This window comes from Janthinobacterium sp. GW458P, from assembly GCF_002127585.1.
Lineage (GTDB): Bacteria > Pseudomonadota > Gammaproteobacteria > Burkholderiales > Burkholderiaceae_D > Janthinobacterium.
The window spans coordinates 1-56,439 of the sequence record NZ_NEGZ01000051.1; the positions used below are offsets into that span (position 1 = coordinate 1).

A 56,439-nucleotide genomic window follows, 5' to 3' on the forward strand; every position below is an offset into this window, starting at 1 on the left:
TGGCGGCCATCGTGCCGGCCATGCTGGGCAGCGCGCTGCCGCAGGAAGCGGGCGCGCGGGCGGCGGCCCTCGACGGCGCCATCGCCGGCGTGGACACGGCCATCCACGGCTTGCCCCTGGCGGCGCAGCAGGAGGTGCAGGATCTGTTTGGCTTGCTGGCGCTGGCACCCGCGCGGCGTTTCGTCGCCGGCGTAAAAGATGGCTGGCCCGAAGCCGATCCGGCCCAGGTGGCCGCTTTCCTGCAATCCTGGCGCACGCACCGCCTGGCCACCCTGCAGACGGCCTACCTGGCCCTGCACGATTTGATTCTCGGCGCCTGGTACGCCGATGCCGCCCACTGGGCCGCCATCGGCTATCCGGGGCCGCTGCCCGAACTGAGCGCATAAGGCCACCATGAGCACATCTCCGATTCCTGATCCCATCGCCGCGGGCCTTGCCGCCGGCTGGAACGTCACCGACGCCAGCACCCTGGCCGCCGGCCGCACCCTGGAGGCGGACGTGGTCGTCATCGGCAGCGGCGCCGGCGGCGGCGTGACGGCGGAAATCCTCGCACTGGCAGGCCTGAAAGTGCTGCTCGTCGAGGAGGGTGGCCTGAAGTCCTCGAAGGACTTCAAGATGCGCGAGGCGCAGGCCTATCCCGCGCTGTACCAGGAATCGGCCGCGCGCAAGACGCGCGACAAGGCCATCAACATCCTGCAGGGGCGCACCGTGGGCGGCTCGACCACCGTCAACTGGACCTCGAGCTTCCGCACGCCGCCCGGCACCCTGGAATACTGGCGCGGGCATTTTGGCTTGTCCGGCTATTCGGTGGACGCCATGGCGCCGTGGTTCGCCATGATGGAGCATCGCCTGCACGTGAGCGACTGGGCCGCGCCGCCCAATGAAAACAACGATTTATTGCGCCGTGGCGCCACGGCGCTGGGCATCCCCACGGCCGCCATCCGGCGCAACGTGAACGGCTGCTGGAACCTCGGCTACTGCGGCATGGGCTGCCCGACGAACGCCAAGCAGTCGATGCTGGTGACGACGATCCCGTCGGCGCTGGCGCTGGGGGCGGGCTTGCTTACGCATGCGCGCGCCGAGCGCTTTACTATCAAGGGCGAGCGCATCGACAGCCTGCAGGTCACTGCGCTGGACGCTGCCGGGCAGGCGCCCACGGGCGTGCGCCTGACGCTGCGCGCGAAACATTTTGTGCTGGCCGGCGGCGCCATCAACTCGCCGGCGCTGCTGCTGCGCTCGCAGGCGCCCGATCCGCACGGCTTGCTGGGGCGGCGCACCTTTTTGCATCCGACGGTGGTGTCGGCGGGCCTGTTCGAACAGCGCGTCGACGCCTACGCGGGTGCGCCGCAGACGATTTATTCCGACCATTTCCTGCACGTGGCGCCCATCGACGGCCCCATCGGCTACAAGCTCGAAGCGCCGCCCCTGCACCCGCTGCTGATGGCCACCACCATGGGCGGCTTCGGCGACGAGCACGCGCGCACCATGCGCGACTTCCCCCATGCGCACGCCCTGCTGGCGCTGCTGCGCGACGGCTTCCACCACGAGGCGGCCGGCGGCACGGTCTCCATCGACAGCTTCGGCGCGCCCGTGCTCGACTATCCGCTCACGCCGTTCATCTGGGATGGCGTGCGGCGCGCGCTGCTGTCGATGGCGGAAATCCAGTTCGCCGCCGGCGCGCGCAGCGTGTATCCCGTGCACGAGCTGGCCAGCCACTACACGGGCTGGACGCAGGCGAAGCAGGCCATCGGCGCGCTGCCGATGCAGGCGCTGCTGGCGCGCGTGGTCTCGGCCCACGTGATGGGCGGCTGCGCCATGTCGGACGATGCGCGCCTGGGCGTGACGGGGGCCGACGGCCGCTACCACGGCGTGCGCAACCTGTCCGTGCACGACGGCTCGCTGTTCCCCACCTCGATCGGCGCCAATCCGCAGTTGAGCATTTACGCGCTGGCGGCGCGCCTGGCCAGCGGCCTGGCGCGGCAGCTGACGGGCAAGCCTGCGCCCGTGCCCGAGCCTGCCGCCGCCGCATGATCGCGCGCATCCTCAAGTGGCTGATGCTGCTGCAGGTGCTGGCCGTGCTGGGGCTGGCGTACCTGGCCAGGCAGGCGTGGGGCGTGGACTCGCCCGCCATGGCCCTGCTGCTGGGAGCGGCCATGCTGCTGGCCGTGCGCGCGCTGATCGTGGCGCGCAATTTCTGGCAGAGCCGGCGCCTGGGCAGCCCCGTGCCGCCGGAGCACCAGCTGGGCGCCATCGGCGCCGCGCGCCTGTTCCTGGGCGAGCTGCGCGCCACCCTGTGGACGTCGTCGTGGGGCATGCTGCGTCCGCGCCTGGCGGAGAGTGGCGCAGCCGTGCCAGGGCGGGGCCTGCCCGTGCTGCTGGTGCATGGCTATGTGTGCAACCGCGGCTACTGGACAAAGCTGAGCCGGATGCTGGCGCGGGCCGGCATCGCGCACGACGGCATCGACCTGGAACCGATAGGCGCCGACATCGAAGAGTTCGTGCCGCAGGTCGAGCAAGCCGTCGCCCGGCTGTGCGCCCGCGCGGGCAGCGACCGCGTGATTCTTGTCGCCCACAGCATGGGCGGCCTGGTGGCGCGCGCCTGGCTGCGCCACTACGGCGCGGCCCGCGTGGCGCGCATCATCACCATCGGCACGCCGCACCACGGCACGGCGCTGGCCAAGCTGGCGGCGGGCGCGAATGCGCGGCAGATGCGCCGCATCGACGATGCGCCCAGCGGCTGGCTGGCGCAGCTGGCCGCCAGCGAGACGCCGGCAGCGCGCGCCCTGATCACCTCGATCTATTCGCATCACGACAATATCGTCGCGCCGCAAGCGTCCGCGCAGCTGCCAGGGGCGCGCAATCTCGCCTTCGGCGGCATCGGCCATGTGGCGCTGGCCAGCGATGCGCGCGTGCTGCGCCTGGTGCTGGAAGAAATCACTATCAAGAGCGAAGTCGCCCGGCCTGCGTTTGCACCTCCCTTTGTCTGAATCCTGTTGTGTTTTATCTGCATGGCAAGACTGTCTGTTTTAACTCTGCTGTTGCCTCCTTTTAACAATGCCAGGGGTAGAAAATGCTGTTTTCCATGGGCGTACTGTATTAAGCTAACGTCAGGCAGGCGGCAGCGGGAAACCCATTCCTGAGCCCGTCTGGCCATGCCGCCGACAGGCGCCGGCGAGATATTTACCGGGATGTATGGCAGAATGTTGTAGGATTATTATGTTACACGCGCAAGCGGAAGATGAGCGCAGGCGGAAAATGGGTCAATGCAGTTTTTATTGGGGGTGCTAATTGTCCGCACGAATCCTGATTATCGAAGATAACGCCACCAATATGGAATTGATGGTGTATCTGCTACGTGCCTTCGGCTATACGCCGCTGGCCGCCTATGACGGCGAAGAGGGCGTGCGCATGGCGCGCAGCGAGGTGCCCGACCTGATCATCTGCGATGTGCACTTGCCCAAGCTCGATGGCTATGGCGTGGTGGCCGAACTGAAAAAGGATCCGCTGCTGCGCAAGATCCCGGCCCTGGCCGTGACGGCGCTGGCCATGGTGGGCGACCGCGAACGCCTGCTCGAAGCCGGTTTCAATGGCTATATCGGCAAACCGATCGAGCCCGACCTGTTTGTCGCGGAGCTGGAGTCTTTTTTACCCGGGGCGCCGTCGACGCCAGTTAAAAACGACATAGCCAGCATACTCATCGTCGATGACCATGTACTGAACCGCGAATTCCTCACCGCCTTGCTGGGCTACGGCGGCCACCGCCTGATGGAGGCGGCGAACGGCGCCGATGCGCTGGAACTGATGCGCACGGAGCGCCCGGACCTGATCATTTCCGACATCCTCATGCCGAACATGGACGGCTATGAATTCGTCACGCGCGTGCACGAGGACCCCGCGCTGGCCGACGTGCCCATCATTTTTTATACGGCCACCTACCGCGAACAGGAAGCGATCCTGCTGGCGCAGGCGTGCGGCGTGCGCTGGGTGCTGCCCAAGCCGTCCGACCCCGACGTCATCGTGCGCACGGTCAACGAGGCGCTGGGGCTGATGCCGCCCGTGGCCAGGGTGCCCGGCCGGCCGGACGGCGTTCCCGGACAGGCTGGCAGCAAGCTGACGGGCATCGACCACCAGGTCAGCGGCTACCTCGATGAACTGGAGTCGTCGAGCCAGAAGATTTCGCAGCTGGCCGGGCAGGGCGACGGCCAGGCGGCCGTGCCGGAAGACCTGGCCATCATGACGGAGCGCCTGTCCCGCTCGCTGGCCAGCCTGCAGGCGGTCAGCCTGCGCCTGACGGCCCTGATCGAACTGGGCATCGAACTGGGCGCCGAGCGCGACCCGCGCGCGCTGATCGAGGCGGGCTGCAAGGTGGCGCAGAATATCTGCGTGTCGAAATACGCGTGCATCGGCGTGCTGGAGCCGGACGCCGACAAACTCAGCTATTTTTCCTCGTGCGGCGCCGAGAGCAACCTGGAACGCATCGCCAGCGCGCCGCGCACGGGCATCCTGAACCGCTTGCTGGAGCAGCGCCAGCCCTACCGCGTGAATGGACTGAAGGGCGATCCGGCCGCGCTGGGCCTGCCCGACACGCACCCGCCCGTCCATTCCTTCCTCGGCGTGGCCATCGCCTCGCGCGAGCGCAGCCACGGCTGGCTGTACCTGGTCGACAAGCTGGGCGCGAACGAGTTTTCCGAAGTCGACGAGCGCGTCGCCGCCACGGTGGCCGCGCAGATCGCCGTCGCCTACGACAACCTGCTGCTGTACGATGAAATCAAGCGCCATCACGAGCAGCTGACCCTGGACATGGCGGCGCGCATCCGCCTCGATGAAGACTTGCGCCGCTTCCGCCTGGCGATGGACGCCACGGCCGATGCGATTTTCCTCGTCGACCGCGCCGGCATGTGCTTTGTCGACGTCAACCAGACGGCTTGCCGCATGCTGGGCTTTGAGCGCGAGGATTTCCTGCGCGTGGGGCCGGGCCGCGCGCACGAGGGCGAGACCCAGCTGGAAGCGCTGTACAACAAGCTGCTGGCCGGCGACCAGGGCGGGCCGATGACGGAATTGCAGCTGCAGCGCAAGGATGGCTCGCCGCTGTCGGTGGAAGTGCAGCGGCGCACCCTGCGCTCGGGCCAGAGCTGGATCCTGGTGGCCGTGGCGCGCGACATCACCGAGCGCAAGGATGCCGAGCAGCGCCTGATGAAGCTGGCCCATTTCGACACCCTGACTGGCTTGCCGAACCGCAGCCAGTTCTATGCCTCGCTGACCCATTCGCTGGCCCAGGCGGCCGAACACCAGTGGGCCGTGGCCGTGCTGTTCATGGACCTGGACCGTTTCAAGAACGTCAATGACACCCTGGGCCACACCATCGGCGACGACCTGCTGCGCCAGTTTTCCAGCCGCCTCGTCGACTGCCTGCGCGTGCGCGACACCATCGGCCGCTTCGGCGGCGACGAATTCGCCGCCATCCTGGTGCTGCCCGAAGGCGCCCAGCACTCCGTGGGCGTGGTCGACAAGATCCGCGAAGCGATGCGCAAGCCCTTCGACCTGCAGGGCCACGAGGTGACGGTGACGGTCAGCATCGGCATTTCCGTGTATCCCGACGACGGCGTCGACGCCGACACCCTGATCCAGTACGCCGACACGGCCATGTACCGCGCCAAGGAAGCGGGGCGCGACGCCTTCCGCTTTTTCACGGCGGAGATGAATGCGCAGTCGATGGCCCGCCTGGACATGGAAAACGCCCTGCGGCGCGCCATCGAGAACGAGGAATTCGTGCTGTTCTTCCAGCCCAAGGTGAATATCATCTCGGGCCGCATCAGCGGCGCCGAGGCGCTGATACGCTGGCGCCGCCCCGGCCACGGCATGGTGTCGCCGGCCCTGTTCATCCCCCTGCTGGAAGAAACGGGCCTGATCGTGCGGGTCGGCAACTGGGTGCTCGACGAGGCGTGCAAGAAGATCAGCGAGTGGGGCGCCAGCAGCATCGGTCCCGTGCACCTGTCCGTCAACGTGTCGGGCATCCAGTTCTTTGTCGGCGGCCTGGAAGAGGAAGTGCTCAAGGCCATCCGCAAGTACGACATCGCGCCCGACCTGCTGGAACTGGAGCTGACGGAAAGCTCGCTGATGTCGAATGCCGAGGAAACCATTTCCGTATTGCGCAATCTCAAGGCGCTGGGCATCCAGATTTCCATCGACGATTTCGGCACCGGCTATTCCAGCCTGGCTTACCTGAAGCGCTTCCCCATCGACAAGCTGAAGATCGACATCGCCTTCGTGCGCGAAGTGACGAGCAATCCCGATGACGCGGCCATCGTGCTGGCCATCATCAGCATGGCGCACAGCATGAAGCTGCAGGTGATCGCCGAGGGCGTGGAAAAAGACGCGCAGCTGGCCTACCTGCGCCGCCACGGCTGCGACGAGATGCAGGGCTATTATTTCAGCCGCCCCGTGCCGCAGGAAGAGTTCGAGCAGATGTTGATGGGCGGCAAGCTGCTGCAGGCGCCGCAGGACGCGGGCAGCGAAGAGCAGCAAACCCTGCTGATCGTCGACGACGATGTCTTCATGCTCGACGTGCTCAGCGACTTCCTGGCGCAGGACGGCTACCGCATCCTGACGGCGCAGACGGCCGCCGAGGGTTTCGACATCCTGGCGCGGCACAAGGTGCAGGTGATCCTGTGCGACCAGTGCATGCCGCTCATGAGCGGGACGGAATTCATGGAGCGCGTCAAGCACCTTTGCCCCGACACCTTCCGCATCATGCTGTCGGCCTTTGCCGACCTGACGCCCATCATGGCGGCCATCAACCGCGGCGCCGTCGACCGCTTCTACACCAAGCCGTGGAAGGGCGCCGTGCTGCGCGAGAACATCCGCGAAGGCTTCCGCCTGCATGGCTTGCTGCACGGCCCCGTCAAGGCGGCCGCCTAGGCCGCCGTGTGCGCTGGCGCACCGTGCATGCGGGATTCCTATCGGATTAGACGCCCGTCTCTAGTTTTGCTCACTAGAATAAAAGGCATCCATGACAGACATGGCCTTGCACATGAAGGGAGTTGACGATGGTCAAGAAACTGAAGGAACTGGCGGACGACAAGGAGCTGGCGAGCGCCGTGCGCTCGTCCGCGCAGCAGATCTGGCAGGCTGGCCTGGGCGCGTTCGCCAAGGCGCAGGAAGAGGGCGGCCGCGTCTTCTCGAAGCTGGTGAAGGAAGGCACGGAATTCCAGAAACGCGCCGAAGACAAGGTGTCGGGCGTCAGCGACAGCGTCAGCAAGCTGGCCGACGGCGTCGGCAAGCAGGCCAGCGGATCCTGGGACCGGCTGGAGCAGGTGTTTGAAGAGCGCGTCTCGCGCGCGCTGGCCACCATCGGCGTGCCCATGCAGAACGACATCGCCGCGCTGCACGCCAAGATCGACGCCTTGAGCCTGCAAGTGGCGGCCTTGTCCGGCAAGACGGCGCCAGCGGCCAAGCCGGCAGCCAAACCGGCAGCCAGGCCGAAGGCCGCGGCCAGGCCCGCCGTGAAGGCGGCGCCAAAAGCGGCACCGGCCGCGGCGCCGAAAACGGCTGGCGCCAGGGCGCCGGCCAAGCGGGCGGCCAAGCCTGCCGCCAGGCCGGCGGCGAAGAAAAAAGCACCGCCGGCCTGAGCCGGCCCCAGCGCTCCCCCAGCCTGCTTGCGCAGGCTTTTTTTTGCCCGCCCTTTTCGCCGGCGCCCCGGGGCGCAGTGTTTCATTGCAGCTATCTTAGGTGGTATGCTTGAGGCAGAACAAAGAGAGATTGCCCGCCATGCTACAAAAAGCACCACGCCGTACCCGCGAACGCATCCTGGAATTGTCGCTGCGCCTGTTCAACGAGTTTGGTGAGCCGAATATCACGACCACCGTGATCGCGGAAGAGATGAATATCTCGCCGGGGAACCTGTACTACCACTTTCGCAACAAGGACGATATCGTCAACTCGATCTTCGTCCAGTTCGAGGCGGAAATCGAACGCATCCTGACCGTGCCGGACGGGCGCCGCTCGAATATCGAGGACGTCTGGCTGTACCTGCACCTGATGTTCGAGCTGATCTGGCGCTACCGCTTCTTTTACCGCGACCTCAACGATTTGCTGTCGCGCAACCGCAAGCTGGAACTGCACTTCAAGCTGATCCTGGCGCACAAGATCAAGGTGGCCACGCAGCTGTGCGAAGACTTGCGCAGCGAACAGTCTTTGGAGGCGTCGGACATGGAAATCGGCGCCATGGCGACGAACATGGTGGTGGTCGCCACCTACTGGCTGTCGTACGAATATGTGCGCAATCCGCGCAAGTACAGCGAGCAGCAATCGATGGCCGATGCGCTGGCGCGCGGCTGCTACCAGGTGCTGTCGCTGATCGGGCCGTATCTGCGCAATGAAACGCATTTGTTATTTCGTAAGTTGTCGGAAGAGTATGTGACTAAACTCAAGAGCGACTGACGGCCGTGCCCGGCGCGGCAGCGCCGCCGGGTGCGTGGGCATGACCTTAAAACAGGAGACATGGTATGGCCTGGAAACAATTTCCCTATCCGGACGACGCCTATGTCCACACCCCGCAAAGCCTGGAAGCGGCCTGGCCGCGCCTGCATGCGGGCGACGTCGAAGCGTTTCCCCGGCAAGCGGCGCTGGTGCAGGCCTGGCTGGCCTTTCACGCCGGGGACTTCGAGCGGGCCGTGAAGCTGGGCCTGGCCATCGGCGTGCCCGGCTATGCGGTGGCGCACAAGGCCACCTGCATCTACGCCACGCACCTGGAAGTCAATGACAGCCAGAAGCTCGACATGTACGAGGAAGTGGCCGAGCGCTGCGAACGCCAGCAGAGCGAACAGCCGGACAACCCGGCCGGCTATTACTGGCATGCTTACAGCCTGGGCCGCTATGCCCTGGGCACCTCCGTCGTCAAGGCGCTGGCCCAGGGCATGGGCGCGCGCGTGCGCAACAGCCTGGACCGTACGATGACCCTGGCGCCCATGCATGCGGAAGCGCATATCGCGTTTGGGATTTATCATACGGAAATTATCGACAAGGTGGGCGCCATGATCGGCAGCCTTAGCTACGGCGCCAACAAGGACGACGGCTACCAGCATTTCAAGACGGCGCTGGCGCTGACGCCGTATTCGGCCCTGGCCCACAGCGAATATGCGCGCGCGTTGAACATGCTTGATGGAAAGAAAAAGCTGGCGGAAGCGCTGGCCCTGTATGAAAAGGCGGCCCAGTGCGTGGCGTTGGACGCCAAGGAGCGCCTCGAGGTCGAGGCGGCGATTGATGAACTGAAAGAGTAAGGAACACCGTGATCAAGGCTTTATGTGTGTACTGCGGCGCCAATGCGGGCGTCTCTGCCGACTATGCGGAGGCGGCGCGCGCGCTGGCGCGCGTATTGGTATCAGAAAATATTTCGTTGGTGTACGGCGGCGGCAAGGTCGGCCTGATGGGCGTCATCGCCGATGAAGTGCTGCGCCTGGGCGGCGAGGTGACGGGCGTGATTCCGACCCAGCTGGTCGAGCGCGAAGTGGGACACATGGGCTTGACGCGCCAGTTCATCGTCAAGGACATGCACGAGCGCAAGGCCATGATGGCCAGCCTGTCCGACGCCTTCATCGCCATGCCCGGCGGCTACGGCACCCTGGAAGAGCTGTTCGAAATGCTGACCTGGGCCCAGCTGGGCCTGCATGCAAAGCCCATCGGCCTGCTCAATGTCGACCGCTTCTATGATGGCTTGCTGGAATTTGTGCAAAATGGCAAGGAGCAGGGTTTCATCCGGCCGCAACACGCGGCTTACCTGAATGCCGATGCCGACCCTGCCGCGCTGGTGCAGCGCCTGAAGGAATGCATGCCATAAATTTCCGTATGGAACCTCATCGGGAGCCATGCACGGCGGTGCATGGCTTTTTTATTTCCGTACGGGAAAATTGATCAATCTCAATAAATTGATTAATAAAAATATGTCCATAATATTTCCTTCGATGCATGTTCTTTTGAAAATGAAGATGCTTTTTATGTAAGTCTGTGGTCTACTTGCCTGGTTCACAAGACAGGCATGTCGGATCGCCGCTGGGCGCATGGCGCCGCCCCCCGCGATGCCGGCATGTCTCAAGTTGCCACGACCTCGCTACTTCATCATCTTGAAAGGATGCTATTTTGAAATCTATGACCCTCTTGCGCGCGACCGCTGTTGCCGCCATTCTTGCCGCCGCCGGTGGCGCCCAGGCACAAAGCACCACCATCAGCTTCGATGCGCTGGAACAGCCGGGCATCTTCGGCTCCGTGTTTACGTCGTACTCGGAAAGCGGCTACGACTTCAACAGCAGCTTCCTGGGGCTGCTGAGCTCTGCCCATCAAGGCAGTTTTGCCTACGCCGGCTCGGCTGGACTGGGCGCGGCGGCCCTGACGACGACGACCCTGAAGCGCACGGACGGCGCGGCATTTTCGCTGAGCACCATCAGCCTGGCCGATTTCGTCAGCTTTCCCGGCTCCTACGACGTGACCTTCGTCGGCCACCAGGTGGGCGGCGGCACGGTGACGCAGACCTTCAGCCTCAACGGCAGCCATACTTTCAGCAATTACACGTTCACGGGCTTCGATAACCTGCTGTCGGCCTCGTGGAAAGAGGGCGCCTTCCATACTTTCCAGGTCGATAATATCGCCGCCAGCGTGAGCGCCGTGCCGGAACCGGCCACTTATGGCATGCTGCTGGGCGGTTTGGGCCTGATGGGCTTCATGCTGCGCCGCAAGAACGCCGCCTGAGCCTGAGCCAGTCGCCGGCCACGCCGGCGCGCCAGGCGTCGTCAAAAAGCAAAAGCCGCCTGTTTCAGCAGGCGGCTTTTTGCTGCGTGCCGGCGCCGGCCCTTACGACCACAGGCGCCGGCCCGACAGGTCAAGCTGGGTCAGGTAGAGCCGCACGTCGAATTCGTACTGGTGGTACTGCGGCTCCATGTAGGTGCACAGCTTGTAGAAAGCCTTGTCATGCTGTTTTTCCTTCACGTGCGCCAGTTCATGCACGGCGATCATGCGCAGGAATTCCAGCGGCACTTCCTTGAACATGGTGGCCACGCGGATCTCGTGCTTGGCCTTGAGCTTGCCGCCCTGCACGCGTGAAATCGACGTGTGCAAGCCCAGCGCATGCTGGATCACGTGGATCTTGCTGTCGAACGCCACCTTGTTGATGGGCTCGGCATTGCGCAGGAATTCGTTCTTCAGTTCTTGCACGTACTGGTACAGCGCCTTGTCGTTGCGCACCTCATGCGCGACCGGATAGCGTTTCTGCAACACTTCCGCCAGCTTGTCCTGCGCGATCAGCTGCCGCACTTGCGCCTGGGTTTGTTCGGAATAGGCGCTCAGGTATTTCAGGGATGGCTGCATGCGGGAGGGGCGGGGAATCGGTCGAGGCGAGAATGTACCATACCGCCGCGCCCCGCGTGGCGCCATGCCGCGATCCGAGGCCAGTACATGACGCCGCGCTGCGCCGTTGCCATCGTGCTGCAGCCGTGTTGCAGCCGTCCTTCCGTGCGCGGCAGGCGCGCACCGCGCCAGTGCCGGCCGCCGCCCGCCAGGCCAGGCTCAGTCCAGCCTGGCGGACCCGCGCGAGCCGCACTCAGCCCTTGTCATCCTCGCCCTTGCCGCCTTGCCGGCTCGTCTTGGACTGCTCGCTGCCGCGCGCCGCCGTGCTGCTGCGGTTTTCATTGGCGCGCTGGGCCGATTGCCGGCTTTCGCCGCCCTTGCGGCCGATTTCCGCCATGTGTTCACGGTTGCGGCTGACGGCTTCGCCCCCTTTTTGTCCGGCGCGCCGGGCTTCTTCCGAGTCGAATTCATGCGCCGTGCCCTTTTGATGGGCGGCCTGACCGCCCTTGCTGGCGATCTCGCGCTGCTGTTCCTCGTTCATGGCGGCGAAACCGCGCTTGCTCATGCCTTTCGTGCTGCCGGACTCGGCTGCTTTCTGGCTGCTGCCAGCGCCCTTGCCTTGTTCGTTACCTTGATTGCTAGCCATGTCGTTCTCCTTGCGGTCGAGTGGGGGTCAAGTGGTCAATGCCGGTGCTCAATGCGCCTGCTCGGATTGCCTGCCGGTATCGCGGCTGCCGCCAGCGCCGTCGCGGTGGCCGGCGGCATGCATTTTTTCGATCATTTCGCGCTGGCGCTGCGTGGCTTTTTCCGTTTCCTCGGCCGTCTTGCGCACCACTTCGTCGGCAAAGGCCACGGCCGTGCGGCTCGCTTCGGGGATGTGCGTCTCGGCAGTGCGGTTCATCTCGACATTGGCATGCGCGACGAGATTGCCGAGCTGCTGCTGGTACTGGCGCAGCTTCTCGCCGCCCGGCTGCAGCTGGGCCGCCGCCGTCGACATGAACTCGCCCGTGTCGCGCGCGCACAGCAGTTGTTGGCCGGCATTGCTCCATTCCTGGAACAGGTCTTGCGCCAGCTGCAGATGGAGCTCGCTCATTTTCTGCGCCGTATCGAACATCTTGCGCGATAGTTCGGTGGCGAAATTGAGCTGGGCTTCCAGGTGGGACTTCAGGGCGGGGCTGATGCTATTTGTGAACATGTTCTACCTCAATGAAAATCTGGTCCGGGAAACATCCGGTGCACCGGATGCGGCGTGTGCTGAAACAAGCAAAGAGATAGACGCCGGACGGCGCGCCAGGTTCCGCGCCCGATGCCGGTTTAGGGGGGGAATGGCCGGTGGAGGCCCGCAAAACGTGATGCCTTTGCGGCAGATCAAGAAACCTTCATGTAGCCCGCCGCCAGCGGCGGCCGGGGCCCTGGCGTGGAAAATGCGGGTTGACGGGCCCCGGCGTGCGACAATAGCCGGCTCGCGGCAGCGCAGCCGATGGCCGGCGCGCGTGGCTGAGCCGAGCATAGCCCACTTTTTTGTCTTATTTCGCGACCATGACGCATCCCGAATACATCCTGACCCTGTCCTGCCTGGACCAGCGCGGCATCGTGCACCGTGTTTCCGGCTTCCTGGCCGACCATGGCTGCAACATCCTCGATTCGGCCCAGTTCGGCGACCAGGAATCCCAGCTCTTCTTCATGCGCGTGCACTTCGCGCTGGAAGACGGCGCCGTCAGCGACGCCCAGCTGCGCGCCGACTTCGCCGACCTGTCGCAAGGCATGCAGTTGAATGGCCCCTTCCATGGCCAGCTGCACGATGCGCGCGTCAAGCCGCGCGTCATGCTGATGGTGTCGAAGATCGGCCATTGCCTCAACGATTTGCTGTTCCGCTACAAGAGCGGCTTGCTGAACGTGGAAATTCCCGCCATCGTGTCGAACCACATGGAGTTCTACCAGCTGGCGGCCAGCTACAATATTCCCTTCCACCACCTGCCGCTGGCCACCGGCGCGCCGGAAGCGGCCAAGCTGGCGCAGGAAGCGAAGATCATCGAGCTGATGGACACGCACAAGATCGACCTCGTCGTGCTGGCGCGCTACATGCAGATCCTGTCGCCGGGCCTGTGCCAGGCGCTCGACGGCCGCGCCATCAATATCCACCATTCCTTCCTGCCCAGCTTCAAGGGCGCCAAACCGTATGCGCAGGCGCACCACCGCGGCGTCAAGCTGATCGGCGCGACGGCCCATTTCGTCACGGGCGACCTGGACGAAGGCCCGATCATCGAGCAGGATGTCGAGCGCGTCGACCATGCGATGGACGCCGAGACCCTGACGGCCATCGGCCGCGACGTCGAATGCGTGGTGCTGGCGCGGGCCGTGAAATGGTTCGTCGAGCGCCGCATCCTGAAAAATGGCGACAAGACCGTCGTCTTCCGCTAAATTGGCGGGCAGCATTTACTTACCTGATTGATTACCGAGACAGAAATACGATGGCCCTTAAAGCAACAATTTTCAAAGCCGATCTGCAGATCGCCGACATGGACCGCAATTACTACCAGGATCACGCGCTGACCCTGGCGCGCCACCCGTCCGAAACGGATGAGCGCATGATGGTGCGCCTGCTGGCGTTCGCCATCCATGCCAACGAGGCGCTGACCTTCACCAAGGGCCTGTTCGACACGGAAGAGCCCGACCTGTGGCAGAAAGACCTGACGGGCGCCATCGAGCTGTGGATCGAAGTGGGCCAGCCCGACGAAAAACGCATCCTGAAGGCGTGCGGCCGTTCGGAGCAGGTGATCGTCTACAGCTATGGCGCGACCAGCCACATCTGGTGGAAGCAGATCGCCAACAAGCTGGAACGGGCGAAGAACTTGACCGTCATCAATCTGCCGTCCGACGCGGCGCAAGAGATGAGCAAGCTGGCGCAGCGCACCATGCAGCTGCAATGCACGATCCAGGATGGCCAGATCTGGCTGACGGACAGCGTCAACACGGTGCTGATCGACCGCGAACCGGTGAAGCCGGCGCGCTGATCCTGACTGTCTGAAACGCAAAAAGCCCGGATCGCTCCGGGCTTTTTGCATTGCGGCGCCGCTTTATCGGGCCGCGTCCTCGTCGTTGCTGACGATCACCAGCAGCTGCGCCTGCTGCGCGCCGATGCTGCGCGTGCGGTGCGGAATCAGGGCGTTGAAATACACGGAGTCGCCCGCGTGCAGCTGCACGGTTTCCTGGGGGAATTCGATTTCCACCGTGCCCTGGTGCACGAACAGGAATTCCTCGCCCGCATGTTCCTTGAAGGCGGAGGCGGCGAAATCGGGCGCCGGATACACCATGAAGGGCAGCATTTTCTTCGGCGCCACGCCGGCCGCGATGCTGGCGAAATGCGGCAGCGGCGGCATCGCGCCCGCGCCGCCCGGATCGCCCGCGCGCGTGATGGTCACGGCCGCCTGCCGGTGGCTGTCGCTGAACAGCTGCTCCACGTCCACCTGCATGGCGTGCGACAGTTTCAGCGCCACGGCGATCGAGGGCACGCTCAGGCCCCGCTCCACCTTGGACAGGTAACTCTTCGTCAAGCCGCTCTTTTCCGCCAGCTGTTCCAGGGTCCAGCCCTTGTGTTTTCTCAGCAGTTTCAGACGCATGGCCATGGTTGCATCGTTCGATTTAAAAAAACTATTGTACCTCATGACACAAAGTGTCCTAAAATACACTCAGTTTCCTCGGATTGGGTTGCACGGCCACTGCCGTGCATGCCGGGAAGCGTGGCAAGCATGAGTGAAGGAAAGACGATGCAGCACAATACTCCCTATGAAGCGGCAGCGCCGGGCGCCAGCCTGGCCTTGTCGAAAGACGAACTGGTGGCCATCGCCGAGCGGCGCCTGGCCAGCGTCACGCAGGACAGCCCGTGGTCGGCGCTGCAAACCCTGGCCCTGTCCTGCCGCATCCTGTTCGACGGCGGCCACGATGCGGGCCTGGCCGGGCAGATCAGCTGCCGCGGCGCGCAGGACAACACGTTTTACACGCAGCGGCTGGGCCTGGGCTTCGACGAGATCACGGCCGGCAACCTGCTCGAGGTCGACCACGACCTGCGCGTGCTGCACGGCGAGGGCATACCCAACCCGGCCAACCGTTTCCACAGCTGGATCTACCGCCAGCGTCCCGACGTGGCCTGCATCATCCACACGCATCCCACGCACGTGGCCGCGCTGTCGATGCTGGAGCAGCCGCTGCTGGTGTCGCACATGGATACCTGCCCCCTGTTCGACGACTGCGCCTTCCTGCCGTCGTGGCCGGGCGTGCCGGTAGGCAACGAAGAGGGCGAGATCATCGCTGCCGCCCTGGGCGACAAGCGCGCCATCCTGCTGGCCCACCATGGCCAGCTGGTGGTGGGGCGCACGGTGGAAGAGGCGTGCATGCTGGCGCTGCTGATCGAGCGGGCCGCCCGCCTGCAATTGCTGGCCATGGCGGCCGGCAAGATCCAGCCCTTGCCGCCGGCGCTGGCGCGCGAGGCGCACGACTGGATTTCCACGGCCCGGCGCGACACGGTGACCTTCGCCTACTACGCCCGGCGCGCGCTGCGCCGGCACGCCGACTGCCTGGCCTGAACCGCACACATTCATTAAATAAGGGAAACAACATCATGCAGACACCATTTCACGGCATCATTGCCTACCCCGTCACCCCCTTCGCGGCCGATGGCGGCGTCGACCTGCCGCGCCTGCGGCAGCTGATCGACCGCCTCATCGCCGGCGGCGTGCACAGCATTGCCCCGCTGGGCAGCACGGGCGAGAGCGCCTATCTGCAGGACGGGGAATGGGACGCCGTCGCGTCTGCCTCGCTGGCCGCCGTGGCCAGGCGCGTGCCCACGGTGGTGGGCATTTCCGACCTGACGACGGCCGGCGCCATGCGCCGCGCCCGCCACGCGGAAAAGGAGGGCGCCGACGCGGTGATGGTCTTGCCCGTGTCGTACTGGAAATTGAGCGAGGAAGAGATCGCGCGCCACGTGGCGCGCATCGGCGACGCCGTCGGCATCCCCGTCATGCTCTACAACAACCCGGCCACCAGCGGCATCGATATGTCGCCCGAGCTGATCGTGCGCATCTGGCGCGAGGTGCCGAACGTGACGATGGTCAAGGAAAGCACGGGCGACATCCAGCGCATGCACCGGCTGGCCCAGCTGAGCGGCGGAGAATTGCCGTTCTACAACGGCAGCAATACCCTGGCCTTCGCCGCGCTGGCGGCCGGCGCCCGCGGCTGGTGCACGGCCGCGCCGAATCTGCATGCGGGCTTGCCGCTGGCCCTGTACGCGGCTGTGCAGGCGGGCGACCTGGCGCGGGCGCGCGAACTGTTCTTCCAGCAATTGCCGTTGCTGCAATGCCTGATGAAAGGGGGCTTGCCGCCCACCGTCAAGGCGGGCCTGGCGCTGCAGGGTTTTGACGCGGGCACGCCGCGCGCGCCGCTGCAGCCGCTGGGCGAGGCGGCCACGCGGGAACTGGCCGCCGTGCTGGCCGGCCTGGCTGCTTAATTTGGCGCGGCGCCCAGGCGGCGGATGCTGCTTGAGCGCTGCATGCTGCGGCTGACGCGCGGGTCGCCGTAGTAGCTCACTTCGCCCGAGCCGCCGATGCTGATGTTGAGGTTATCCTTGGCCCATACCTGCGCCTCGCCCGAGCCGCCTATGCTGACCTGCACCTCGCGCGCGGCCAGGCGGCCGGCCTGGATATTGCCCGAGCCGCCGATCGAGGCCGTCAGCTGTTCCGTCTTGCCGCTGGCCTTGAAGTTGCCGCTGCCGCCGATGGCCACGGCCACCGCGCGGCTGTCGAGGTCGCGCGCATCGATGGAGCCGGAACCGCCCACGTCGAAACGCAGCTTTTCCGCGCGCAAGCCCGTCGCCGTGATGTTGCCCGAGCCGCCCACGCTGACGCGTTCCACCTGGCGCGCCTGGATGACGATGGTCAGGCTGCTCTGGCGGAAATTCGTGTTGCGCCTGGCGGGGCGGATGCGCAGGGTGCCGTTTTCCACGGCCGTGTCGATCAGCGGCAGGATGTTGTCGTCAGCCTCGATGGTGACGCTGTCCGTGTTGCCGATACGCAATTCGACCGTGCCCGGCACGTTCAGTGCCACGCCATGGAAGCTGCCCACCTCGCGCGTCTGCTTCTGCAGCTTGCCGCTGCCCTGGATGCTGTTGCCGGCAATCCAGTCGAGCGGCGAAGCCAGGGCCGGCGCGGCGGGCATGGCCAGGGCGCAGGCGGCCAGCAGCAGGGCGGCGCCGGCGTGGCGGCGTTGGCGGGGATGGAAAAAGGCGTGTGTCATTCTTGCTCCCTGTGTGGAATTAGTATGCTGGCATGGTATGCCAGCGGGCCGCGCCTGCGTACCGCGCTGCGACAGACTGCGCCGGCAGCGGCATAGAATGCAGGAGGATGCGACAGGATGGCATGAGGTATCATGCGGGTATTGGATATACGACGAGCGGCATGCGCCGCTCACACTACTGGACTTACATGCTGATCATCACCATCAAACAGGGCAAGGAAAAGAGCTTGCTGGGCCAATCGTGGATTTACGCGTCCGCGATTGAAAAAGTCGAAGGCAAGCCGCAGGAAAAAATGAAGCCCGGCTCGACGGCCATCGTGCAGAGTTCGTCGAAGCAATTCATCGCCCGCGCCGCCTACAATTCGAAGTCGCAGATCCGCGCGCGCATCTGGAGCTTCAAGGAAGACGAACCGGTCGACCACGCGCTGATCAAGCGCCGCGTCAAGGCCGCCATCGAGAAAAAACTGCCGGCCATCAAGAAAGCGGGCGAGAACCAGCTGTTGACCCTGATCAAGGGCGAGGACGAGGGCTTGCCGGGCCTGGTGGTGCAGCTGTTTGGCGGCGTGCATGGCTATCTGATCTGCGAATTCAACGCCGGCGGCGTCGACGCGTGGAAAGTGGCCATCGTGCAATCGCTGATGGCGTCCACGGGCTGCGTCAACGTCTACGAGCGCTGCGACGAGCTGATGCGCAAGGGCGAAGGCTTGCCCCTGATCGACGGCGCCCTGGCCGGCGAGGAACCGCCCGATGAAGTCATGCTGACGGACAACGGCGTGCGCTATGCGCTGGACCTCAAAACGGGGCACAAGAGCAAGTTTCGCTGAGAATTGCTGTGATTTATGAAAAAGCCGGCGCGAGCCGGCTTTTTTTATTTCATATGCACGTCTGCAAAACGTTCAGGGCTAGGCGCATCGACGCAGACAGTACGAATAGTACGGCAAGGAGATGCAACGCCGCCATGGACGTTTTTCAGGCGCGCTACTCCAGCGGCACGCTGCGGTACTTGTTTACCTCCAGCGCCGACACGGCCGGCGCATCATTGCCCCACGAAGCCCGCAGATACGTCACCACGGCCGCCACTTCGCGGTCGTCCATCACGGGGCCGAACGGCGGCATGCCGTAGGGGCGCGGGTTGCCTTGTGTTCCCGGCGCAAAGCCGCCGTTGAGCACGAGGCGGATGGCGTTCACGGCCGAGTCCGTCGTCAGCGCGCGGTTGCCGGCCAGCGGCGGGTAGCCGGGCGGCACGCCCTTGCCGTCGTCGCGGTGGCAGCTTGCGCAGTGCGCCTCGTACAGTTTCGCGCCCAGCGCCAGGTGCTGCCTGGCTTGCTCCGACGTGTCGCGCGGCGCGCGCGGCGCGGCCCGGGCCGGGGCGGGCAGGCTTTTCAGGTAGACGGCCATGGCCCGCACGTCGCCGCTGTCCATGTGCTGCAGGCTTTGCCGCACCACCTCGGCCATGGGGCCGAAGACGGTGGCGCGCGGCGAGACGCCCGTTTGCAGCAATTCCACGATATGCGCCGTGTCCCAGTCGCCCAGGCCCGCTTCCGCGTCCGACGTCAGCGACGGCGCGTACCAGCCCAGCACGGGGATCAGGCCGCCCGACAGGCCGTCGTCGCTGCCGCCCAGGGTGCTGCGGCTGCTATGGCAGGCGCTGCAATGGCCCAGGCCCTGCACCAGGTAGGCGCCGCGGTTCCATTCCATGCTTTGCGTCGTCAGGGGCTGGTATACGCCCGGCTTGAAATACAGGGCGCGCCAGGCAGCCAGGGCGATCTGCTGGTTGTAGGGAAAGCGCAGCGCGTGCGGCGCGTTCGCCTGCCGGTGCGGCGGCACGCGCTGGAAATACGCGTACAGGGCGTCGCTGTCCTCGCGCTGCACCTTGGTGTAATTGGTGTACGGAAAGGCCGGATACAGCAGGCGGCCGTCCTTCGACTTGCCGTTGTGGATGGCGCGCCAGAAATCGTCGGCCGTCCAGCTGCCGATGCCCGTTTCCCTGTCGGCCGTGATGTTGGGCGAGAGCACCTTGCCGAACGGCGTCTGCAAGGCCCGTCCGCCCGCGTAGGGCACGCCGCCCCGTGTCGTGTGGCAGGCCATGCAGTCGCCCGCCTTGGCCAGGTAGGCGCCGCGCGCCACCAGCTGTTCCTGGCTCAGGGCGCTGGCGGCCGGGGGCGGGCCGATGTCGTCATCGGGCCACAGCAGGAGCTTGGCGCTGCCGCCGGCGATCAGCACGAGGCAGGCCGCGATCATCCATTTTTTCATGGCGCCACCTGCGCGGCAGAGCCCGGCACGCCGCCGCAGTGCAGCGGCAAGGGCGCGGTGATGCCGCTGGCGGGGCGCGCGTCGGCGCCGGCCACCTGCGTGCCCAGCCAGGCCGAGACGGCGCCCACGTCCGCGTCGGACAGGCGCTGCGCCACTTGCGCCATGCAGTCGGGGGCGTGGGCGCGGCGGATGCCGTTCTTCCAGGCGCCCAGCTGGGCGTTGATGTAGTCGCGCGGCAAGCCCAGCAAGCCGGGGATGGCGGGCGCCACGCCGCCCAGCTGCTGGCCATGGCAGGCGATGCAGGCGGGGATTTTTTTCGCGCCATCGCCCTGCAGCACCAGCTGCCTGCCGCGCGCCAGGGCCGTCGCGCCGGCGCCGCTGGGCTGGGCCGGCGGCGGGGCAGGGTGCTGCGCCGCAAAATACTCGGCAATTTCGCGCAGATAATCGTCCGGCAAGTGTTCGACCATGTAGTTCATCATCGGATACTGGCGCCGTCCCTCGCGAAAGTTCAGCAGCTGGTTGTACAGGTAGCCCGAAGGTTTGCCGGCGATGCGGGGGAAGAAGACGTCGTGGCGTTCCTTTTGCGCATGGCAGGCCGTGCATGCCTTGATGCGCTGTTCCAGGCTGTCGTGGCCGGCTGGCAGCGTGGCCGGCGCGGCCAGCGCCATGCCGGGCCAGGCGAAAGCCAGGGCCAGCAGCACGGGAGGGGAATGCAGTAACATGGAAAGTTGCATGGGAAAATAACCTGTCTCGTCGGTCGATATGATGTCCCGGTGTTGCTGCCCGGATGTTGTTACCCTAGCATATACTGCGTGCTGTCACTGTGACAGGATCAGTTTTGCAATAAAACTACGGATCAGTTTGAGGAGCAAGGTTGAAACGATATGAGGAATTGGCGGAAGAAGTCGCCGCCATGATCAGCACGCAGCTGTTGTTGCCTGGTGATAAGTTGCCCTCCGTGCGCCAGCAGCATGCGCGGCGCGGCGTGAGCCCGTCGACCGTGTTCCAGGCGTATTACCTGCTCGAAGCGCGCGGCATGATCGTCTCGCGCCCCCGCTCCGGCTATTACGTGGCGCCGCAGCGGGCCGCGCTGGCGCCCGAGCCGGACAGCTCGCGCCCGCTCGACGCCAGCACCACCGTCGACGTCAGCGACCTGGTGTTCGAGGTGCTGGGCGCTGTCGGCGCGCGCGACATCGTGCCCTTCGGCTCGGCCTTTCCCAGCCCGCACCTGTTTCCGATGGAAAAGCTGGCGCGGGCCGTGTCGGCCAGCATGCGCCGTCTCGACCCGTGGAGCACGGTCACCGATTTATCCCTGGGCAACGCGGAATTGCGCCGCCAGATCGCGCTGCGTTACCAGCTCGACGGCGTGCTTGTCTCCAGCGAGGACATCGTCATCACGAATGGCGCGCTGGAAGCGCTGAACCTGTGCCTGCAAGCCGTCACGCGGCCCGGCGACACGGTGCTGATCGAGTCGCCCAGCTTCTATGCCTGCCTGCAGGCGCTGGAGCGGCTGGAACTCAAGGCCGTCGAGATCGCCACCAGCCCCCGTGACGGCGTCGACCTGGCGGCGCTGGAAGAGTTGCTGCAACGCCACCGGCCCAGAGCCTGCTGGCTGATGACGAATTTCCAGAACCCGCTGGGCAGCCTGATGTCGCCGGAAAAGAAGCGCGCCCTGGTCGACTTGCTGGCGCGCCATGACGTGCCCCTGATCGAGGATGACGTGTATGGCGAGCTGTACTTTGGCAAGCAGCGCCCCGGCTTGACGAAAAGCCATGACAGCGCCGGTCTCGTCATGCATTGCAGCTCGTTCTCGAAGACCCTGGCGCCCGGTTTCCGCCTGGGCTGGGCCGTGGCGGGCCGCCATGCGCGCCAGGTCGAGCGTTTGAAACTGACCACCAGCCTGTCGGCGCCGATACCGCTGCAGATGGCGCTGGCCGATTACCTGGCGCACGGCGGCTATGAGCGCCATTTGCGCCAGCTGCGGCTGACCCTGGCGGCGCAGCAAAACACCATGCTGCAGGCGATCGCCGTGCATTTTCCGCCCGGCACGCGGGTGACGCGGCCGCAGGGCGGCTATTTCGTCTGGGTCGAGATGCCCGTGGGCGTCGATGCGCTGGCCTTGCACCGCAGCGCGCTGGCGGCCGGCATCAGCATCGCGCCCGGGCCCATCTTTTCCGCCACGCGCGCGTTTCGCCACTGCATCCGCCTCAATTACGGCCACCCGTGGAGCGCGCAGCTGGAAGCGGCCATCGCCGCGCTGGGGCGGCTGGCGGCGCAGCAACTGGCGCTGCAAGGGGAGGAAGGCTAGCCGGGACGGCCGGGCAGGGCGAGAAAGGCGGCAAAGTCGGGCGCCACTGCCGTGGTGGCGCCTGTTTCGTGCGACCACAGCACGACCACCGCTTCACCGGCCGCTCCCGTTTGCGCATAATCAAAACAATAGTAGTCGCCCGTGCCGAACTGGGCAAACGGCAGCAGGGCGGCGGCATCGCCGCCATCCATATTCTCCAGCCACTCTTGCCAGTCTGTGCGGTAATGGCGTTCTATCGATTCCCACGTCTTGCGCGCATTGGCCGCGTCGTAGACGGGAAACACGCACAAGGCGCCCAGCGCGCGGCCATTGTTCACCAATAACCATTGCACGTAGGAAGCGGGCAGCGCTCGCCCCAGCGCCTGTTCGGCGGCGGCGATCGCGTCGGGCGTGGTGCCGATGGACTTGCTCTTGCTCATGCTGCGGGACGGCTCAGGCGGGTGCGGGCGGCGTGGCCGGCGGCGTGCTGGCCCGTGGGGCTTTTTGCGGCGCCACCTTGCCGCCGTCGGCGATCCAGCGGCGGTACACGCGCAGGGCCACTTGCGCATCGTCGGCCGCGTACAGGATCTGCTTTTCCGTCAGGCGCGAGGTGGCCCAGTTGGTGGTGGAGATCTTTTTCGACTTCTGCAGGTGCAGGCCGAAGAACTTGGCCACGGCCGTCTTGGCGCCCAGGTCGTTGCGCTGGCCGCCGCGCAGGGCGACGGACAGGTCCAGCACTTGCGCTGGAGCAATGCCCAGCTTGTTGCGCAGGCGCTTGACGTCGTCGGACAGGCCGAAGCCCACCTTCAGGGTGGTGGTCGATTCGAGGATGGCTTTGAGTTCGGCCAGGGGCGGCGTGGCGCCCACCTGGAACAGGTAGGCGATGTCGTCGGTGGCCAGCTGGATCAGATGCGGACCCGTGGACGATTCGCCCTTGACGAACGTCGGCTTCGATTCCGTGTCGAAGCCGATGGCGTCGGCCGCCAGCAGGGCGGCCATGGCCGCCCTGGCTTCGTCACTGGTGCGCACCAGCCTGACGTGGTCGAGGGCGATGCCCTGGTAGGGCGGCAGTGGCGGCGCGGCAGCAGTATCCATGAAACCGGATCAGCCCTTGCGCGAGAATTTCGCGGTCAGCTGATTCAGTTTTTCCAGGCGCAAACGGTTCGCTTCTTCGGCGGCGGCCGCGTCGCGCTCGGCCTTCTTGCGCTCGGCTTCCTTCTTGAAGCGCTGCTGCAGCACTTGCGTGGCGTGGTCGCGGTGGGTTTGCGTCACTTCCGCGCCGGCTGTGCCGTCGAGGTCGTAGCGTACCTTGGCTTTTTCCATCACGCGCAGGTAGCGCAGCGAACCCGTGTGGATGCCCAGCGCCGTGCGCATCAGCTTGCGGTCCAGGTCCGGCAGGCGGGCCAGGATCTGCTTGTCGATACCGATGGACAAGGGCAGGCAATCGCGGAATGGCGGGAATTGCTCCTGGAACTGCTTCAGCAGGGCGCGCGCGGTCAGGCCGGCGGGCGCCGGTGCGGCTGCGGCCGGTGCCGCCGCTGGGGCTGCATCGACTGGCGTGTCAGGAGTGGTGGCTTGCTGGTCTGGCGTGGAGCTGGTCATCGACATCATTGGTTGGGCTATAAAAGGGGAGCATAGCACGCGCCACAGGCAAGTGCATTGTCTTTTTTGGCAACTTGAGCGGAGATGGGCGGACCCGCGCTACAGCGGACACAGCGCGAAATGCGGGAAATGTGTATAATGTCGGCTTGCGCTGATGACTGGACCCCAGGTTTGATGGTCTGGCTCAGGTGTGCAGGGGATAGGAGCAGTGCGGTGCAGGGCCCTGATTATTGATATCTTTGATACCGGATATTCCGTTTATCAATTATCCAGATAACTGGCCTTCGTGCATAATCTTGCTCTCCGCTGTGTCTTCACTGAACAACAATAGATTCAAGCCCGTTCTGGTACGGGCTTTTTTTCATTCCGCAATGTACATCGCTTATTTATCTGATCCGGTTTCGGCCGCGCCGTTCGGCCCCGCGCTCCTGTTGCCGGATGCGCGGGCTATGAACGTCCCGATAGACAGGCGCCGCTGCCCTTGACGGCAGCCGCAACAATACGCTCCATCGAGTCCGGTTTCGCAGGCTTAGGTGGAATCATTCACTTCGCGCCGACACCATCTGGTCTCGCATTAAGAGATATCTCATGAAGAATACGCCAAAAACTTTAACGTTGTCCGCCAAGGCGCCACGCCCAGCCGCGGCACCCCTTGCCGTACCCAAAACGACTTTATCTTACTTCATCGATAATGCGCAAGCGAATCCGGAAGCCACCGTCACGACGGCGCCCACCGTCGTCACCGTGGTGAAGAAAAGCCGTTCGCGCCTGGCGGCCGTGCCGCCGGCCGAGACGGCTGTCGAAGCGCCAGTGGCGGCTGTCGACGCCGTTGCCGAAGTGGCCGAGGTGGCCGACGCTGCACCGGCCAAAACGCCAAGCGTGAAGGTCGCCCCTGGCACCAAGGCCGCGGCCGCGCCGCGCAAGGTCAGCGAAAGCGCCGCCACGAACAAGGTGGTGACGGCAGCCCGCTCGAAAGTCGTGCGCGCCAAGCCCGAAGCGGCGCCCGTGACCATTATTTCCGGTGCGCAGGTGGTTAGCAAGACCACGGACGCGGACGCCCTGGCCGCCATCGACACGTCGAATTACTTCTTGCCGACCGTCAAGGTGCCTGGCCGCCGCGGCCGCAAGCCGAGCGAATTCACGCCGGAAAACGATGAAGTGGCAGCGTTGAACGCCGTCGAACGGGCCGAACTGAAGGCCGTGTCGAAAGCGCGCGACCGCAAGGCCAAGGGCGGCCTGGCGGACGCGCTGGGCGATCCGGAAGCATCGGCAGCGGACCTGGAACGCCGCCGCAAGCAGATCACGGGCCTGATCAACATGGGCAAGGAACGCGGTTTCCTCACCTATGCCGAGATCAATGACCAATTGCCGGAAAACATCATCGATCCGGAAGCCATCGAAGGCATCATCGCCACCTTCAACGACATGGGCATCGCCGTCTACGAGCGCGCCCCTGACGCGGAAAGCCTGTTGCTGACGGACAATGTCGCCACCGTCACCAGCGACGACGAAGTGGAAGCGGCTGCCGCCACCGCCCTGTCGACGGTCGACTCCGACTTCGGCCGCACCACCGACCCCGTGCGCATGTACATGCGTGAAATGGGCGCCGTGGCGCTGCTGACGCGCGAAGGCGAGATCGAGATCGCCAAGCGCATCGAAGGCGGCCTGAAGGACATGATCCAGGCCATTTCCGCCTGCCCCACCACCATCGGCGAAATCGTTGCGCTGTCGCAAAAGATCGCGCGCGACGAAATCAAGGTCGATGAAGTGGTCGACGGCTTTGTCGACTTGAACGAAAGCAATGCCCCGGCGCCTGCCGCTGCCGCCGCGCCCGCCGCCGCCAGCGGTGACGACGAGGAAGAGGAAGAAGAAGCCGAGGAAGAAGACGGCGACGCCAATGGCGGCGCGGCCGGTTTCTCCAGCGAACAATTGGCCCAGCTGAAAAAGAATGCGTTGGAGAAATTCAACGTCATTTCCACGCAGTACGACAAGATGCGCAAGGCGCCAGACGGCTACAACTCGAAAGCCTACATCAAGGCGCAGGAAGCCATTTCGCAGGAATTGCTGGGCATCCGCTTCACGGCCAAGGTTGTGGAAAAGCTGTGCGACACCCTGCGCGGCCAGATGGAAGAAGTGCGCCACATCGAGCGCGCCGTGCTGGAACTGTGCGTGAACAAATGCGGCATGCCGCGCGCCCACTTCATCAAGGTGTTCCCGGGCAATGAATGCGACCTGGAATGGGTCGACCGCGAAGTCGATTGCAAGTATCCGTACAGCGCCATCCTCAGCCGCAACGTGCCTGCCGTCAAGGAACTGCAAAAGAAGATGATCGACCTGCAGGCGCGCGTGGCCTTGCCGCTGGCGGACTTGCGCAAGATCAACAAGCAGATGGCGGCCGGCGAAAAGCGCGCGCGTCACGCGAAACGCGAAATGACGGTGGCCAACTTGCGCCTGGTCATTTCGATCGCCAAGAAATACATCAACCGCGGCCTGCAATTCCTCGACCTGATCCAGGAGGGCAACATTGGCCTGCTGAAGGCCGTCGATAAATTCGAATACCGCCGCGGCTACAAGTTCTCGACCTACGCCACCTGGTGGATACGCCAGGCCATCACGCGTTCCATCGCCGACATGGCGCGCACCATCCGCGTGCCGGTGCACATGATCGAAACGATCAACAAGATGAACCGTATCTCGCGCCAGATCATGCAGGAAACGGGTAGCGAGCCGGACCTGGCGACCCTGGCCGTCAAGATGGAAATGCCGGAGAACAAGGTGCGCGAGATCATGAAGATCGCGAAAGAGCCGATTTCCATGGAAACGCCGATGGGCGAGGACGGCGATTCACAGCTGGGCGACTTCATCGAGGACAACACGACGCTGGCGCCGCTGGACGCCGCGCTGCACGCGTCGATGCGCAACGTGATCAAGGAAGTGCTCGATTCCCTGACGCCGCGCGAAGCAAAAGTGCTGCGCATGCGTTATGGCGTGGAAATGTCGAACGACCACACCCTGGAAGAAGTGGGCAAGCAGTTCGACGTGACGCGCGAGCGCATCCGCCAGATCGAGGCGAAAGCCATGAGCAAGCTGCGCCAGCCTTCGCGTTCGGACAAACTCAAAACTTTCCTCACGCAAAACTAAGCGTACGGCAAGAAACAAAAAAGAGGCGCAAGCCTCTTTTTTTTCGTCCCTGCCGGTGTTGATTTACAGCAAATGCCGGCGCTGGCCCAGCAGGCCGGCGCTCAGCTGGCGGCGCGCGCGGAACAGGGCCGCGCCGCAGGCGGCGGCGATGACGCTCAGGAGCAGCCAGTCCAGCGGGTTGCGGCGCGGCGGCGCCGGCGACGCCTGCGACGGCACGGCGAAGGCCTGGAATTTATGCCCCGTGTAGACGGCGCCCACCACCAGGCCGGCATCCGTGATCTTGTTGGTCAGGTACAGGCCGTCGTCGCGGCGGCGCACCGTCATCACGCCGTCCTTGTAGACAAAGGTCATCGGTTCAAAGCCGTTGATGCTGACGCTGCCGACGACGTGGCCGGCCGCGTTGACGGCCGTGGCGTAGCTGTCGCCCTGGCCGATCATGGCGCCCAGGTCGAGCATGCGCTTGCCGTCCCAGGCAAACGCGTGCCAGCGGCGCTTCTCCGTTTCCGAGGCGCCCACGACCAGGCCCGCGTCGTTGATGGCGGTGGCCGAGCTGATGCGTCCGCCTGGCAGGGTGCCGATTTCCTGCATGCCCGTGCCGGGACGGTAGACGAAGGCGCGGCGGTAGCCATCGCCGCGCTGGGCCGTACCCACCGCCACGCCATGGCTGTTCAAGCCGCTGGCATAGCTGCTGGCGCCGCCCAGGGTGCCCAGGTCCTGCAGGCTGTGGTCGGCTTTCGTCACAAAGGCGTGGAAATCGCCGCCGCTGGTGTCGGCATAGCCGGCCACCTGGCCGCCGCGCGTGATGGCCGTGGCGTAGCTGCTGCTGCCGCCCAGGGTGCCCAGGTCGCGCATGCCGCCCGCCGCGTCGTAGCGGAAGGCGTGCCAGGCGCCGCTGGCCGTCTGCGCCGAACCCACTACCACGCCATGCATATTGATGGCCTTGGTGAAACCTTCATCGCCGCCCAGGGTGCCCAGCTCGCGGATGCGGCCGTGCTGGTAGGTCACGGCGCGGCGCCGACCCTCTTCCTCGAGGATGATGCCGGCCACCAGTCCGGCCGGGTTCAGGTCCGAAGCGATGCTGCCATTGCCATCCTTTTCGCCGAAGCCGTGTTCGGCATGGATGGCGGCGCTGGCGCTGGGGATGGCGGCCAGCAGGAGCAGGCCGAGCAGTGGGGCGGAGACGCAGCAAAACCGTGGCGGCATGATAGTTTCCTCAAAGAAAAAACTCACTATACTTTTTTCTCCCGCCCATGCATACATAAATTACTACTATTTTTAGTAATATTTGTGTTTCATCATGATCGTTCCGCCACGCTTTCCCTGGCCTGCGGCAAATGGATGGCCAGCGCCGTGCCCCGGCCCGCCTGGCTGTCGATGCGCAGTTCGCCGCCCAGCGCGTGGACGCGCTCGCGTATGCTCTTCAGGCCGAAAGCGGCCTGCTTGCCGTCGTCGCCCGGCTGCATGCCGATGCCGTTGTCGCTGATGCGCAGCTCGATGGCTTGCGCATCCTGCGCCAGCGCCACGTCCACTTCGCTGGCCTGGGCGTGGCGCACGATGTTCGACAGCGATTCCTGCAGCACGCGGAAGATGGCCGACGTCTGGCGCTGGTCCAGGCCCAGGTCGGGCGCCTCGCTGCTGATCTTGAGCCGGTAGCGGATGCTGCCGCGGCTTTCCATTTGCCGTATCAGCCATTCGGCGGCCGGTCCCAGGCCCAGTTCCAGTGTGCTCGGATGCAAGTCATTGATGATGGCGCGCACGGAGCGGATGGTGGCGTCGATGGTCTCGAGCACGCGCGCGGCGTGGCGGTGCAGGCGCGGGTGGGAGGCGGCCGTGCGCGCGTGCAGCAGCGACACATCGATGCGCAGCACCATCAGGTTCTGGCCCAGGTCGTCATGGATGTCGAGCGCGATGCGCCGGCGTTCTTCTTCCTTGATGGTCTGCTGGTGGTCGCTCAGTTCGCGCAGCTGGGCCAGGGTGCGCTCCAGGTTTTCTTCGTTGCGCTTGCTTTCCGTGATGTCGATGCCCATGGCGATGATCATCTGCGGCAGGCCTTGCGCGTCGAAGATGGGTTTTTTATGCGTCTGCAGCAGGCGGTTTTCCTGCAGCTGCGCATTCCACACCAATTCCTCGCGGATCACCACCTGGCGGCTGGCAAACGCTTCCTGGTCCGCCGCGTGGAATCCCTGGGTCTGGTCCGGGGGAAAGTGCTGCACGTCGCGTCCCTCGGCGATATCCTGGAACCGTACGCCCCATTGCTGCTCGCAGGCCTGGTTCATCAGCAGCATGTGCGAATCGGCATCTTTCAGGAACAGCGACAGGGGCATCATGGAAATGATGTCCTGCAGCCGCTCTTCGCTGCGCGCCAGGGCCGCTTCCGTTTGCGCGCGCATGGCGATTTCGGCGGACAGCTGGAGATTGACATCGAGCAACTGGGCCGTGCGCAGGGCCACGCGGCTTTCCAGCTCCGCATGGGCGATGCTCAGCGCGTGTTCGGCCCGTTTCTGTTCGGTGATGTCGCTGGCCAGCACGAGGGCGCCCGTCAGCATGCCCTGCTGGTCGTACAGGCAGCGTCCGCTGATCATGGCCCAGCGCTCCGTGCCGTCGCTGTGCCAATACTGCAGTTCACCCATGCAGCTGCGTTCCTGCGCGCGCATCAGCGGGCACAGGCGCCGCAAGGTCGCCTCGTCGTAGAATTCGCTCATCTTGTGGCCCAGCAGGTCTTCCGCCCGCGTGCCCAGCATGTCGCACAGGCGCTGGTTCAGATGCAATATCGTGCCTTGCGCATCCGTTTGCCACATGCCGTCCTGCGCCGCCTCGCTCAGGTCGCGGTAGCGCATGGTGCTGGCGTCGAGCTGCTTGCGCGTGCTGGCGAAGTGGGCGCGCAGCTTGTGCATCAGCCACATGGCCGTGCCGGCGGACGCCGCCAGCAGCAGCGTCAGCCAGACATGCTCCCAGAAGTCGAKTTCCTTCCAGGCCACGCCTGCCAGCCAGCCCAGCATGACGAGGACGAGGCAGGCGCATGCCGCACTCAAGGTTTCAATCGACCATTTACTCATCCGCGCCCCTCGCGTCATGGTGGACCGCTGCGGTGCGCGTGGCGCCGGAGTGGGGAAAGTATCCGACGCTAGTGTAATACCAAATGTTGCTTTATTGAGAATATTTTTCCATTTGGAAAGCAAAAAGGGCCGGCCCTCGCGGCGCCGGCCCCTGCCTGCCCATGGCGGCGTCGCGCGATCAGCCCGTGTTGCGCAGGCCGGCCGCCACGCCGTTGATCGACAGCTGGATGCCGCGGTGGACGCGCTCGTCGATCCGGCTTGCCGCCGACAGGGCGCGGTTGCGCTTGATTAACTCCACCTGCAAGTGGTTCAGCGGATCGAGGTAGGCGAAGCGGTTCTGGATAGAGCGGGCCAGCAGCGGGTTGCCGGCCAGGCGTTCCGTGTTGCCGGTGATCAATTCCAGGCAGCGCAGGGTGTTGCCATGCTCTTCCGTGATGCGCTTGTAGATGCGTTCGCGCAAATCGTGGTCCGCCACCAGTTCCGCGTAGCGCGAGGCGATGGCCAGGTCCGTCTTGGCCAGCACCATGTCCATGTTCGACAGCAGGGTGGCGAAGAACGGCCATTCGGCATGCATGGCGCGCAGGGTGGCGATCCTGTCATCTTTCGACGCGGGCTCGCCATCGTTGATCCAGGCGTCGATGGCGCTGCCGAAGCCGAACCAGCCCGGCAGCAGCAAGCGGCACTGGCCCCAGGAAAAGCCCCAGGGGATGGCGCGCAAGTCTTCGATGCGCTGGTTGGCCTTGCGCGAGGCGGGCCGCGAACCGAGGTTCAGCTCGGCGATTTCCGCAATCGGCGTGGCCGAGAAGAAGTACTCGGTAAAACCCGGCGTTTCATACACGAGGTGGCGGTAGGAGCGGTAGGCCAGGTCCGACAGTTGCGCCATCACCGCTTCGAACTGCGCCAGCTGGCTGTTGCGGGCCGGGTTCGCTTCCTGCGGCGCCAGGCTCGCTTCCAGGGTGGCGGCCACCAGCAATTCCAGGTTGCGCCGGCCGATTTCCGCGTTGGAAAACTTCGAGGCGATGATTTCGCCCTGTTCCGTCAGGCGGATCTGGCCGTTGACGGTGCCCGGCGGCTGGGCCAGGATGGCTTCGTAGCTGGGGCCGCCGCCACGGCCCACCGTGCCGCCGCGGCCGTGGAACAGGCGCAGCTTGACGCCGGCTTTCCGGAAGTCGGACACCAGCGCCAGTTCCGCCTTGTACAGTTCCCAGTTCGAGGTGAGGAAGCCGCCATCCTTGTTCGAATCGGAATAGCCGAGCATGACTTCCTGCAACTGTCCCTGCTTGGCGATCAATTGTTTGACCAAAGGCAAGGCCATGAGCTGGCTCATGATGCCGGCCGCGCGCTGTAGGTCGGGTATCGTCTCGAACAGGGGAATGACCATCAGCTCGCAGCTGCTGTCGCCAGCTTGCCAGTCGGTGCGCAGCAAGCCTGTTTCCTTTTGCAGCAGCAACACTTCCAGCAGGTCGGACACGGTTTCCGTGTGCGAGATGATGTAGTTGCGGATCGCGCGCGCGCCGTAGCGCTGGCGGATGTCGCGCGCCGCGCGCAAAATCGCCAGTTCGGAATCCGTTTCCGCGGCGTAGCTGATGTAGGGCGAGTACAGCAAGCGCGGCTGGGCCAGTTCGCTCAGCAGCAGCGCCTGCTTGTCTTCCTCGGACAGGGCCGCGTAATCGGCGGCCACGCCGCTTTGGGCGAACAGGTCGGCCAGCACGCGCTCGTGCACGTCGGAAGTCTGGCGCATGTCGAGCGAGGCCAGGTGGAAGCCGAAGATGTCGGCCGCCCGCGCCAGGGTGGCCAGGCGCGGGCGCGCGAGGGCGGCGCCGTGGTGCGCTTCGAGCGAGGCGACGATGGTGCGCAGGTCGGCGACAAACGCGGCCGCGTCCGGATAGGCGGCGGCCGCGCCCACTTCCTTGCGCAGGATATTCGTGGCGCCCAGGGCGCGGGCCGTGGCGGCCAGGCGCGCATAGATGCCGATCAGGGCGCGGCGGTACGGTTCGTCGCTGCGGTGCGGCGAGGCGTCCGGCGACTGGTCGGCCAGCGCCTGCAGTTCCGCGCTCACGCCCACCATCAGGGTCGAGACGGACAGTTCCGCGCCCAGCGCGTGCACTTCGTCGAGGTAAAAGTCGAGGATGGTGGTGGCGTGGCGCGCCAGCGCGTGCTGCATGGTGCCCGCGTTGACGTTGGGGTTGCCGTCGCGGTCGCCGCCGATCCAGCTGCCCATCTGCACGTAGGCGGCGTGGATGGGCTCGATCGTGCCGTCGCCGTTCGGGTATTCGGCGGCGATGTCGTCCTCGATGTCGTCATACAGGCCCGGCAGTTCGCGCAGGAAGGTGATGCGGTAATAGGACAGGGCGTTTTCGATTTCGTCGGCCACCGTCAGCTTCGAGTAGCGCAGCATGCGCGTCTGCCACAGGGTGGCGACGCGCGAGCGCAGCAGCTGCATGTTGGCCAGGCGTTCCTTCGGCGTCAGGGGCAGGTCGCGCTCGGCCAGCAGGCGGGCGATGTCGTGCTCGGCGTCGAGGATGCTCTTGCGCTGCACTTCCGTCGGGTGGGCCGTCAGCACGGGCGCGATCAGCGCGTCCCGGAAGAAGGTGTCGACGGTGGCGCGCGGCACGCCGGCGGCGCGCAGCTTTTTCAGGGCGAAGCTGACGCTGCCCTTTTGCGCCGGGGAACCGGCCAGCAGGTGGGCGCGGCGGCGGCGGATGTGGTGTTGATCTTCCGCAATATTGGCCAGGTGCGAAAAATAGGAAAAGGCGCGCACGACGGAGATCGTCTGTTCGCGGCTCAGGTCCTTCAGCATGGCGTCCAGTTCCAGCGCCGCGTCCGCGTCCGCTTCGCGGCGGAAGCGCACGGAAGTCTGGCGTATGGTTTCCACCACATGAAAGACGGCATCGCCTTCCTGTTCGCGCAGCACGTCGCCCAGCAGGCGGCCCAGCAGGCGGATGTCTTCTTTCAGCGGCGCGTCCTTGTCGGGGCTGGCCGGGGAGGCTGTTTCTGGTGCTACTGCGTCATTGAGCATAATAAAGAACCAAAGTAGGTGTAAAAGCAAGGGAAAGAGGATCGCACCGGGCTTTTAGCCGCAGAGGGGAGGGGGCGCATGATAAAATTTGTGGTCTTCAACATGGACGCTAGCCTGACTTGGCCGTATAGGCAAAGGGATAACGATTATAGCGACGATGGGCGTCATTTCGATACATTTAGATATCGCGTCGGCGAAATGGCAACGATAACGGTTAACGATAACGACTACGATAGCGAAAGAGCCTTGTTTTGAAAGCATCCGAATTGACCCAGAATATTCCTTCCCGGCTGGTGATCGCCACGCGCGAGAGCCGTCTTGCCATGTGGCAAGCTGAACATGTGCGCGCGCGCCTGGCGGCACTCTATCCGCAGTGTAGCGTTGAAATTCTCGGCATGACCACACGCGGCGACCAGATTCTCGACCGCGCCCTGTCCAAGGTAGGCGGCAAGGGCCTGTTCGTCAAGGAGCTGGAAGTGGCGATGGACGAAGGCCGCGCCGACCTGGCCGTGCATTCGCTCAAGGACGTGCCGATGGAGTTGCCGCAGGGCTTTACCCTGGCCGCCATCCTCGAACGCGAAGACCCGCGCGACGCGTTTGTCTCGAACGATTACGCCAGCCTGGCCGAGCTGCCGCACGGCGCCGTCGTCGGCACGAGCAGCCTGCGCCGCCAGTCGCTGATCGCCGCGCGCTATCCGCACCTGACGATTTTGCCCCTGCGCGGCAACCTCGACACGCGCTTGGGCAAGCTCGACCGTGGCGACTACGCGGCCATCATCCTGGCCGCCGCCGGCCTGAAGCGCCTGGGTCTGGCGTCGCGCATCCGCGCCGTGCTGGCGCCGGAAGACAGCCTGCCGGCCGCCGGCCAGGGCGCCATGGCCATCGAGATCCGCGCCGCGCGCGCGGACGGCGTCGACCTGGAGGCCGTGCTGGCGCCGCTGAACCACCTGGCCACGGCGCAAGCCGTCACGGCCGAGCGCAAGGTATCGAAGATTTTCGGCGGCAGCTGCCAGATTCCGCTGGCCGCGTTTGCCACGGTCGAGGGCGACAGCATGCGCTTGCGCGCCATGGTCGCCACGCCGGACGGCGCGCGCATGGCCAGCGCCGATGTCAGTGGCCCCGCCGCTGCGCCGGAACTGCTGGGCGAGCAGGTGGCCGAGTTGCTGCGCGGACAGGACGCTGCCGGCATCCTCGCCTCCTGCGCCGTTACCCCCGACAACCATGAAGGCCTGGCGCCGCATGCCTGACAGCGTGGTGATCACGCGGCCCGCGGCGCAAGCGGGGCCGCTGGCCGCCCGGATCGCGGCCCTGGGCTGGCCCGTGACCCTGCTGCCGCTGCTGGAAATCCACGCGCTCGACGGCGAGGATGAATGCGCGCGGCTGCAGGCCGTGCTGGCGCGCCTGGCGCAGTATGAGCTGGTGGCCTTCGTCTCGCCGAACGCCATCGACTGCGTCTTCGCGCACCTGGCCGCCTGGCCGGCCGGCGTGCCGCTGGCCGTGGTGGGCGAGGGCAGCCGCATGGCGCTGGCCGCGCACGGCGTCACCGACGCCAACGCGGCCATCACCAGTCCGCTCGACACGGCGCGCAGCGATTCCGAACATCTGTTGCTGGCGCTGGACTTGCCGGCCCTGCGCGGCAAGCGCGTGCTCATCGTGCGCGGCGACGGCGGACGCGATTACCTGGCCGACGGCTTGCGCGCGGCCGGCGCGCAAGTCGAGTTCGTCACGGCGTACCGGCGCCAGGTACCCAGGCTGACGCCGGCCTTGCGGGCAACCCTGGAAAACTTGTTGCAGCATAATAATGACTGGATCATCACCAGCTCGGAAGCGCTGCGCGGCTTGCTGGCGCTGCTGGCCGAAATGGGCGATGACGCGCTGGCTGTTGCAAAAATGCAACAGCAGCATCTGATCGTGCCACACGCCCGCATTGCCCAAACGGCGGCGGCCCTGGGCTTTGCCCGGGTCACCTTGACAGGATCAGGCGACGCAGGAGTGCTCGCCGCGTTACAATCACGACCATGAACGAAATGCCTACACTCTCCGAACCGAATGCAACGCCTGGCGGCGCCGTGAAGACGGCGCCGCAGGCGGCCGACCAACCCGCTGGCCGCGCGCCGAGCTTGCTCGAGCAGCTGCAAAAGCCCATGAGCATCGCCGTCATCGTGCTGGCCGTGCTGCTGGCGGCGCAAAGCTGGTCGACCAGCAAGCAGATCCGCAACCTGCGCGAAGAAGTGGCCAAGCGCCTGCAAAAGGGCGATGTCAGCAATGCCGAAACGGGTGTGCTGGCGCGCAACGTGCAAGAAGGCACGAAAGAGCTGCAGATCAAGGTGGGCGCGCTGGAAAACCGCCAGAGCGAAACCCAGAGCCAGCAGCTTGCGCTGGAACAACTGTACAACGACTTGTCGAAGAACCGCGACGAATGGGCGCTGACGGAAATCGAGCAGGTGCTGTCGACGGCCAGCCAGCAGCTGCAGCTGGCCGGCAACGTGCCCGGCGCGCTGATCGCCCTGCAAAACGCGGACCGCAGCCTGTCGCGCTCGGACAAGCCGCAATTCATCACCATCCGCCGCGCCATCGGCCGCGACATGGAAAAACTCAAGGCCCTGCCCAGCGTCGATTCGACGGGCGTGGCCCTGCGCCTGGACGCCGTGATCGCCCAGATCGACGCCTTGCCGATGCTGTCCGATGAAACGCCGGCCCTGCCTGCCGCTCCGCAAAAGCCGGGCAAGGCCAAGGCCGTGCGCGATGCCAGCGGCAAGCTGGTGGGGCCGCCGGCGCCGGAGCCGCTGCTGCAGAAGGTGCGCGACGGCTTCAATACGTGGAGCGGCGACATGTGGGCCGACGTGCGCCAGTTGATCCGCATCCGCCGCGTCGATACGCCGGAAGCGCTGATGCTGTCGCCGACGCAATCGTATTTCTTGCGCGAAAATGTCAAGCTGCGCCTGCTGAACGCCCGCATGGCCTTGTTGTCGCGCAATGAAACGGCGTTCCGCAACGATTTGATCGCCGCCCAGGATGCGCTGGCCAAGTATTTCGATACGCGCGCCAAGGGCACGCAGACGGCGCAAGCCCTGCTGCGCCAGGTGCAGGGCAGCAACCTGGCCATCGAAATGCCGACCTTGTCCGACAGCCTGACGGCTGTACGCAACTACAAAGCGAAGTCCTGAGCCCATGCGTCTATTTCTCTGGTTACTCGCCCTGATGGCCGCGGCGATCGGTATCGCCGTGACGGCCCGTTTCAACCCCGGCAACGTGGTGCTGTTCTATCCGCCATACCGCATCGACCTGTCGCTGAACTTCTTCCTGCTGCTGGAAGTGCTGCTGTTCGTGCTGCTGTATCTGCTGGTGCGCGCCGTGCGCGCCACCGTGCGCATGCCGGCGCAAGTGGCCGCCTACCGCCAGCGCAAGCGTGAGCGCGACGGCAACAAGGGCTTGCGCGAAGCCTTGAAGGCCCTGTTCGAAGGCCGTTTCGGCCATGCGGAAAAAGCCGCCCTGCGCGCCGCCGAGCTGGACGAGAACGCCGGCCTGGCCGCGCTGATCGGCGCGCGCGCCGCGCACCGCATGCGCCAGTCCGAGCGCCGCGACAGCTGGCTGGCCCGCGTCGAAGGCGATGCGAGCCTGAAGACGGCGCGTTTGATGACGGTGACGGAATTGCTGGTCGACGACCACCAGCCGGAAGCGGCGCTGGCCGCCGTGCGCGAACTGAACGCCAGCGGCACGCGCCACATCCACGCCCTGCAATGGTCGCTCAAGGCCGAGCAGCAGGCGAAGAACTGGCCGGAAGTGCTGCGCCTCGTGCGTTCGCTCGACAAGCACCGTGCCCTGCATCCGGCCCTGTCCTCGCGCCTGCGCGAGCTGGCCTATGACCATTTGCTGTCCGACCCGTCGCACGACGCCGAATCGCTGATGCGCGTGTGGTCCACCGTGCCGGGCGCCGACCGGGTCAAGCCGTATATCGCCTGCCGCGCCGCCACGGCCCTGAATGCGCGCGGCCTGCATGACGAAGCGCGCCTCGTGTGCGAAGAGTCGCTGGCCGCCGACTGGGACGACCGCGTCGTGCGCGCCTACCGCGAAGCGGCGGCCCCGGGCGGCACGCCGGCCCTGCTGCTGCAGATCGAGCATTGCGAACAGTGGCTGAAACAGCGCCCGCTGGACGCGGAACTGGCCCTGACCCTCGGTTCCCTGTGCCTTAAGCAGAAACTGTGGGGCAAGGCGCAGCGCCACCTGGAGCAGGCCCTGTCCGACGCGAACGAGCCGCAGATGGTGCGCGATGCCCACCTGAAGCTGGCGCAGATGCACGACGCCTTGCAGCAAACCGAGCAGGCCGCCGCGCATTACCGGCAATGCGCCTTGGCAACAATTCTTTAAGGGAATTATATGAACCCGTTTTCCACAAGAAAACGGGTTCTTTTTTATCTGCTGCAGCGCACAAGCCCAGCCGACTTCTCTATAATTACGCCGTTAAAACACAATCCGCATAATGAGGAAAATCCATGAGTTTGAATAACGTCTCTTCCGGCCGCGACCTGCCGAACGATTTCAACGTCGTCATCGAAATCCCGATGAACGCCGATCCGATCAAGTACGAAGTCGACAAGGAAAGCGGCGCGATCTTCGTCGATCGCTTCATGGGTACCGCCATGCACTACCCATGCAACTATGGCTACGTGCCGAACACCCTGTCGCCGGACGGCGACCCGGTCGACGTGCTGGTCATCACCCCATTCCCGCTGATCCCGGGCGTGGTCGTGCGCTGCCGTCCTATCGGCGTGCTGAAAATGACCGACGAGTCGGGCGAAGACGCGAAAGTGCTGGCCGTGCCAGTCGACAAGGTTCTGTCGATCTACAGCCACTGGCAAAAGCCGGAAGACCTGAACGAACTGCGCCTGCGCCAGATCCAGCATTTCTTCGAGCACTACAAGGATCTGGAAAAAGGCAAATGGGTCAAGATCGACGGCTGGTATGGTCCAGACGTTGCCAAGGAAGAGATCCTGGGCGGCGTGGCCGCCTTCAAGGCTGACGCCGACAAAGCCGCTTCCTGATGCGTCACCGTGGGCGGAAAACCGCGGCCTGCCGCCGGTCTCCTCCCGTGTGCGCGTAAAAAACGCCTCCTGCCATCATGGCTGGAGGCGTTTTTTTTGCCATAAACATCATGTTTTCCGAAGAATGAATCCGCCTTGATGCGCTTAATTTATTGTTGATAAATTAATTGCATCAACAATCACAGCGAGGTCATAGGCATGCCGGGCATGTTGCTGCCGACCCCGGCGTGGCGCGCCTGCAAGCTGCGGAAGGAGGGCGCCGCCGCTTCCACGCCGGACCGCCCGGCCGCCTGCTCCGGCGCAATGCGCCCGATGGCTGGCGCTCTCCCCGCCGCCAGGGCGGGCGGTTTTACGCGCGAAACGGGCTGTGCTCGTTCAATTCATCGAGATAGGCGTCGATGCCGCCCCGCTCCCGTTCCAGGAAGCGCTGCACGGCGTCGGCGAACGCGGGGTGGGCCAGCCAGTGGGCGGACCAGGTCTTTTGCGGTAGGAAGCCCCGCGCCATCTTGTGCTCGCCCTGGGCGCCCCCTTCGAACGTGGCGATGCCGTTGGCGATGCAAAACTCCAGCGGCTGGTAATACGCCGTCTCGAAATGCAGGCAGGGCACGTGCTCGAGCGCGCCCCAGTAGCGGCCATACAAGGTGTCGGCCGTGTGGATCACGAGCGAGGCGGCGATGGCCCGGCCGTCGCGCTCGGCGATCACCAGCAATATGTTCTGCGGCATGGCCGCACCGATGCGCCGGAAGAAATCCAGCGACAGATAGGGCGATGAGCGGTGTTCCGCATAGGTATTGCTGTAGCAGCGGTGAAACAGCTTCCAGTCGGCGTCAACCGCATCGACGCCCCGTACCTGGCGCATGACCACGCCCGCTTCCCGCACCTTGCGCCGTTCGGCGCGGATATTCTTGCGCTTCCTGTGTTCCAGCGTGGCGAGGAATTGCTCGAAATCCGCGTAGCCGGGATTGAGCCAGTGAAACTGCACGCCGCTGCGCAGCAGGTAGCCAGCTTGTTCGAGCTGGCGCGCCTCGTTTTCCGGCGGGAACAGGATGTGACAGGACGACACCGCGCTGGCCTGCTGCCGGGCCTGCAGAAAGGCCAGCAGGGCGGCGCGCGCCTGGCCGTCGCGGGCCAGCAGGCGCGTGCCGCTGACGGGCGTAAACGGAATCGCCGACAACAGTTTCGGGTAATATTCAAGGCCATGCTGCTGATAGGCATCGGCCCAGGCCCAGTCGAACACATACTCGCCGTACGAGTGCATTTTCAGGTACAGGGGCAGGGCGGCGGCCAGGGTCTCGCCTTGCCACAGCGCCAGGTAATTCGGCTGCCAGCCCGTGTCCGCGCTGGCGCAGCCGGACTCGTGCAGCGCGTGCAAGAAGGCATACGAGAGGAAGGGAGTGGCCTCCGCCCTGGCGTCCGCCTGGCTGGCCAGCAGTTCAGACCAGGCCGCTTCGCCAATTTCCGCCAGAGTAGAGACGATAGCCGTGCGATAATTCATTGTTGTAGTGTGCATTCATCACTCTCGGGGCACCGCCGGCGGCCTGCGCGCCCAGGGGCTCGCCCCATCTTGTTTAATAAAAACGAAATATCCATCATCATGACAGTCAAAGTCGCAATTGCTCAAATGAATAGTACGGTCGGCGATCTGGCCGGTAACCGTGCCAAGATCTTCGACCTTTCCCGCCGCGCCTTTGAAGCGGGCGCCGATATCGTGCTCACGCCGGAACTGTCGCTGGTCGGCTATCCGCCCGAGGACCTGCTGCTGCGCAATGCATTCTACGCAAAAACGCAGCAGGCGTTTGCCGAGCTGGCCCGCGACCTGGCCCAGTTCAAGGATTTGCACGTGGTGGTGGGCTTGCCGCTGCAGGACGAGAAGGGCGTGCGCCACAATGCCGCCTCCGTGCTGCTCAATGGCGAGGTGCTGGGCACCTACCGCAAGCACGATTTGCCGAACACCACCGTGTTCGATGAAAAACGTTACTTTACGTCGTCGGACCAGGCTTTCGTGTTCGGCGTGAAGGGCGTGCGTTTTGGCATCAATATCTGCGAAGACACATGGTTCGAACACGCCCCCACGCGCGCCCGCGCGGCCGGCGCGCAAGTGCTGCTGGTGCCGAACGGCTCGCCCTACCACATGAACAAGCAGCACCTGCGCTACGAAACCATGCGCAGGAACGTCAGCACGCAAGGCATGGCCCTCGTGTACGCCAACCTCGTCGGCGGCCAGGACGAGCTGATTTTCGACGGCGATTCGTTTGTCATGGATGCGGCCGGCACCATTTGCGCCCAGCTGCGCCATTTCGCGGAAGACTTGCAACTGGTCGAGTTCGACGGCGCCGCGCCCGTGCCGCAGCCGCTGGCCGCGCCGTTGACGACGGAAGCGCAGGTGTACCAGGCGCTGGTGCTGGGCGTGCGCGACTACATAGTCAAGAACGGTTTCCCGGGCGTACTGATCGGCATGTCGGGCGGCGTCGATTCCGCCCTGACCCTGGCCATCGCCGTCGATGCGCTGGGCGCCGACAAGGTGCGCGCCGTCATGATGCCGTCGCAGTTCACGGCCGACATCTCGTGGATCGATTCGCGCGACATGGTAAAACGCCTCGATGTGCGCTACGATGAAATTCCGATCAAGCAAACCTTCGATGCCTTCCGCGCTACCTTGGCCGGCGAGTTCGCGGGGCTGGCGGAAGACGCGACGGAAGAAAACATCCAGGCGCGCATCCGCGGCACCCTGCTGATGGCCCTGTCGAACAAGCATGGCAGCATTGTGTTGACGACTGGCAACAAGAGCGAAATGGCTGTCGGCTATTGCACCCTGTACGGCGACATGGCGGGCGGCTTTGCCGTCATCAAGGATATCGCCAAGACCCTCGTGTACCGCCTGTGCGCGTACCGCAACGGCATCTCAAGCGTGATACCCGAGCGCATCCTGACGCGCGGACCGTCGGCCGAGCTGCGCGCCGACCAGCTGGACCAGGACTCGTTGCCGCCGTATGACGTGCTCGACGGCATCATGCAGCTGTACATGGAAGAAAACCGGCCGATCGCCGAGATTATCGAGGCTGGCTACCCGCCGGCCGATGTGGCGAAAATCACGCGCCTGATCAAGATCAATGAATACAAGCGGCGCCAGTCGCCCGTGGGCATCCGCGTCACGCACCGTGGCTTCGGGCGCGACTGGCGCTACCCGATTACCTCCAGGTTCTACGAATAAGCAGCCATCTGTCCACAATCCAACAATTTTAAGGAGTAGCCATGAAACAGATTACCGCCATCATCAAACCATTCAAGCTCGACGAAGTACGCGAGGCCCTGGCCGATGTGAACGTGACGGGCTTGACCGTGACGGAAGTGAAGGGTTTCGGCCGCCAGAAGGGCCATACCGAGCTGTACCGCGGTGCCGAGTATGTGGTCGACTTCTTGCCGAAAGTCAAAGTCGAAGTGGTGGTGGACGACAGCGTATCGGAACTGGTGGTCGACGCCATCATCAAGGCCGCCCGCACGGGCAAGATCGGCGACGGCAAGATCTTCGTGCGCGACGTGGAGCAGGTCATCCGCATCCGCACGGGTGAGACGGGTCCCGACGCCGTATAGACAGCACCAGCCATCAGCTGCTGCGCGTCGCGCTTTGCGGCCTGCGATGCTCGCTGTGCTCCAGCACAGCTGCGCTTCTTAGCCATATGGGGGCGCCGAGCCTCGCTGCCGCCCGCTACGCTTCTGGCAGGCGCGATGCCTGTGTTGTTTAGCGCCCCAGCCGCATGTCGAATTTCCAGCAGATCAGGCGCAATATCGTGATGCCGCTGGCGCTGGTCCATAGCGCGAAGTCGTGCTCGGCGCCGAAGTGCATCTGCAATAAATAAGCCCAGCAGCCGAAAAACGCGCAGATCGCATACGGTTTGCCGTCGCGAAACACCATCGGCACTTCGTTGCAGACGATGTCGCGCATCACGCCGCCGAAAATCCCCGTAATTACCCCCATCATCGAGGCGATAAAGATCGGCATGCCGGCGCGCATGGCTTCGGCCACGCCCGCGATGGCGAACATGCCCAGGCCGATGGCGTCGGCGATGACGATCAGGCGTTCCGAGACGATCTGGCGCAAATGCTGGATCAGGGGCGCGGCCGTCAGGGCCAGCACGAAGATCAGGATCGCGTATTCCTGGTGCGAGACCCAGAACAGGGGCCGCTTGTCGAGCAGGATGTCGCGCAAGGTGCCCCCGCCGAACGCCGTGATGAAGGCCACGACGAATACGCCGACCAGGTCCATGCGCTTGCGGCGCGCTTCGATGAAGCCGGAAAACGCGCCCACCAGGATGGCGATGATCTCGATGATCTTGATCAGCGAGCCAGGCGGCAGTTGGGGTGGCATCATGGGCGGAGCGCTTGAGCAGGAAATAATTGTCACAGGTTAACATGACACGGCCCCGAATGGTGACAAACGGGGCCGTGTGCAGTGCGGAACTTGTGATTGAATTGTGATCTTGCTGTCAAAGCTAGCGAACGGGCTGCAGCGCCGCGGAGAGCAGCACGACAAGGGCGCCATCGCCCCCTTCCGAGCGGCGCGCCTGGCAAAAGGCGACAACTTCCTCCTTTTGCACGAGCCAGCTGTGCACCATCGATTTCAAGACCGGTTCCTGGCCTTTGGAGCCGAAACCCTTGCCGTGGATCACGCGCACGCAGCGCAGCTTGCGCCGCGTGGCCTGGTTCAGAAAGGCGCCGATGCCGTCGCGCGCCTCGTCGCGGCGCAAGCCGTGCAAGTCCAGCTCATCCTGGATGGGCCAGTGGCCCTTGCGCATCTTCTTGACCACGTCCGGCCCCACGCCGGGGCGGGCGTAGTTCAGGGCCGGATCGTTTTCCAGGTAATGGTCGACCTCGAACAAGTCCGACAGCGACTCGCGCAGCACGGCCGCATCGTCCTCTTCCGGCGTCAGCTTGCGGGCCGGCTGGGGGGCGCTGGCCGCGCCCGTTTTGGGCAGGCTGGGCACGTAGCGGTCCGACTCGGGCAGGCGCTTGACGCCGCCGATGCTGGCCTTGAACAGATTGCTTTCCACGGCCTGCACCTTGGCCTGCTTGGCGCGCTCCGCTTCGGCTTGCGCGCGCGCATCGGCCTGTTCCTTGAGCTGCTTGCTGACCGCTTTCAGGTCGGCAAAGTCTTTCATCGACGCCATCTGGCGCTTACTCCTGGCCTTCCAGGTAGCGCTGGGCGTCCAGTGCTGCCATGCAACCCGTGCCGGCGCTGGTGATGGCCTGGCGGTAGATATGGTCCTGCACGTCGCCGGCGGCAAACACGCCCGGCGCGCTGGTGGCCGTGGCCATGCCTTCCAGGCCCGTCTTCGTCTTGATGTAGCCGTTGTGCATTTCCAGCTGGCCTTCGAAGATGCCCGTGTTCGGCTTGTGGCCGATGGCGATGAAGACGCCATGCACGGACAGCGCTTCGACCTTGCCGTCGATGGTCGACTTGATGTTCAGGCCCGTCACGCCGCCTTCGTTGCCCGTCACTTCGTCCAGGGTGTGGTTATATTTCAACACGATCTTGCCTTCGGCAACTTTGGCGTTCAGGCGGTCGATCAAGATCGCTTCCGCGCGGAACTTGTCGCGGCGGTGGATCAGCGTGACTTTATTGGCGATGTTCGACAGGTACAGCGCTTCCTCGACGGCCGTATTGCCGCCGCCGACGACGGCCACTTCCTGGTTGCGGTAGAAGAAGCCATCGCAGGTGGCGCAGGCGGACACGCCCTTGCCCATGAATTCCGCTTCCGACGGCAAGCCCAGGTATTGCGCGGACGCGCCCGTGGCGATGATCAGGGTGTCGCACGTGTATTCGTGGCTGTCGCCCTTCAGGCGGATCGGCTTTTCATTGAGGAAAGTGGTGTGGATGTGGTCAAACACGATTTCCGTATTGAAACGCTCGGCATGCTGCAGCAAGCGCTGCATCAGGTCCGGACCTTGCACGCCCATGGGGTCGCCTGGCCAGTTTTCCACGTCGGTGGTGGTCATCAACTGGCCGCCCTGTTCCACGCCGGTGACCAGCATCGGGTTCAGGTTGGCGCGGGCGGCGTAGACGGCGGCGCTGTAGCCGGCTGGGCCGGAACCGAGGATCAAAACGCGGGCGTGTTTGCTAGTGGTCATAATGAGGCTTCTCTATGAGTGGGGTCTATCCGAATTGGGGGCATACGCGCGAAGAACAAGGGCGTATTGCGCTTGCGCAAGCAATCCACGATTATAGACCAAGCCGCCTGTAGCGACGAATCGTGGGGCCGCCCGGGGCATATATGGCTTAGAATACTTCCTTATTATGGGAAATTCCCTTTCAGAAACATTTTTCACCTTGCAGCGCTTCCCAGAATGACTAAACCAGCCCAGGCCAATCAAAATAGCTACACCCGAAAACCGGTCGAACGCCGGCCCCTGCCGAACCGGCTGGTGCGGCTGCTGTCCGAGGCGCGCTGGTTCGCGCTGGCCGCGTTCGCCCTGTATTTCGTGCTGATACTGGCCAGCTTCAACAAGCTCGACCCGGGCTGGTCGCACGCCACGTCCGTCGACAAGGTGGCCAACCTGGGCGGCAAGCTCGGTGCGACCTTTTCCGATCTGTTGTTGTATATCTTCGGCTTTTCCGCCTGGTGGTGGTGCGTGTGGCTGCTGCGCACGGTGTGGAATGGCTACCGCCGCCTGAGCAAGCGCTTCCTGCTGGAAGAGGAAGAGGTGGAGCGCGAGCACCATATCGAGATGCTGATCCGCATCGTCGGTTTTTCCATCATGCTGATCGGCAGCATGGGCCTCGAATACCTGCGCATGGCGAAGAGCCTGCATGTGCAGCTGCCGCGCGACCCGGGCGGCGTGCTGGGCCAGCTGGTGGGACACGCGGCCCACGTGGCCTTCGGCTTCACCGGCGCTACTTTATTACTGTTGCTGTTGTTCGGCCTCGGTTTCAGCCTGTTCTTCCACGTTTCCTGGTTGCAAGTGGCCGAGCGCATCGGCGGCGCCATCGAAGATGTTTTCAACTGGTTCGTGCTGCGCTACCAGGACCGCGAAGACCGCCGCCAGGGCGAAGTGGCCGCCGTGCGCCGCGACGAGGTGGTGGTGATCGAACGGGCCAAGCACGTGGAAAAGCACGTCGCTGCGCCGCCCGTGAAGATCGAGCCGCAGGTTGTTACTGTGGTGAAATCCGAGCGCGTGGAAAAGGAGCGCCAGGCGCACTTGTTCGAGAACCTGGGCGATGGCAAGCTGCCGCCGCTGTCGCTGCTCGACGAAGCGCCGCCCGTGGTGGAAACGGTGTCCGTGGAAACCCTGGAGTTTACGAGCCGCCTGATCGAAAAGAAATTGTCGGACTTTGGCGTGGATGCCAAGGTAGTGGCCGCTTACCCCGGCCCCGTGGTGACGCGCTATGAAATCGAGCCGGCCACGGGCGTCAAGGGCAGCCAGATCGTGGGCCTGGCGCGCGACCTGGCCCGTTCGCTGTCGCTCACCTCGATCCGCGTCGTGGAAACCATTCCCGGCAAGAACTATATGGCCCTGGAATTGCCGAACACCAAGCGCCAGATCGTGCGCCTGACGGAAATCCTCGGCTCCAAGGTCTACAACGATGGCGTGTCCAGCCTGACGATTGCCTTGGGCAAGGATATCGCCGGCAAGCCCGTCGTGGCCGACCTGGCGAAGATGCCCCACTTGCTGGTGGCCGGCACGACCGGTTCCGGTAAATCCGTGGGCATCAATGCGACGATTCTGTCGCTGCTGTACAAATCCGACCCGCTCGACGTGCGATTGATCCTGATCGATCCGAAGATGCTGGAAATGTCCGTCTACGAAGGCATTCCGCACTTGCTGGCGCCCGTCGTCACCGACATGCGCCAGGCCGGCCACGCGCTGAACTGGGCCGTCAACGAGATGGAACGCCGCTACAAGCTGATGAGCAAGATGGGCGTGCGCAATCTGGCCGGCTACAACGCCAAGATTGCCGACGCGAAAAAGCGCGAAGAACACATCCCGAATCCGTTCAGCCTGACGCCGGACTCGCCGGAGCCGCTGGAAAAACTGCCGACCATCGTCATCATCATCGACGAGCTGGCCGACTTGATGATGGTGGTGGGCAAAAAGGTCGAGGAATTGATCGCGCGTATCGCGCAAAAGGCCCGCGCCGCCGGTCTGCACTTGATTCTGGCCACGCAGCGCCCATCTGTAGACGTGATCACGGGTCTCATCAAGGCGAACATTCCCACGCGTATCGCCTTCCAGGTCTCGTCGAAGATCGACTCGCGCACCATTCTCGACCAGATGGGCGCGGAAACCCTGCTGGGCATGGGCGACATGCTGTACATGCCGCCCGGCACCGGCTTGCCGATGCGCGTGCACGGCGCGTTTGTTTCCGATGAGGAAGTCCACCGCGTCGTCAGCCATCTGAAGCTGCAGGGCGAACCGAATTACATCGAGGGCATCCTCGAAGGCGGCACCCTGGAAGGCGATGGCGCCGAAGGCGGCGCGCCGGGCGAGGGCGGCGGCGAGGCCGATGCCCTGTACGACCAGGCGGTGGCGGTGGTGCTGAAAAACCGCCGCGCCTCGATTTCGCTGGTGCAGCGTCATTTGCGCATCGGCTACAACCGCGCGGCCCGTCTGCTCGAGCAGATGGAGCAGAGCGGGGTGGTATCAACCATGCAATCCAATGGCAACCGGGACATCCTGGTGCCGGCGGCCAGTAGCGAACAAGGGTAAAACAGTATGAAGAACACGACTTTCGCAGCAAAAATGATCATCGGCGCGGCCAGCGTCGCCTGCAGCCTGCTGTTCGCGGCCAGCGCCTCGGCCAGCGCGCTGGAGCAGTTCAAGAGCTTTGCGGCCGGCACCCAGTCGGCCAAGGGCGAGTTCGTGCAGCGCCAGGTCAAGAAGGCGGACGCCAAGGCGGGAGCCAGCGGCAAGGCGAAAGTGTCCACGCCAGCGAGCGGCACCTTCGAGTTTGCCCGCCCGGGCAAGTTCATCTGGACGTATTTGAAACCGTACGAGCAGCTGCTGCAGGCGGACGGCGACAAGCTGTATATCTACGACAAGGACTTGAGCCAGGTGACGGTCAAGAAACTGGGCGACGCCCTCGGTTCCTCGCCGGCCGCCATCTTGTTTGGCAGCAACGACCTGGAAAAGAATTTCACCCTGGCCGAAGCGGGCACGCGCGATGGCCTGGAATGGCTGAAGGCGACGCCGAAAGCCAAGGACACGACGTTCGACGAAATCACCATCGGCCTGCGCAATGGCGTGCCGGAAGCGATGGAGCTGCGCGACTCGTTCGGCCAGACCTCGGTGCTGGCGTTTAAGAATTTCCAGAAAAACCCGGCGCTGTCTGCCAATCACTTTAAATTCGTCATGCCCAAGGGCGCGGACGTCATTAATAATTAAGACTGTCGCGCCTTGCGTATGAGCCGGCCTCGCAGCGATGCGGGGCTTTTGCATTCTTATTAGGTAACTCATTATGGCGGATCTCTTTTCCACCGCACCGCGCCAGCCGCTGGCCGAAGCCTTGCGGCCGGCTACCCTGAACGAAGTCATCGGCCAGACGCATCTGCTGGGCACGGGCAAGCCGCTGCGCCTCGCGTTCGAGGCGGGCAAGGCCCATTCGATGATACTGTGGGGGCCGCCCGGCGTGGGCAAGACCACCCTGGCGCGGCTGATGGCGAACGCCTTCGACAGCGAATTCATTGCCCTGTCGGCTGTGTTTGCCGGCGTGAAAGATATTCGTGCGGCCATGGACCAGGCCCGCCACAGCCTGGACCAGTTCGGCAAGCACACCTTGCTGTTCGTCGACGAAATCCACCGGTTTAATAAATCGCAGCAGGACGCCTTGCTGCCCTTCGTCGAGTCGGGCCTGGTGACGTTCATCGGCGCGACGACGGAAAATCCCAGCTTCGAAGTGAACTCGGCGCTGTTGTCGCGCGCGCAAGTATATGTGTTGAAATCGCTCAACGAAGACGAGATGAAGCAGCTGCTGGCCAAGGCGCAAAGCACGGCGCTCACGCACCTGAGCTTCGACGAGGCGGCCGCCGACACCCTGATCGGCTATGCGGACGGCGATGCGCGCCGCTTTTTGAACTTGCTGGAGCAGGCCGAGACGGCCGCCAGCTCGACGGGCACGACGACCATCGACGCCGCTTTCGTCGACAATGCGTTGACTCTCAATTCGCGCCGCTTCGACAAGGGCGGCGACAATTTCTATGACCAGATTTCCGCCCTGCACAAGTCCGTGCGCGGTTCGAACCCCGATGCGGCCCTGTACTGGTTTTGCCGCATGATCGATGGCGGCGCCGACCCGCGCTATCTGTCGCGGCGCATCGTGCGCATGGCCTGGGAAGACATCGGCCTGGCCGACCCCCGCGCCTTGACCATGGTCAATGATGCAGCGGAAACGTATGAACGCCTCGGTTCGCCCGAAGGCGAGCTGGCCCTGGGCCAGGCCGTCATTTACCTGGCGATCGCCGCGAAAAGCAATGCCGGCTACAACGCCTTCAATACGGCCATGGCCTTCGTCAAGAAGGATAAATCGAAGGAAGTGCCCGTGCACTTGCGCAATGCGCCGACGAAGCTGATGAAGGAGCTCGGTTACGGCCACGCCTACCGCTACGCGCACGACGAGCCCGATGCCTATGCGGCCGGCGAAACGTATTTTCCGGACGGCATGGCGGAACCGGGCTGGTACCAGCCCGTGCCGCGTGGCCTGGAAAGCAAGATTGCCGACAAGCTGGCGTGGCTGCGCGAGCTGGACAGGAAAGCAGGAAAACCGGCAGGCAAGGGCTGAGGCTACAGGCCCAGCAAGCTGAAACCGTCGTCCTGCGGCGCATAGCCCACCAGCCGGCGCGTCGCGTCGATGGATAGCCGTTTATAACGGTTGTCCGACACGCCATGCGCGACGTGGTAGCCGGGCGCCACGTCCGCCGCGATGCAGCGGGCCAGCAGCTGCACCACGTCGCGCTCGCTGATGAAGGCGGCGATGTCGCGCGCGCTGTGCTGTTGACCTGGCGCAAAGCTGGCCACGTTGGCGATGCGCACGGCAATCGCCGTCATGCCATGCTGGTGCGCGAAGGCCGACGCCACGCCTTCGCCAAAGGCCTTGCTGGCGCCATACAGGTTCGCCGGACGCGCCGGCATGCTTTCCTGCACTTGCACGTCCAGCGGATAGCCCTCGATGGCTTGCGCGCTGCTGGCGAATACCACTCTTTTCACTCCCTGCGCCTGTGCGGCGCGGAAGATATTGTGCGTGCCGATGATGTTCGGCTGCAGCAGTTGCGCATCGAAATCGGCGTCGGCGTGCGGCACGCCGGCCAGGTGCAGCACCACGTCGGTGTCCAGGCAGGCGGCCAGGCAGGCGGCGTAATCGCTGACGTCAAGCTGCATGGAGGGGCAGGGCGCTTGCGCCAGCCCTTGCGTGTGCAGGTCGGCCAGGCGCAGGGAGAACTCCCCGTGCCGGCGCTTCCAGAAAGCGGTGCCGATGCTGCCGGCGGCGCCCGTGACGAGGACGCGCAGTGATTCTTTAGTCATGTATTCCTGGTGATGAATGTTTGAGGGCGGTGCCGATGCAGCCAGCGCAGCAGCGCGGGGCGTGGTGCGGCCGTCCCATGCACGCGGATGCGCCCGCTGCCCACGGCTTCGACCAGCACCAGGCCGTCATTCGGTATCGTGTAGCGTTCGCCGCTGCGCAGCACGCAATCGTCGAACTGGGCGTAGGCCGTGATCCAGGCTGTGCCGGACAGGCATTCGATGACCCTGGCGCGCGCTTTTTCCAGGCGCAGGGGCCGTTCGCTGCGTAATTCGTGGTCGGTTGGCATGGCATCGCTCCTGTTGTGCTGACAGGAACAGCTTAGGCCCTGGGCTTGAACCATGACAGATGCAGGAAATCGAAATTGTCATGCATACAGTGTGCTTCGTCGTACACTGTGCTTGTCAAAAAAACGGGCAACTGTATCTGTGCGTGCCGCGCGCGCCAGCCGCATACTGAAGGGATGAACATGAGCGCGCCTTTGAACCTGTACGAGCACCTGGCCAACGAGCTGGGCGCCCTGATCGACGCGCGCGTGTTCGCGCCCGGCGACCGCCTGCCGTCGATCCGCCACCTGGCGCAGCAAAAGCGCATTTCCGTCAGTACCGTGATGCAAGCCTTGCGCCTGATGGAAGACCGGGGGCAAGTCGATGCGCGGCCCCAGTCCGGCTATTTCGTGCGCCACCGCGCGCCGCGCCGGCCCTGCAGTGCCGATGCCCAGCACCTGAAGGAGCCGGCATTTGTCGGCATCAACAACCTGTTGATGCGCGTGCTGAAGGAAAACGAGGCGCCCGCTATCGTGCAGCTGGGCACGGCCTGGCCGCCCGACGAGATCTTGCCCATCAAGCGCATGCAGCGCACCATCAGCGCCGTGGCGCGGCGCGAACCGGCTTTATTGAGCAAGGTCAGCTGCTACGACGTCAGCGAAGGCAACTTCCTGCGCCAGGTCACGCGCCGGGCGCTGGACTGGGGCAAGCTGGACCCGCGCGAGATCGTCGTGACGAATTCCTGCACGGAAGCGATCAGCCTGTGCCTGCGCGCCGTGGCCAGGCCGGGCGACACCATCGCCATCGAGTCGGCCACGTATTTCGTGCTGCTGCAGATGATAGAAAGCCTGGGCATGAAGGCGCTGGAAATTCCCACCGACGCGAAGACGGGGCCGTCGCTCGATGCGCTGGAGCTGGCCTTGCGCGCCGGCCTCGTGCAGGCCTGCCTGTTCGTGCCGAACGCGAACAACCCGCTCGGCTGCGTCATGCCGGAAGCCAACAAGAAGCGGCTGGCGGGCTTGCTGTCGGAATTCAATGTTCCGCTGGTGGAAGACGACGTGTATGGCGACCTGTGCTTTGCGCCGCAGCGCCCGTGGCCCGTGAAAGCCTACGATACGAGCGGCAATGTGCTGCTGTGCTCCTCGTTTTCCAAGGCTATCACGCCCGCGTCGCGCGTCGGCTATGTGCTGGCCGGGCGTTTCGCGCAGGAAGTGGCCTTGCTGAAAACCGTGTCGAGCGGCGCCACCAGCCATTTCTTCCAGGCCGTGCTGGCCGACTTTTTGGAAGGCAGCAGCTACGACCAGCAGCTGCGCAAGATGCGGCGCACCCTGGTGCAGCGTATCGCCCGCATGTCCGACGCCGTGGCGGCCAGTTTTCCGGCGGACTGCATGCTGTCCGAGCCGCAGGGCGGTTTCGTGCTGTGGGTGCAGATGCCGCCGCAAGTCGATGCGCTGGCCCTGCATGGCCAGGCCATCGCCGACGGCGTGGCCTACATGCCGGGCCAGCTGTTCTCGGCCTCGGGCAAGTTCGGCAATTATCTGCGCCTCAATTGCGGCAATGCGTGGACGCCCCGCATCGAGCAGGCCATCGGCCGATTAGGCCGCCTGGTGCATGAGGCCTTGTAACTATTGTCTGCGTTTCAGTCCCTGTTTTTCACCGTTCGCTCCCTGTTTTTTGCCGCCGGTCGCAAGCCGGTGGCCTTGTTTGCCGCCGCTGGCTACAGTAGCACCATACCAGCAGCAGTCAAACACACAAACTAACCAGGAGTCACATCATGCAAGCACTGAAAAACATGGAAATCGCCTTTGTCGCCGCCGCCATCATCGCCATCGGCGCCAGCTTCGCCACGGCCGGCGCGAATACCGTGGAAGTGAGCGCCACGTCGACCCTGATTGCCAAGGCCGCCGACAGTACGATGCCTGTCGTTACCGTCAGCGCCCGCCGCCTGACGGCCGCCGAAAAAGCCGCCTTTATCTGAACACCGCTTGTAAAGCGGGCGCGAGTGCCCGGCCAGGCTGCCATGACGATGGTTGACCTTGCGCAAAACTCATCGAAGTGAACAGGGTCTTGGTACAATGAGTGCTTTCGATACATCGGCACCGCCATCCACCCATGATAGATATCCAACTTCTCCGTAAAGACATCGCCACCGTCGCAGAACGCCTGGCGACGCGCAAATTCCAGCTCGACGTGGCAGGTTTTACCGCCCTCGAAGCCGAACGCAAGGCGATCCAGACGCGCACCGAAGAGCTGCAGGGCAAGCGCAATGCGCTGTCCAAGCAAATCGGCATGTTGAAAGGCAAGGGGGAGGACACCTCGGCCGTGATGGCGCAAGTGGCTGGCCTGGGCGATGAGCTGAAAGCCGATGAGGCGGCCCTGACCCTGGTGCAGGCCAAGCTGAGCGAATTCATCATGGCCGTGCCGAATTTGCCGCACGAATCGGCCCCTGTGGGCACGGACGAGTCGGGCAACGTGGAAGTGCGCAAGGTCGGCACGCCGCGCACTTTTGACTTTGAAGTCAAGGATCACGTCGACGTGGGCGGCCCGCTGGGCCTGGACTTCGAAGTGGCGACCAAGCTGACCGGCTCGCGCTTCTCCGTCATGAAGGGCGGCATCGCCCGTTTGCACCGCGCGCTGGCGCAGTTCATGCTCAACACCCACGTGGACGAGCATGGCTACACGGAATGCTATACGCCGTACATGGTCAACGCCGATTCCCTGCGCGGCACGGGCCAGCTGCCGAAATTCGAAGCCGATCTGTTCTCGGTGAAAAAAGGCGGCGCGGAAGGCGAGGGCGAAACCTTCTACCTGATCCCCACGTCGGAAGTGTCGCTGACCAATATCGCCCGCGATGAAATCTTGGCGCTCGATCAACTGCCCCTGAAAATGACGGCCCACACGCCATGCTTCCGCTCGGAAGCGGGCAGCTACGGCCGCGACACGCGCGGCATGATCCGCCAGCACCAGTTCGACAAGGTGGAAATGGTGCAAGTGGTGCACCCGGACACCTCGTACCAGGTGCTGGAAGAAATGGTTGGCCACGCGGAAGCGATCCTGCAACGCCTGGGCCTGCCATACCGCGTGATGTCGCTGTGCACGGGCGACATGGGTTTCGGCGCCACCAAGACCTTCGACCTGGAAGTGTGGCTGCCGGCGCAGAACACCTATCGCGAAATCTCGTCCCTGTCGAACTGCGAAGCCTTCCAGTCGCGCCGCATGCAGGCACGTTTCCGCAACGCCGCCGGCAAGCCGGAACTGGCGCACACCCTGAACGGCTCCGGCCTGGCAGTGGGCCGCACCCTGGTGGCCGTGCTGGAAAACTACCAGCAAGCTGACGGCAGCGTCGAAATCCCGCCAGTGCTGCGCCCGTACATGGGCGGCCTGACCCATCTGACGGCGTAAAAAGGTGCAGGCAGCCGGGTGAAGGGGAGGCTGAAAATAGTCCTTCCATTTTTTCAAGCGGCTGCTATAATCTTGCCTTCTCGCAGCAATGCGGGGAAAGACCGCAGCAAATGGAGAGGTGGCAGAGTGGTCGAATGTACTTGACTCGAAATCAAGCGTACGTTAAATCGTACCGTGGGTTCGAATCCCACCCTCTCCGCCAGAACAAATAGAGAAAGCTCCCGCAAGGGAGCTTTTTTTATTTGTGGCGGCGAAGAGGAGTACGCCCCCTGCGGGGCGTACGCGTGGGATTCGAAGACGAGCGCGTACTCGCGCGAGGCTCTCCGAATCGTCCAGATAGGTTTTGGTTTGCCAGCCCTCAGTTGCAAATCACCAATAAACCCCTACCCAACCCAACAACACCCATGCTAAAATAGCGCCTCGCTCAAACAGGCATGCCAGTTTGAATGAATAGACCGCAGTAAACGGAGAGGTGGCAGAGTGGTCGAATGTACTTGACTCGAAATCAAGCGTACGTTAAATCGTACCGTGGGTTCGAATCCCACCCTCTCCGCCAGAATAAATAAGAAAGCTCCCGCAAGGGAGCTTTTTTTATTGGGAACGCCAAAAAGCCTGCGACGCATCAATGCAGGTAGAAAAAACGCCCAAAGCGCGCAGCGCAAGGCGTTTTTCCTCCATTCAGGCCTTGAAAGCCAGCGCCCCACTAACGTAACGCAAGCTAGTGCACCAGCCGCGCCACCGCAAACACTACAGCTGACGTAGCAATCATCGTCCCCACGCACCGTAAAATCATGGCCAATCTGGCCGCAGCCACATCGCTTTTGGTCGCGCAATCGGCATGCTCCATCTTCATATCCGCCGTATCCCGCTCCTGTGTGTCGCCCCATCCGCTCATGACAGTATCTCCTCATTGTATTGCGCTGTCGCATATCTGGCCTCAACAGCTTCCCCCCACCTTGACCCCGCTCAGCCTATGTTAATCTACCCCCTCCCATCCCGCCCCCACCACTAAAAGCAATGAGCCGATTCTGGAGCAACATCGTCAGCGAGCTGACCCCCTATGTCCCCGGCGAGCAGCCGAAACTGCCCGACCTGGTAAAACTCAACACCAACGAAAACCCCTACGGTCCGTCGCCGCAGGTGCTGGCCGCGCTGCGCGAAGCGGCCAACGACAGCCTGCGCCTGTATCCTGATCCCACGGCCAGCGAACTGAAGCAAACCCTGGCCGACTACCACGGCTTGAGCAGCGCACAGGTGTTCGTCGGCAATGGTTCCGACGAAGTGCTGGCGCTGGCCTTCATGGCCTTGCTCAAGCACGACGCGCCCCTGCTGTTCCCGGACATCAGCTACAGCTTCTATCCCGTGTATTGCAAGCTGTACGGCATCGATTACCGCACGGTCGCGCTCGACGACAGCATGCGCATTCGTCCCGAAGACTACCGGGGGCCGTGCGGCGCCATCATCTTCCCGAATCCCAACGCGCCCACGGGCGTGGACTTGCCGCTGGCCGGCGTGGAAACCCTGCTGCGCGAGCATCCCGACGCCGTCGTGGTGGTCGATGAAGCGTATGTGGATTTCGGCGGCGCGAGCGCCGTGGCCCTGGTCGGGCGCTATCCGAACTTGCTGGTGGTGCAGACGTTCTCGAAATCGCGCTCGCTGGCCGGCTTGCGCGTGGGGTGTGCCTTCGGGCATGCGGACCTGATCGAGGCGCTGGAACGGGTGAAGAACAGTTTCAATTCCTATCCGCTGGACCGGCTGGCCTTGGCCGGCGCCGTCGCCTCGCTGCGCGACGAAGCGTATTTCCAGCAGACGCGCCGGGCCGTCATCGACAGCCGCGCACAGCTGGCGGCGGACTTGACCGCGCTGGGCTTCGAGGTGCTGCCGTCCGTGGCCAACTTTGTCTTTGCCCGCCACCCGCGGCATGACGCGGTGCAACTGGCGGCCGGCCTGCGCGCCAGATCGGTGATCGTGCGCCATTTCAACGCACCGCGCATCAGCCAGTATTTGCGCATCAGCATCGGTAATCCGGCAGAATGTGCGGCCTTGATGGCGGCATTGCGCGAAATATTGTCGTGATGGTAAGCCTGGTACGGCTGGCGGCAGCCCTACCAGGCGCCAGTTTGTTTACTGCTGGCTGGCCCGGCGGCGGCGCGACATGAAGCCGAGCAAGCCCAGGCCGCCCAACAGCATGCCATAAGTGGCTGGCTCCGGTACGGCCGACACGGACAGGTTATTGATGGTGGGCCAGATACCGATCTGTCCGGCGGTGCTGACGGCCAGGTTCGAGAAGGCGCCCGACGACACGAAGCCGATAAACGAGGCTTGCGTCGGCAAGGCCAGCTCGTAGGTGAGCAGTTCGCCCAGCTTATTGCGCGCTGTCAATGTGATGCTCTGGCCGCTAGCATATTCGCCGGAAAAGTTCGATCCGAAGAAGAATCCCCCCACGCCGCGTACGTCGCTGGAAAAGTTGGAGAACACCACGCTGTCGTTGCGGTTGTTCGTGCTCAGCCAGTTGTCGCTACCCGTGCCGGCGCCGTACAGGATGGGCGAGGCGCCAATGCTGCTCACCATGTAGCCGTAGCTGCCGGCATTACGGTACAGCGGACCGTCGAGTGCATCGATGGGCAAATCATCAAAGGTATCGACGCCCGTATTGCCGACCGCTGCCAGATAGGCGGACTGGCTCGTAAAGACCGTGATGTCTGCGTGTGCGGCGCTGGCGGCGAGCAGCAGGGCGGCGGCGCTGATGATTTTCAGGCGGGAAAATGCAGTTTGCAAGATCGACTCCTTAACAGGGGTTGGGAAAAGGATGTGGCAAGAGTTTACTTATTTGCAATGCCATTTCAATATAATATTAACTAGAAAAAAATGCAATAAAAGTTCTTTATGATAATTTCCGTCTTGTCTAGTTGAAATACGGATGTTTCCCAATCGCCACTCCTTGTGCGCCAAACGTCGCTTAGGGCCTCGCCTTGCTGCCGCCATGGGCCATTTGTGCAACAATAATCGGATTCATACTCGACAGGACGGACAATATGGCAAAAGTGGCATTCATCGGTTTGGGCGTCATGGGTTTCCCCATGGCAGGTCACCTGGCGGCGGGCGGACACGACGTCACCGTGTACAACCGCAACCCGGTCCGCGCGGCCGCCTGGCTGGAGCAGCACAAGGGTAGCAGCGCCGCCACGCCGGCCGCCGCCGCAGCGGGCGCCGAGTTCGTCTTCACCTGCATCGGCAACG

Annotated in this window: 51 protein-coding genes and 2 tRNA genes (1 of these 53 only partly in view); 33 read left to right on the top strand and 20 right to left on the bottom strand. The window is 64.2% G+C overall.

Annotation, left to right across the window (positions count from 1 at the left end):
- The 9 genes from CBW50_RS22050 to CBW50_RS30060 form a co-directional block, all read left to right on the top strand.
- Positions 1 to 386, top strand: a 386-nt coding sequence (locus CBW50_RS22050; RefSeq protein WP_139842599.1) for a hypothetical protein, incomplete at its 5' end; no start/stop codon positions are given.
- Positions 387 to 393: 7 nt separating this feature from the next.
- Positions 394 to 2,031, top strand: a complete 1,638-nt coding sequence (locus tag CBW50_RS22055) for a GMC family oxidoreductase (RefSeq protein WP_086147533.1) — start codon at positions 394 to 396, stop codon at positions 2,029 to 2,031.
- On the top strand, positions 2,028 to 2,987 hold the full coding sequence (locus CBW50_RS22060; RefSeq protein ID WP_086147534.1) for an alpha/beta fold hydrolase: 960 nt from the start codon (positions 2,028 to 2,030) through the stop codon (positions 2,985 to 2,987). Before CBW50_RS22055 ends, CBW50_RS22060 begins: the two co-directional genes overlap by 4 nt.
- A gap of 301 nt (positions 2,988 to 3,288) precedes the next feature.
- Positions 3,289 to 6,918 carry an EAL domain-containing protein gene (locus CBW50_RS22065; RefSeq protein WP_086147535.1) on the top strand — a complete coding sequence of 1,210 codons (3,630 nt, stop codon included), beginning with the start codon at positions 3,289 to 3,291 and terminating at the stop codon, positions 6,916 to 6,918.
- 128 nt (positions 6,919 to 7,046) lie between these two features.
- A complete protein-coding gene (locus CBW50_RS22070; RefSeq protein WP_086147586.1) occupies positions 7,047 to 7,628 on the top strand; it encodes a phasin family protein in 582 nt (193 codons plus the stop codon).
- Positions 7,629 to 7,767: 139 nt separating this feature from the next.
- Positions 7,768 to 8,439, top strand: a complete 672-nt coding sequence (locus tag CBW50_RS22075; protein WP_086147536.1) for a TetR/AcrR family transcriptional regulator — start codon at positions 7,768 to 7,770, stop codon at positions 8,437 to 8,439.
- A 65-nt stretch (positions 8,440 to 8,504) separates the two neighbouring features.
- Entirely contained in the window at positions 8,505 to 9,278 is a 774-nt protein-coding gene (locus CBW50_RS22080) for a hypothetical protein (RefSeq protein ID WP_086147537.1), read from the top strand.
- A gap of 11 nt (positions 9,279 to 9,289) precedes the next feature.
- Positions 9,290 to 9,835, top strand: a complete 546-nt coding sequence (locus tag CBW50_RS22085; RefSeq protein ID WP_172404858.1) for a TIGR00730 family Rossman fold protein — start codon at positions 9,290 to 9,292, stop codon at positions 9,833 to 9,835.
- 308 nt (positions 9,836 to 10,143) lie between these two features.
- A complete protein-coding gene (locus tag CBW50_RS30060; protein WP_086147539.1) occupies positions 10,144 to 10,740 on the top strand; it encodes a PEP-CTERM sorting domain-containing protein in 597 nt (198 codons plus the stop codon).
- Positions 10,741 to 10,842: 102 nt separating this feature from the next.
- Here the strand turns inward: CBW50_RS30060 and CBW50_RS22095 are convergent, their stop codons facing one another.
- The 3 genes from CBW50_RS22095 to CBW50_RS22105 all read right to left on the bottom strand — a co-directional run bounded on the left by CBW50_RS22095 (position 10,843) and on the right by CBW50_RS22105 (position 12,529).
- On the bottom strand, positions 10,843 to 11,355 hold the full coding sequence (locus CBW50_RS22095) for a YgjP-like metallopeptidase domain-containing protein (protein WP_086147540.1): 513 nt from the start codon (positions 11,353 to 11,355) through the stop codon (positions 10,843 to 10,845).
- Positions 11,356 to 11,587: 232 nt separating this feature from the next.
- A complete protein-coding gene (locus tag CBW50_RS22100) occupies positions 11,588 to 11,980 on the bottom strand; it encodes a KGG domain-containing protein (protein ID WP_086147541.1) in 393 nt (130 codons plus the stop codon).
- Between the two features lie 48 nt (positions 11,981 to 12,028).
- Complete coding sequence (locus CBW50_RS22105) at positions 12,029 to 12,529, bottom strand: phasin family protein (RefSeq protein WP_086147542.1); 501 nt, start codon at positions 12,527 to 12,529, stop codon at positions 12,029 to 12,031.
- A 344-nt stretch (positions 12,530 to 12,873) separates the two neighbouring features.
- Here CBW50_RS22105 and purU point away from each other — a divergent pair, with 344 nt between their 5' ends.
- Positions 12,874 to 13,755: a formyltetrahydrofolate deformylase gene (gene purU, locus CBW50_RS22110; protein ID WP_086147587.1), complete on the top strand. Its 882-nt coding sequence runs from the start codon at positions 12,874 to 12,876 to the stop codon at positions 13,753 to 13,755.
- 50 nt (positions 13,756 to 13,805) lie between these two features.
- Positions 13,806 to 14,348, top strand: a complete 543-nt coding sequence (locus CBW50_RS22115) for a YaeQ family protein (RefSeq protein WP_076570317.1) — start codon at positions 13,806 to 13,808, stop codon at positions 14,346 to 14,348.
- Between the two features lie 63 nt (positions 14,349 to 14,411).
- Here CBW50_RS22115 and CBW50_RS22120 read toward each other — a convergent pair whose 3' ends face one another.
- The gene (locus CBW50_RS22120; protein WP_086147543.1) at positions 14,412 to 14,960 is read right to left on the bottom strand and encodes a helix-turn-helix domain-containing protein; all 549 of its coding nucleotides are present in this window, start codon (positions 14,958 to 14,960) and stop codon (positions 14,412 to 14,414) included.
- 141 nt (positions 14,961 to 15,101) lie between these two features.
- Here CBW50_RS22120 and CBW50_RS22125 point away from each other — a divergent pair, with 141 nt between their 5' ends.
- Positions 15,102 to 15,917 carry an aldolase gene (locus tag CBW50_RS22125; protein WP_086147544.1) on the top strand — a complete coding sequence of 272 codons (816 nt, stop codon included), beginning with the start codon at positions 15,102 to 15,104 and terminating at the stop codon, positions 15,915 to 15,917.
- A gap of 35 nt (positions 15,918 to 15,952) precedes the next feature.
- Positions 15,953 to 16,837, top strand: a complete 885-nt coding sequence (locus CBW50_RS22130; RefSeq protein ID WP_086147545.1) for a dihydrodipicolinate synthase family protein — start codon at positions 15,953 to 15,955, stop codon at positions 16,835 to 16,837.
- Here the strand turns inward: CBW50_RS22130 and CBW50_RS22135 are convergent.
- Entirely contained in the window at positions 16,834 to 17,622 is a 789-nt protein-coding gene (locus tag CBW50_RS22135) for a head GIN domain-containing protein (RefSeq protein WP_086147546.1), read from the bottom strand. The genes CBW50_RS22130 and CBW50_RS22135 overlap by 4 nt on opposite strands.
- Before the next feature lie 188 nt (positions 17,623 to 17,810).
- On the opposite strand from CBW50_RS22135, the gene CBW50_RS22140 reads away from it, so the two are divergent.
- Entirely contained in the window at positions 17,811 to 18,446 is a 636-nt protein-coding gene (locus CBW50_RS22140) for an SAM-dependent methyltransferase (RefSeq protein WP_086147547.1), read from the top strand.
- 154 nt (positions 18,447 to 18,600) lie between these two features.
- Here the strand turns inward: CBW50_RS22140 and CBW50_RS22145 are convergent, their stop codons facing one another.
- A complete protein-coding gene (locus CBW50_RS22145; RefSeq protein WP_086147548.1) occupies positions 18,601 to 19,875 on the bottom strand; it encodes a cytochrome c in 1,275 nt (424 codons plus the stop codon).
- Positions 19,872 to 20,597, bottom strand: a complete 726-nt coding sequence (locus CBW50_RS22150; RefSeq protein ID WP_086147549.1) for a c-type cytochrome — start codon at positions 20,595 to 20,597, stop codon at positions 19,872 to 19,874. The genes CBW50_RS22145 and CBW50_RS22150 overlap by 4 nt, the downstream gene beginning before the upstream one ends.
- A gap of 152 nt (positions 20,598 to 20,749) precedes the next feature.
- On the opposite strand from CBW50_RS22150, the gene CBW50_RS22155 reads away from it, so the two are divergent.
- The gene (locus tag CBW50_RS22155) at positions 20,750 to 22,183 is read left to right on the top strand and encodes a PLP-dependent aminotransferase family protein (protein ID WP_086147550.1); all 1,434 of its coding nucleotides are present in this window, start codon (positions 20,750 to 20,752) and stop codon (positions 22,181 to 22,183) included.
- Here CBW50_RS22155 and CBW50_RS22160 read toward each other — a convergent pair.
- Genes CBW50_RS22160 through CBW50_RS22170 form a run of 3 tightly spaced genes read right to left on the bottom strand, consistent with a single transcriptional unit; the run spans position 22,180 to position 23,773 of the window.
- On the bottom strand, positions 22,180 to 22,602 hold the full coding sequence (locus CBW50_RS22160) for an SMI1/KNR4 family protein (RefSeq protein ID WP_086147551.1): 423 nt from the start codon (positions 22,600 to 22,602) through the stop codon (positions 22,180 to 22,182). The genes CBW50_RS22155 and CBW50_RS22160 overlap by 4 nt on opposite strands.
- A 13-nt stretch (positions 22,603 to 22,615) precedes the next feature.
- Positions 22,616 to 23,257 carry a 3'-5' exonuclease gene (locus tag CBW50_RS22165; protein WP_086147552.1) on the bottom strand — a complete coding sequence of 214 codons (642 nt, stop codon included), beginning with the start codon at positions 23,255 to 23,257 and terminating at the stop codon, positions 22,616 to 22,618.
- A gap of 9 nt (positions 23,258 to 23,266) precedes the next feature.
- Positions 23,267 to 23,773: a ProQ/FINO family protein gene (locus CBW50_RS22170; protein ID WP_086147553.1), complete on the bottom strand. Its 507-nt coding sequence runs from the start codon at positions 23,771 to 23,773 to the stop codon at positions 23,267 to 23,269.
- 579 nt (positions 23,774 to 24,352) lie between these two features.
- On the opposite strand from CBW50_RS22170, the gene rpoD reads away from it, so the two are divergent.
- A complete protein-coding gene (gene rpoD / locus CBW50_RS22175; protein WP_086147554.1) occupies positions 24,353 to 26,905 on the top strand; it encodes an RNA polymerase sigma factor RpoD in 2,553 nt (850 codons plus the stop codon).
- 63 nt (positions 26,906 to 26,968) lie between these two features.
- Here rpoD and CBW50_RS22180 read toward each other — a convergent pair whose 3' ends face one another.
- From CBW50_RS22180 to ppc, 3 genes are all read right to left on the bottom strand, one after another.
- On the bottom strand, positions 26,969 to 28,108 hold the full coding sequence (locus tag CBW50_RS22180) for an HAF repeat-containing protein (protein WP_157792497.1): 1,140 nt from the start codon (positions 28,106 to 28,108) through the stop codon (positions 26,969 to 26,971).
- A 92-nt stretch (positions 28,109 to 28,200) separates the two neighbouring features.
- Positions 28,201 to 29,961 (bottom strand): PAS domain S-box protein, encoded by a 1,761-nt coding sequence (locus CBW50_RS22185; protein WP_172404856.1) that lies wholly within the window; start codon positions 29,959 to 29,961, stop codon positions 28,201 to 28,203.
- A gap of 178 nt (positions 29,962 to 30,139) precedes the next feature.
- A complete protein-coding gene (ppc, locus tag CBW50_RS22190) occupies positions 30,140 to 32,980 on the bottom strand; it encodes a phosphoenolpyruvate carboxylase (RefSeq protein ID WP_086147557.1) in 2,841 nt (946 codons plus the stop codon).
- A 266-nt stretch (positions 32,981 to 33,246) separates the two neighbouring features.
- On the opposite strand from ppc, the gene hemC reads away from it, so the two are divergent.
- From hemC to ppa, 5 genes are all read left to right on the top strand, one after another.
- The gene (hemC, locus tag CBW50_RS22195) at positions 33,247 to 34,227 is read left to right on the top strand and encodes a hydroxymethylbilane synthase (protein ID WP_086147588.1); all 981 of its coding nucleotides are present in this window, start codon (positions 33,247 to 33,249) and stop codon (positions 34,225 to 34,227) included.
- Positions 34,220 to 35,002, top strand: coding sequence for a uroporphyrinogen-III synthase (locus CBW50_RS22200; RefSeq protein WP_086147589.1), 783 nt, complete (start codon positions 34,220 to 34,222; stop codon positions 35,000 to 35,002). The genes hemC and CBW50_RS22200 overlap by 8 nt, the downstream gene beginning before the upstream one ends.
- Positions 34,999 to 36,147, top strand: a complete 1,149-nt coding sequence (locus CBW50_RS22205) for a uroporphyrinogen-III C-methyltransferase (protein ID WP_086147558.1) — start codon at positions 34,999 to 35,001, stop codon at positions 36,145 to 36,147. The genes CBW50_RS22200 and CBW50_RS22205 overlap by 4 nt, the downstream gene beginning before the upstream one ends.
- Before the next feature lie 4 nt (positions 36,148 to 36,151).
- Entirely contained in the window at positions 36,152 to 37,348 is a 1,197-nt protein-coding gene (locus CBW50_RS22210) for a heme biosynthesis protein HemY (protein WP_086147559.1), read from the top strand.
- Between the two features lie 125 nt (positions 37,349 to 37,473).
- Positions 37,474 to 38,022, top strand: a complete 549-nt coding sequence (ppa, locus tag CBW50_RS22215; RefSeq protein WP_086147560.1) for an inorganic diphosphatase — start codon at positions 37,474 to 37,476, stop codon at positions 38,020 to 38,022.
- 349 nt (positions 38,023 to 38,371) lie between these two features.
- On the opposite strand, the gene CBW50_RS22220 is transcribed toward ppa, so the two are convergent.
- Positions 38,372 to 39,517 carry a GNAT family N-acetyltransferase gene (locus tag CBW50_RS22220; RefSeq protein ID WP_086147561.1) on the bottom strand — a complete coding sequence of 382 codons (1,146 nt, stop codon included), beginning with the start codon at positions 39,515 to 39,517 and terminating at the stop codon, positions 38,372 to 38,374.
- A gap of 99 nt (positions 39,518 to 39,616) precedes the next feature.
- Between CBW50_RS22220 and CBW50_RS22225 the strand changes: the two genes are divergently transcribed.
- Both CBW50_RS22225 and CBW50_RS22230 read left to right on the top strand, forming a co-directional pair.
- Entirely contained in the window at positions 39,617 to 41,233 is a 1,617-nt protein-coding gene (locus CBW50_RS22225; protein WP_086147590.1) for an NAD+ synthase, read from the top strand.
- A 41-nt stretch (positions 41,234 to 41,274) separates the two neighbouring features.
- A complete protein-coding gene (locus CBW50_RS22230; RefSeq protein ID WP_034758685.1) occupies positions 41,275 to 41,613 on the top strand; it encodes a P-II family nitrogen regulator in 339 nt (112 codons plus the stop codon).
- Positions 41,614 to 41,761: 148 nt separating this feature from the next.
- On the opposite strand, the gene CBW50_RS22235 is transcribed toward CBW50_RS22230, so the two are convergent.
- From CBW50_RS22235 to trxB, 3 genes are all read right to left on the bottom strand, one after another.
- The gene (locus tag CBW50_RS22235; protein ID WP_076572532.1) at positions 41,762 to 42,391 is read right to left on the bottom strand and encodes a trimeric intracellular cation channel family protein; all 630 of its coding nucleotides are present in this window, start codon (positions 42,389 to 42,391) and stop codon (positions 41,762 to 41,764) included.
- 121 nt (positions 42,392 to 42,512) lie between these two features.
- On the bottom strand, positions 42,513 to 43,187 hold the full coding sequence (locus tag CBW50_RS22240) for a Smr/MutS family protein (protein ID WP_086147562.1): 675 nt from the start codon (positions 43,185 to 43,187) through the stop codon (positions 42,513 to 42,515).
- Between the two features lie 7 nt (positions 43,188 to 43,194).
- Positions 43,195 to 44,148, bottom strand: a complete 954-nt coding sequence (gene trxB / locus CBW50_RS22245; RefSeq protein ID WP_086147563.1) for a thioredoxin-disulfide reductase — start codon at positions 44,146 to 44,148, stop codon at positions 43,195 to 43,197.
- A 216-nt stretch (positions 44,149 to 44,364) separates the two neighbouring features.
- On the opposite strand from trxB, the gene CBW50_RS22250 reads away from it, so the two are divergent.
- From CBW50_RS22250 to CBW50_RS22260, 3 genes are all read left to right on the top strand, one after another.
- Positions 44,365 to 46,725: a DNA translocase FtsK gene (locus CBW50_RS22250; protein WP_086147564.1), complete on the top strand. Its 2,361-nt coding sequence runs from the start codon at positions 44,365 to 44,367 to the stop codon at positions 46,723 to 46,725.
- A gap of 33 nt (positions 46,726 to 46,758) precedes the next feature.
- Complete coding sequence (gene lolA / locus CBW50_RS22255; protein WP_086147565.1) at positions 46,759 to 47,400, top strand: outer membrane lipoprotein chaperone LolA; 642 nt, start codon at positions 46,759 to 46,761, stop codon at positions 47,398 to 47,400.
- A 73-nt stretch (positions 47,401 to 47,473) separates the two neighbouring features.
- Positions 47,474 to 48,793 carry a replication-associated recombination protein A gene (locus CBW50_RS22260; RefSeq protein WP_086147566.1) on the top strand — a complete coding sequence of 440 codons (1,320 nt, stop codon included), beginning with the start codon at positions 47,474 to 47,476 and terminating at the stop codon, positions 48,791 to 48,793.
- Positions 48,794 to 48,795: 2 nt separating this feature from the next.
- On the opposite strand, the gene CBW50_RS22265 is transcribed toward CBW50_RS22260, so the two are convergent.
- Together CBW50_RS22265 and CBW50_RS22270 are read right to left on the bottom strand one after the other, a co-directional pair.
- On the bottom strand, positions 48,796 to 49,533 hold the full coding sequence (locus CBW50_RS22265) for an NAD(P)-dependent oxidoreductase (protein ID WP_086147567.1): 738 nt from the start codon (positions 49,531 to 49,533) through the stop codon (positions 48,796 to 48,798).
- A complete protein-coding gene (locus tag CBW50_RS22270; RefSeq protein WP_157792498.1) occupies positions 49,530 to 49,820 on the bottom strand; it encodes a DUF2917 domain-containing protein in 291 nt (96 codons plus the stop codon). The genes CBW50_RS22265 and CBW50_RS22270 overlap by 4 nt, the downstream gene beginning before the upstream one ends.
- Positions 49,821 to 50,000: 180 nt before the next feature.
- Between CBW50_RS22270 and CBW50_RS22275 the strand changes: the two genes are divergently transcribed.
- The 6 genes from CBW50_RS22275 (at position 50,001) to hisC (ending at position 55,275) form a co-directional block, all read left to right on the top strand.
- Complete coding sequence (locus CBW50_RS22275) at positions 50,001 to 51,422, top strand: PLP-dependent aminotransferase family protein (RefSeq protein ID WP_086147591.1); 1,422 nt, start codon at positions 50,001 to 50,003, stop codon at positions 51,420 to 51,422.
- A gap of 149 nt (positions 51,423 to 51,571) precedes the next feature.
- Complete coding sequence (locus CBW50_RS22280; RefSeq protein WP_086147569.1) at positions 51,572 to 51,775, top strand: hypothetical protein; 204 nt, start codon at positions 51,572 to 51,574, stop codon at positions 51,773 to 51,775.
- Between the two features lie 134 nt (positions 51,776 to 51,909).
- The gene (gene serS / locus CBW50_RS22285; RefSeq protein ID WP_086147570.1) at positions 51,910 to 53,199 is read left to right on the top strand and encodes a serine--tRNA ligase; all 1,290 of its coding nucleotides are present in this window, start codon (positions 51,910 to 51,912) and stop codon (positions 53,197 to 53,199) included.
- Between the two features lie 112 nt (positions 53,200 to 53,311).
- Positions 53,312 to 53,401, top strand: a tRNA-Ser gene (locus tag CBW50_RS22290).
- 264 nt (positions 53,402 to 53,665) lie between these two features.
- A tRNA-Ser gene (locus tag CBW50_RS22295) sits at positions 53,666 to 53,755 on the top strand.
- Between the two features lie 461 nt (positions 53,756 to 54,216).
- Complete coding sequence (gene hisC, locus CBW50_RS22300) at positions 54,217 to 55,275, top strand: histidinol-phosphate transaminase (RefSeq protein ID WP_086147571.1); 1,059 nt, start codon at positions 54,217 to 54,219, stop codon at positions 55,273 to 55,275.
- 48 nt (positions 55,276 to 55,323) lie between these two features.
- Here hisC and CBW50_RS22305 read toward each other — a convergent pair whose 3' ends face one another.
- Positions 55,324 to 55,977 carry an FxDxF family PEP-CTERM protein gene (locus CBW50_RS22305; protein ID WP_226936213.1) on the bottom strand — a complete coding sequence of 218 codons (654 nt, stop codon included), beginning with the start codon at positions 55,975 to 55,977 and terminating at the stop codon, positions 55,324 to 55,326.
- A 257-nt stretch (positions 55,978 to 56,234) separates the two neighbouring features.
- Between CBW50_RS22305 and CBW50_RS22310 the strand changes: the two genes are divergently transcribed.
- Positions 56,235 to 56,439 carry the 5' portion of an NAD(P)-dependent oxidoreductase gene (locus CBW50_RS22310; protein ID WP_086147573.1) on the top strand. The gene runs 665 nt beyond the window's last position, so 205 of the gene's 870 nt are visible here — the first part of the coding sequence; the start codon lies at positions 56,235 to 56,237; its stop codon lies off the right edge, out of view.

Excerpts from the sequence above, each read along its gene's own strand:
- CBW50_RS22135 (WP_086147546.1), bottom strand. The coding sequence starts at position 17,622 with ATGACACACGCCTTTTTCCATCCCCGCCAACGCCGCCACGCCGGCGCC.
- CBW50_RS22165 (WP_086147552.1), bottom strand. The coding sequence starts at position 23,257 with ATGGATACTGCTGCCGCGCCGCCACTGCCGCCCTACCAGGGCATCGCC.
- CBW50_RS22280 (WP_086147569.1), top strand. The coding sequence starts at position 51,572 with ATGCAAGCACTGAAAAACATGGAAATCGCCTTTGTCGCCGCCGCCATC.
- serS (WP_086147570.1), top strand. The coding sequence starts at position 51,910 with ATGATAGATATCCAACTTCTCCGTAAAGACATCGCCACCGTCGCAGAA.
- CBW50_RS22180 (WP_157792497.1), bottom strand. The coding sequence starts at position 28,108 with ATGCCGCCACGGTTTTGCTGCGTCTCCGCCCCACTGCTCGGCCTGCTC.
- lolA (WP_086147565.1), top strand. The coding sequence starts at position 46,759 with ATGATCATCGGCGCGGCCAGCGTCGCCTGCAGCCTGCTGTTCGCGGCC.
- ppc (WP_086147557.1), bottom strand. The coding sequence starts at position 32,980 with ATGCTCAATGACGCAGTAGCACCAGAAACAGCCTCCCCGGCCAGCCCC.
- CBW50_RS22080 (WP_086147537.1), top strand. The coding sequence starts at position 8,505 with ATGGCCTGGAAACAATTTCCCTATCCGGACGACGCCTATGTCCACACC.
- CBW50_RS22075 (WP_086147536.1), top strand. The coding sequence starts at position 7,768 with ATGCTACAAAAAGCACCACGCCGTACCCGCGAACGCATCCTGGAATTG.
- CBW50_RS22070 (WP_086147586.1), top strand. The coding sequence starts at position 7,047 with ATGGTCAAGAAACTGAAGGAACTGGCGGACGACAAGGAGCTGGCGAGC.
- CBW50_RS22205 (WP_086147558.1), top strand. The coding sequence starts at position 34,999 with ATGAACGAAATGCCTACACTCTCCGAACCGAATGCAACGCCTGGCGGC.
- CBW50_RS22125 (WP_086147544.1), top strand. The coding sequence starts at position 15,102 with ATGCAGCACAATACTCCCTATGAAGCGGCAGCGCCGGGCGCCAGCCTG.
- CBW50_RS22250 (WP_086147564.1), top strand. The coding sequence starts at position 44,365 with ATGACTAAACCAGCCCAGGCCAATCAAAATAGCTACACCCGAAAACCG.
- CBW50_RS22170 (WP_086147553.1), bottom strand. The coding sequence starts at position 23,773 with ATGATGTCGATGACCAGCTCCACGCCAGACCAGCAAGCCACCACTCCT.
- rpoD (WP_086147554.1), top strand. The coding sequence starts at position 24,353 with ATGAAGAATACGCCAAAAACTTTAACGTTGTCCGCCAAGGCGCCACGC.
- CBW50_RS22055 (WP_086147533.1), top strand. The coding sequence starts at position 394 with ATGAGCACATCTCCGATTCCTGATCCCATCGCCGCGGGCCTTGCCGCC.
- CBW50_RS22235 (WP_076572532.1), bottom strand. The coding sequence starts at position 42,391 with ATGATGCCACCCCAACTGCCGCCTGGCTCGCTGATCAAGATCATCGAG.
- CBW50_RS22105 (WP_086147542.1), bottom strand. The coding sequence starts at position 12,529 with ATGTTCACAAATAGCATCAGCCCCGCCCTGAAGTCCCACCTGGAAGCC.
- CBW50_RS22225 (WP_086147590.1), top strand. The coding sequence starts at position 39,617 with ATGACAGTCAAAGTCGCAATTGCTCAAATGAATAGTACGGTCGGCGAT.
- CBW50_RS22115 (WP_076570317.1), top strand. The coding sequence starts at position 13,806 with ATGGCCCTTAAAGCAACAATTTTCAAAGCCGATCTGCAGATCGCCGAC.
- CBW50_RS22260 (WP_086147566.1), top strand. The coding sequence starts at position 47,474 with ATGGCGGATCTCTTTTCCACCGCACCGCGCCAGCCGCTGGCCGAAGCC.
- CBW50_RS22265 (WP_086147567.1), bottom strand. The coding sequence starts at position 49,533 with ATGACTAAAGAATCACTGCGCGTCCTCGTCACGGGCGCCGCCGGCAGC.
- CBW50_RS22140 (WP_086147547.1), top strand. The coding sequence starts at position 17,811 with ATGCTGATCATCACCATCAAACAGGGCAAGGAAAAGAGCTTGCTGGGC.
- CBW50_RS22210 (WP_086147559.1), top strand. The coding sequence starts at position 36,152 with ATGCGTCTATTTCTCTGGTTACTCGCCCTGATGGCCGCGGCGATCGGT.
- CBW50_RS22160 (WP_086147551.1), bottom strand. The coding sequence starts at position 22,602 with ATGAGCAAGAGCAAGTCCATCGGCACCACGCCCGACGCGATCGCCGCC.
- ppa (WP_086147560.1), top strand. The coding sequence starts at position 37,474 with ATGAGTTTGAATAACGTCTCTTCCGGCCGCGACCTGCCGAACGATTTC.
- CBW50_RS22145 (WP_086147548.1), bottom strand. The coding sequence starts at position 19,875 with ATGAAAAAATGGATGATCGCGGCCTGCCTCGTGCTGATCGCCGGCGGC.
- CBW50_RS22095 (WP_086147540.1), bottom strand. The coding sequence starts at position 11,355 with ATGCAGCCATCCCTGAAATACCTGAGCGCCTATTCCGAACAAACCCAG.
- CBW50_RS22060 (WP_086147534.1), top strand. The coding sequence starts at position 2,028 with ATGATCGCGCGCATCCTCAAGTGGCTGATGCTGCTGCAGGTGCTGGCC.
- trxB (WP_086147563.1), bottom strand. The coding sequence starts at position 44,148 with ATGACCACTAGCAAACACGCCCGCGTTTTGATCCTCGGTTCCGGCCCA.
- purU (WP_086147587.1), top strand. The coding sequence starts at position 12,874 with ATGACGCATCCCGAATACATCCTGACCCTGTCCTGCCTGGACCAGCGC.
- CBW50_RS22270 (WP_157792498.1), bottom strand. The coding sequence starts at position 49,820 with ATGCCAACCGACCACGAATTACGCAGCGAACGGCCCCTGCGCCTGGAA.
- CBW50_RS22130 (WP_086147545.1), top strand. The coding sequence starts at position 15,953 with ATGCAGACACCATTTCACGGCATCATTGCCTACCCCGTCACCCCCTTC.
- CBW50_RS22275 (WP_086147591.1), top strand. The coding sequence starts at position 50,001 with ATGAGCGCGCCTTTGAACCTGTACGAGCACCTGGCCAACGAGCTGGGC.
- hisC (WP_086147571.1), top strand. The coding sequence starts at position 54,217 with ATGAGCCGATTCTGGAGCAACATCGTCAGCGAGCTGACCCCCTATGTC.
- CBW50_RS22120 (WP_086147543.1), bottom strand. The coding sequence starts at position 14,960 with ATGGCCATGCGTCTGAAACTGCTGAGAAAACACAAGGGCTGGACCCTG.
- CBW50_RS22150 (WP_086147549.1), bottom strand. The coding sequence starts at position 20,597 with ATGTTACTGCATTCCCCTCCCGTGCTGCTGGCCCTGGCTTTCGCCTGG.
- CBW50_RS22230 (WP_034758685.1), top strand. The coding sequence starts at position 41,275 with ATGAAACAGATTACCGCCATCATCAAACCATTCAAGCTCGACGAAGTA.
- CBW50_RS22220 (WP_086147561.1), bottom strand. The coding sequence starts at position 39,517 with ATGAATTATCGCACGGCTATCGTCTCTACTCTGGCGGAAATTGGCGAA.
- CBW50_RS22200 (WP_086147589.1), top strand. The coding sequence starts at position 34,220 with ATGCCTGACAGCGTGGTGATCACGCGGCCCGCGGCGCAAGCGGGGCCG.
- CBW50_RS22100 (WP_086147541.1), bottom strand. The coding sequence starts at position 11,980 with ATGGCTAGCAATCAAGGTAACGAACAAGGCAAGGGCGCTGGCAGCAGC.
- CBW50_RS30060 (WP_086147539.1), top strand. The coding sequence starts at position 10,144 with ATGACCCTCTTGCGCGCGACCGCTGTTGCCGCCATTCTTGCCGCCGCC.
- CBW50_RS22240 (WP_086147562.1), bottom strand. The coding sequence starts at position 43,187 with ATGGCGTCGATGAAAGACTTTGCCGACCTGAAAGCGGTCAGCAAGCAG.